Annotated in this window: 49 protein-coding genes, 1 tRNA gene, 1 pseudogene and 2 riboswitches (2 of these 53 running past the window's edge); of the genes and pseudogenes, 21 read left to right on the top strand and 30 right to left on the bottom strand. The window is 61.9% G+C overall.

Features of this window, described 5'->3' with window-relative positions; all coding sequences use genetic code 11:
• Positions 1-909: the 3' portion of a complex I NDUFA9 subunit family protein gene (locus tag B2M20_RS00980; RefSeq protein WP_079445239.1), read on the top strand. 60 nt of this gene lie to the left of the window's left edge; the window shows 909 of its 969 coding nt (coding positions 61-969); its start codon lies off the left edge, out of view; its stop codon occupies positions 907-909.
• A gap of 98 nt (positions 910-1,007) precedes the next feature.
• Here B2M20_RS00980 and B2M20_RS00985 read toward each other — a convergent pair whose 3' ends face one another.
• Entirely contained in the window at positions 1,008-1,814 is an 807-nt protein-coding gene (locus tag B2M20_RS00985) for an undecaprenyl-diphosphate phosphatase (protein ID WP_079445240.1), read from the bottom strand.
• A 218-nt stretch (positions 1,815-2,032) separates the two neighbouring features.
• Here B2M20_RS00985 and B2M20_RS00990 point away from each other — a divergent pair, with 218 nt between their 5' ends.
• Positions 2,033-2,725: a glutathione S-transferase family protein gene (locus tag B2M20_RS00990; RefSeq protein WP_079445241.1), complete on the top strand. Its 693-nt coding sequence runs from the start codon at positions 2,033-2,035 to the stop codon at positions 2,723-2,725.
• 45 nt (positions 2,726-2,770) lie between these two features.
• On the opposite strand, the gene panE is transcribed toward B2M20_RS00990, so the two are convergent.
• The 3 genes from panE to ggt all read right to left on the bottom strand — a co-directional run bounded on the left by panE (position 2,771) and on the right by ggt (position 6,281).
• On the bottom strand, positions 2,771-3,691 hold the full coding sequence (panE, locus tag B2M20_RS00995) for a 2-dehydropantoate 2-reductase (protein WP_079445242.1): 921 nt from the start codon (positions 3,689-3,691) through the stop codon (positions 2,771-2,773).
• 121 nt (positions 3,692-3,812) lie between these two features.
• Positions 3,813-4,409 carry a DUF2239 family protein gene (locus B2M20_RS01000; protein ID WP_079445243.1) on the bottom strand — a complete coding sequence of 199 codons (597 nt, stop codon included), beginning with the start codon at positions 4,407-4,409 and terminating at the stop codon, positions 3,813-3,815.
• 114 nt (positions 4,410-4,523) lie between these two features.
• The gene (gene ggt, locus B2M20_RS01005; protein WP_079445244.1) at positions 4,524-6,281 is read right to left on the bottom strand and encodes a gamma-glutamyltransferase; all 1,758 of its coding nucleotides are present in this window, start codon (positions 6,279-6,281) and stop codon (positions 4,524-4,526) included.
• Positions 6,282-6,387: 106 nt separating this feature from the next.
• Here ggt and B2M20_RS01010 point away from each other — a divergent pair, with 106 nt between their 5' ends.
• Positions 6,388-7,776, top strand: a complete 1,389-nt coding sequence (locus tag B2M20_RS01010; RefSeq protein ID WP_079445245.1) for an MFS transporter — start codon at positions 6,388-6,390, stop codon at positions 7,774-7,776.
• A gap of 15 nt (positions 7,777-7,791) precedes the next feature.
• Here the strand turns inward: B2M20_RS01010 and B2M20_RS01015 are convergent, their stop codons facing one another.
• The 4 genes from B2M20_RS01015 to B2M20_RS01030 form a co-directional block, all read right to left on the bottom strand.
• Positions 7,792-8,448 carry a c-type cytochrome gene (locus B2M20_RS01015; RefSeq protein ID WP_079445295.1) on the bottom strand — a complete coding sequence of 219 codons (657 nt, stop codon included), beginning with the start codon at positions 8,446-8,448 and terminating at the stop codon, positions 7,792-7,794.
• 156 nt (positions 8,449-8,604) lie between these two features.
• The gene (gene purH, locus B2M20_RS01020; RefSeq protein ID WP_079445246.1) at positions 8,605-10,197 is read right to left on the bottom strand and encodes a bifunctional phosphoribosylaminoimidazolecarboxamide formyltransferase/IMP cyclohydrolase; all 1,593 of its coding nucleotides are present in this window, start codon (positions 10,195-10,197) and stop codon (positions 8,605-8,607) included.
• A 193-nt stretch (positions 10,198-10,390) separates the two neighbouring features.
• Positions 10,391-12,145: a heparinase II/III family protein gene (locus B2M20_RS01025; protein WP_079445296.1), complete on the bottom strand. Its 1,755-nt coding sequence runs from the start codon at positions 12,143-12,145 to the stop codon at positions 10,391-10,393.
• A 127-nt stretch (positions 12,146-12,272) separates the two neighbouring features.
• Entirely contained in the window at positions 12,273-13,625 is a 1,353-nt protein-coding gene (locus B2M20_RS01030) for an RsmB/NOP family class I SAM-dependent RNA methyltransferase (protein ID WP_079445247.1), read from the bottom strand.
• Positions 13,626-13,815: 190 nt separating this feature from the next.
• On the opposite strand from B2M20_RS01030, the gene B2M20_RS01035 reads away from it, so the two are divergent.
• Entirely contained in the window at positions 13,816-14,031 is a 216-nt protein-coding gene (locus B2M20_RS01035) for a DUF1674 domain-containing protein (RefSeq protein ID WP_079445297.1), read from the top strand.
• A gap of 73 nt (positions 14,032-14,104) precedes the next feature.
• Entirely contained in the window at positions 14,105-14,677 is a 573-nt protein-coding gene (locus B2M20_RS01040) for a thermonuclease family protein (RefSeq protein ID WP_079445248.1), read from the top strand.
• An 80-nt stretch (positions 14,678-14,757) separates the two neighbouring features.
• On the opposite strand, the gene pyrE is transcribed toward B2M20_RS01040, so the two are convergent.
• The 4 genes from pyrE to B2M20_RS01060 form a co-directional block, all read right to left on the bottom strand.
• Entirely contained in the window at positions 14,758-15,321 is a 564-nt protein-coding gene (pyrE, locus tag B2M20_RS01045) for an orotate phosphoribosyltransferase (protein WP_079445298.1), read from the bottom strand.
• 152 nt (positions 15,322-15,473) lie between these two features.
• Complete coding sequence (locus tag B2M20_RS01050; protein ID WP_079445249.1) at positions 15,474-15,992, bottom strand: L,D-transpeptidase; 519 nt, start codon at positions 15,990-15,992, stop codon at positions 15,474-15,476.
• 88 nt (positions 15,993-16,080) lie between these two features.
• Positions 16,081-17,712: a lysine--tRNA ligase gene (locus B2M20_RS01055; RefSeq protein WP_087881087.1), complete on the bottom strand. Its 1,632-nt coding sequence runs from the start codon at positions 17,710-17,712 to the stop codon at positions 16,081-16,083.
• Positions 17,713-17,768: 56 nt separating this feature from the next.
• Positions 17,769-18,677 (bottom strand): transporter substrate-binding domain-containing protein, encoded by a 909-nt coding sequence (locus tag B2M20_RS01060; RefSeq protein ID WP_079445251.1) that lies wholly within the window; start codon positions 18,675-18,677, stop codon positions 17,769-17,771.
• 783 nt (positions 18,678-19,460) lie between these two features.
• Here B2M20_RS01060 and B2M20_RS20495 point away from each other — a divergent pair.
• Together B2M20_RS20495 and B2M20_RS20500 are read left to right on the top strand one after the other, a co-directional pair.
• Positions 19,461-19,976: pseudogene (locus B2M20_RS20495) on the top strand (glycosyltransferase); the annotation flags it as partial.
• 98 nt (positions 19,977-20,074) lie between these two features.
• Entirely contained in the window at positions 20,075-20,791 is a 717-nt protein-coding gene (locus B2M20_RS20500; RefSeq protein WP_274533923.1) for a glycosyltransferase family 2 protein, read from the top strand.
• Here the strand turns inward: B2M20_RS20500 and B2M20_RS01070 are convergent.
• Together B2M20_RS01070 and B2M20_RS01075 are read right to left on the bottom strand one after the other, a co-directional pair.
• A complete protein-coding gene (locus B2M20_RS01070) occupies positions 20,782-21,378 on the bottom strand; it encodes an SCO family protein (protein ID WP_079445252.1) in 597 nt (198 codons plus the stop codon). The two genes, B2M20_RS20500 and B2M20_RS01070, sit on opposite strands and share 10 nt — an antisense overlap.
• A 361-nt stretch (positions 21,379-21,739) precedes the next feature.
• On the bottom strand, positions 21,740-22,198 hold the full coding sequence (locus B2M20_RS01075) for a hypothetical protein (RefSeq protein ID WP_079445299.1): 459 nt from the start codon (positions 22,196-22,198) through the stop codon (positions 21,740-21,742).
• 367 nt (positions 22,199-22,565) lie between these two features.
• On the opposite strand from B2M20_RS01075, the gene B2M20_RS01080 reads away from it, so the two are divergent.
• From B2M20_RS01080 to B2M20_RS01090, 3 genes are all read left to right on the top strand, one after another.
• Entirely contained in the window at positions 22,566-23,258 is a 693-nt protein-coding gene (locus B2M20_RS01080; protein WP_079445253.1) for an RNA polymerase sigma factor, read from the top strand.
• 95 nt (positions 23,259-23,353) lie between these two features.
• Complete coding sequence (locus B2M20_RS01085; RefSeq protein WP_079445254.1) at positions 23,354-23,875, top strand: DUF4142 domain-containing protein; 522 nt, start codon at positions 23,354-23,356, stop codon at positions 23,873-23,875.
• Between the two features lie 8 nt (positions 23,876-23,883).
• On the top strand, positions 23,884-24,240 hold the full coding sequence (locus tag B2M20_RS01090) for a cupredoxin domain-containing protein (RefSeq protein WP_079445255.1): 357 nt from the start codon (positions 23,884-23,886) through the stop codon (positions 24,238-24,240).
• A 53-nt stretch (positions 24,241-24,293) separates the two neighbouring features.
• Here B2M20_RS01090 and B2M20_RS01095 read toward each other — a convergent pair.
• The 4 genes from B2M20_RS01095 to B2M20_RS01110 form a co-directional block, all read right to left on the bottom strand.
• Positions 24,294-24,367, bottom strand: a tRNA-Gly gene (locus B2M20_RS01095).
• 105 nt (positions 24,368-24,472) lie between these two features.
• A complete protein-coding gene (gene crcB, locus B2M20_RS01100; protein WP_087881084.1) occupies positions 24,473-24,853 on the bottom strand; it encodes a fluoride efflux transporter CrcB in 381 nt (126 codons plus the stop codon).
• Positions 24,850-25,059, bottom strand: coding sequence for a hypothetical protein (locus B2M20_RS01105; protein ID WP_079445257.1), 210 nt, complete (start codon positions 25,057-25,059; stop codon positions 24,850-24,852). Before B2M20_RS01105 ends, crcB begins: the two co-directional genes overlap by 4 nt.
• A gap of 56 nt (positions 25,060-25,115) precedes the next feature.
• A riboswitch (Fluoride riboswitch) is annotated at positions 25,116-25,175 on the bottom strand.
• A 122-nt stretch (positions 25,176-25,297) separates the two neighbouring features.
• On the bottom strand, positions 25,298-26,404 hold the full coding sequence (locus B2M20_RS01110; protein WP_079445258.1) for a 2'-deoxycytidine 5'-triphosphate deaminase: 1,107 nt from the start codon (positions 26,402-26,404) through the stop codon (positions 25,298-25,300).
• A 170-nt stretch (positions 26,405-26,574) separates the two neighbouring features.
• Positions 26,575-26,654, top strand: a riboswitch (SAM riboswitch).
• A gap of 71 nt (positions 26,655-26,725) precedes the next feature.
• Here B2M20_RS01110 and B2M20_RS01115 point away from each other — a divergent pair.
• Positions 26,726-27,919, top strand: a complete 1,194-nt coding sequence (locus tag B2M20_RS01115; protein ID WP_079445300.1) for an O-succinylhomoserine sulfhydrylase — start codon at positions 26,726-26,728, stop codon at positions 27,917-27,919.
• Positions 27,920-27,958: 39 nt separating this feature from the next.
• On the opposite strand, the gene B2M20_RS01120 is transcribed toward B2M20_RS01115, so the two are convergent.
• Genes B2M20_RS01120 through B2M20_RS01130 form a run of 3 tightly spaced genes read right to left on the bottom strand, consistent with a single transcriptional unit; the run spans position 27,959 to position 30,929 of the window.
• Complete coding sequence (locus tag B2M20_RS01120) at positions 27,959-28,921, bottom strand: SGNH/GDSL hydrolase family protein (RefSeq protein ID WP_244553368.1); 963 nt, start codon at positions 28,919-28,921, stop codon at positions 27,959-27,961.
• A 2-nt stretch (positions 28,922-28,923) separates the two neighbouring features.
• Positions 28,924-29,685, bottom strand: a complete 762-nt coding sequence (locus B2M20_RS01125; RefSeq protein ID WP_079445260.1) for an SGNH/GDSL hydrolase family protein — start codon at positions 29,683-29,685, stop codon at positions 28,924-28,926.
• Complete coding sequence (locus tag B2M20_RS01130; protein ID WP_079445261.1) at positions 29,682-30,929, bottom strand: OpgC domain-containing protein; 1,248 nt, start codon at positions 30,927-30,929, stop codon at positions 29,682-29,684. The genes B2M20_RS01125 and B2M20_RS01130 overlap by 4 nt, the downstream gene beginning before the upstream one ends.
• Positions 30,930-31,133: 204 nt before the next feature.
• On the opposite strand from B2M20_RS01130, the gene apaG reads away from it, so the two are divergent.
• Entirely contained in the window at positions 31,134-31,529 is a 396-nt protein-coding gene (gene apaG / locus B2M20_RS01135; RefSeq protein WP_079445262.1) for a Co2+/Mg2+ efflux protein ApaG, read from the top strand.
• Positions 31,530-31,547: 18 nt separating this feature from the next.
• Here the strand turns inward: apaG and B2M20_RS01140 are convergent, their stop codons facing one another.
• Positions 31,548-32,552: an Hsp33 family molecular chaperone gene (locus B2M20_RS01140; RefSeq protein ID WP_079445263.1), complete on the bottom strand. Its 1,005-nt coding sequence runs from the start codon at positions 32,550-32,552 to the stop codon at positions 31,548-31,550.
• Positions 32,553-32,840: 288 nt separating this feature from the next.
• Here B2M20_RS01140 and B2M20_RS01145 point away from each other — a divergent pair, with 288 nt between their 5' ends.
• Positions 32,841-35,615 carry a [protein-PII] uridylyltransferase gene (locus tag B2M20_RS01145; protein WP_079445264.1) on the top strand — a complete coding sequence of 925 codons (2,775 nt, stop codon included), beginning with the start codon at positions 32,841-32,843 and terminating at the stop codon, positions 35,613-35,615.
• Between the two features lie 294 nt (positions 35,616-35,909).
• Positions 35,910-38,093 carry a transglycosylase domain-containing protein gene (locus B2M20_RS01150; RefSeq protein WP_079445265.1) on the top strand — a complete coding sequence of 728 codons (2,184 nt, stop codon included), beginning with the start codon at positions 35,910-35,912 and terminating at the stop codon, positions 38,091-38,093.
• Positions 38,094-38,329: 236 nt separating this feature from the next.
• On the opposite strand, the gene B2M20_RS01155 is transcribed toward B2M20_RS01150, so the two are convergent.
• Positions 38,330-39,166 carry a M48 family metallopeptidase gene (locus tag B2M20_RS01155; protein WP_079445266.1) on the bottom strand — a complete coding sequence of 279 codons (837 nt, stop codon included), beginning with the start codon at positions 39,164-39,166 and terminating at the stop codon, positions 38,330-38,332.
• Positions 39,167-39,419: 253 nt separating this feature from the next.
• Complete coding sequence (locus B2M20_RS01160; RefSeq protein WP_079445301.1) at positions 39,420-40,727, bottom strand: polyhydroxyalkanoate depolymerase; 1,308 nt, start codon at positions 40,725-40,727, stop codon at positions 39,420-39,422.
• Between the two features lie 307 nt (positions 40,728-41,034).
• Between B2M20_RS01160 and B2M20_RS01165 the strand changes: the two genes are divergently transcribed.
• Together B2M20_RS01165 and B2M20_RS01170 are read left to right on the top strand one after the other, a co-directional pair.
• A complete protein-coding gene (locus B2M20_RS01165) occupies positions 41,035-42,375 on the top strand; it encodes an ActS/PrrB/RegB family redox-sensitive histidine kinase (protein WP_079445267.1) in 1,341 nt (446 codons plus the stop codon).
• Positions 42,376-42,464: 89 nt separating this feature from the next.
• On the top strand, positions 42,465-43,019 hold the full coding sequence (locus tag B2M20_RS01170; RefSeq protein WP_079445268.1) for an ActR/PrrA/RegA family redox response regulator transcription factor: 555 nt from the start codon (positions 42,465-42,467) through the stop codon (positions 43,017-43,019).
• Positions 43,020-43,140: 121 nt separating this feature from the next.
• On the opposite strand, the gene B2M20_RS01175 is transcribed toward B2M20_RS01170, so the two are convergent.
• Positions 43,141-43,632: an MmcB family DNA repair protein gene (locus B2M20_RS01175; protein ID WP_079445269.1), complete on the bottom strand. Its 492-nt coding sequence runs from the start codon at positions 43,630-43,632 to the stop codon at positions 43,141-43,143.
• Positions 43,633-43,922: 290 nt separating this feature from the next.
• Here B2M20_RS01175 and B2M20_RS01180 point away from each other — a divergent pair, with 290 nt between their 5' ends.
• Positions 43,923-44,591: an MBL fold metallo-hydrolase gene (locus B2M20_RS01180; protein WP_079445270.1), complete on the top strand. Its 669-nt coding sequence runs from the start codon at positions 43,923-43,925 to the stop codon at positions 44,589-44,591.
• A gap of 136 nt (positions 44,592-44,727) precedes the next feature.
• Here the strand turns inward: B2M20_RS01180 and B2M20_RS01185 are convergent, their stop codons facing one another.
• From B2M20_RS01185 to htpX, 3 genes are all read right to left on the bottom strand, one after another.
• Entirely contained in the window at positions 44,728-47,547 is a 2,820-nt protein-coding gene (locus tag B2M20_RS01185) for a hybrid sensor histidine kinase/response regulator (protein WP_079445271.1), read from the bottom strand.
• Between the two features lie 182 nt (positions 47,548-47,729).
• Positions 47,730-48,812 carry an OmpA family protein gene (locus tag B2M20_RS01190; protein ID WP_079445272.1) on the bottom strand — a complete coding sequence of 361 codons (1,083 nt, stop codon included), beginning with the start codon at positions 48,810-48,812 and terminating at the stop codon, positions 47,730-47,732.
• Between the two features lie 169 nt (positions 48,813-48,981).
• Complete coding sequence (htpX, locus tag B2M20_RS01195; protein WP_079445273.1) at positions 48,982-49,902, bottom strand: zinc metalloprotease HtpX; 921 nt, start codon at positions 49,900-49,902, stop codon at positions 48,982-48,984.
• A 163-nt stretch (positions 49,903-50,065) separates the two neighbouring features.
• On the opposite strand from htpX, the gene B2M20_RS01200 reads away from it, so the two are divergent.
• Complete coding sequence (locus B2M20_RS01200; RefSeq protein WP_139372802.1) at positions 50,066-50,248, top strand: hypothetical protein; 183 nt, start codon at positions 50,066-50,068, stop codon at positions 50,246-50,248.
• Positions 50,249-50,564: 316 nt separating this feature from the next.
• On the opposite strand, the gene B2M20_RS01210 is transcribed toward B2M20_RS01200, so the two are convergent.
• A complete protein-coding gene (locus tag B2M20_RS01210; RefSeq protein WP_079445302.1) occupies positions 50,565-51,926 on the bottom strand; it encodes an outer membrane protein in 1,362 nt (453 codons plus the stop codon).
• Between the two features lie 294 nt (positions 51,927-52,220).
• Here B2M20_RS01210 and B2M20_RS01215 point away from each other — a divergent pair, with 294 nt between their 5' ends.
• From B2M20_RS01215 to B2M20_RS01225, 3 genes are all read left to right on the top strand, one after another.
• The gene (locus B2M20_RS01215) at positions 52,221-54,743 is read left to right on the top strand and encodes a ligase-associated DNA damage response DEXH box helicase (RefSeq protein WP_079445276.1); all 2,523 of its coding nucleotides are present in this window, start codon (positions 52,221-52,223) and stop codon (positions 54,741-54,743) included.
• A 63-nt stretch (positions 54,744-54,806) separates the two neighbouring features.
• Complete coding sequence (pdeM, locus tag B2M20_RS01220; RefSeq protein ID WP_079445277.1) at positions 54,807-55,547, top strand: ligase-associated DNA damage response endonuclease PdeM; 741 nt, start codon at positions 54,807-54,809, stop codon at positions 55,545-55,547.
• 189 nt (positions 55,548-55,736) lie between these two features.
• On the top strand, positions 55,737-57,011 hold the full coding sequence (locus tag B2M20_RS01225; RefSeq protein ID WP_244553369.1) for an NRAMP family divalent metal transporter: 1,275 nt from the start codon (positions 55,737-55,739) through the stop codon (positions 57,009-57,011).
• 19 nt (positions 57,012-57,030) lie between these two features.
• Here B2M20_RS01225 and B2M20_RS01230 read toward each other — a convergent pair whose 3' ends face one another.
• A protein-coding gene (locus B2M20_RS01230; protein ID WP_079445303.1) for a TIGR02186 family protein crosses the window boundary here: on the bottom strand, positions 57,031-57,061 show its final stretch. It continues 752 nt past the right edge of the window; the window shows 31 of its 783 coding nt (coding positions 753-783); the start codon falls outside the window, past its right edge; the stop codon is at positions 57,031-57,033.

Consider the following 57,061-nt stretch of genomic DNA (forward strand, 5'->3'; position numbering starts at 1 on the left):
TATGTGGTGCGCGCTCTCGCCAAACGGGATTACCGTATCCGGGTTGGTGTTCGGCGCCCCGAACTGGCCGGACATTTGCAGCCGCTCGGCAAGGTCGGCCAGATCCATGCCGTGCAGGTCAATCTGCGTCATCCGGGGTCGGTCGGCGCGGCCATGCGGGGGTCCCACGTGGCCGTCAATCTGGTCGGCATCCTGACCAAGAACGGCCGGCAGACTTTCGATGCCGTGGTGGCCAAAGGCGCCGCCACCATTGCGGAGGCAGCCGCGGCGGCCGGCGCGCGCATGGTGCACGTCTCGGCCATCGGCGCCGATGCGACATCGGCTTCGGCCTACGCCCGCGCCAAGGCTTCCGGGGAAAGGGCGGTACTGGCGGCGGTGCCGTCTGCGACCGTCCTGCGGCCGTCGGTGATGTTCGGCCCCGAGGACCAGTTCACCAACCGGTTTGCCGCGCTGGCGCGGATGTCACCCCTGCTGCCGCTGATCGGCGGCGGCGCGACCCGGATGCAGCCGGTCTATGTCGGCGACGTCGCAACCGCCGTGGCCGACGCGGTCGACGGCTGGACCAAAGCGGGCGCCGTCTATGAACTCGGCGGCCCCGAGGTGCTCTCGATGCGCGAGATCATGCAGATCATTCTGCGCGTCATCGAACGGGAGCGGATGCTGGTGCCGCTGCCGTTCGCGATTGCCCGGCTCAAGGCGATGGTCCTGCAGTTCGCGCCGGGGCCGCTGAAGCTGACGCCGGATCAGGTCACGTTGCTCAAGACCGACAATGTCGTTTCCGATGCGGCGACGGCCGCGGGCCTGACGCTGCAAGGGCTGGGGATCGCGCCGGACTCCATGGAGGCGGTGGTGCCGCAATATCTCTGGCGCTTCCGCAAGGCCGGTCAGTTCGCGCCGAAGGGGGCGTGACCTTTTTATCGTTGAGAGAGTTATGAGCGACGAAGCGGTTAGCTTCGTGGATTTCCGAGTTGATCCTGCGCTCGCGATGATGATGGTCCGGTGGGATTCTACCGCCCCAGCGCCAGCGCGATCAGACCGAGCGTGCCGACGATCACCCGCCACCAGGCGAAGAACGTAAAGCCGTTGCGCGTGACGTAGCTCAGGAATGCTTTGACCACGATGATCGCCGTGACGAACGATGCCACGAAGCCGATCGCAACGATTCCGAGATTGTCGGTCGTCATGTCGGCGCGGTTCTTGTAGAAATCATAGGCGAAGGCTCCGATCATGGTGGGGATCGCGAGGAAGAATGAAAACTCCGCCGCCGCGCGCTTGTCGGCGCCGAGCAGCATCGCGGAGACAATGGTGGCGCCGGAGCGCGACACGCCGGGAATCATCGCAACGCATTGTGCGATGCCGATCCAGATATACATCGGCAGCGGAAAGGCCGTGGCGTCGTGTTCGCGCGGCCGGTGATCGAGTTGATCGACCCACATTAAAGCCGCGCCGCCGACGATCAGCGAGAAGCACACCACCCACGGATTGAATAGTAGTTCCTTGATGTACTTGCCGGCGATCAGGCCGACGATCACAGCCGGCAGAAAGGCCGCCAGCACGCCGATGACGAAGCGCCGATCCTCGGCGTTGGAGAACATGCCGAGCGCGATCGGCCACAGTTTCGCAAAATAGATGACCACAATCGCCAAAATTGCGCCAAGCTGGATCAACACCGTGAATGTGTTCCAGAAGTTCCCCGAACCGAGATCGAAGAAGCGCTCCGCCAGTAGCAGATGGCCGGTTGAGGACACCGGCAGGAATTCGGTGACGCCCTCAATGACGCCGAGAATCACGGCTCTGATCACATCGGAAATCATGGGAAGGGCCTACCCTGAATTCTAGTCGACTGCGAACGATGCGTCCTTCTCGCTTATTCGCCGCAGGGCAGCAATGCCCAAATCCATGAATCTGGCCCAGGCGAACGCAGTTTCACCCGCTACTCGACAGCTCAGCGGAGGCGCGCGTGCCGCTAACGCTCTGCCGTTAACGCTTTGGAGATAGTTTCTTAAGCATCGCAAACTTATCAAGGGGCCCCATGTTCACGTTGCTTCACCATCCATTCTGTCCGCAATCGCGCTTTATTCGCCTGATTCTCGGCGAACACGGACTCGATGTCCGACCGGTGGAAGAGCGGGTGTGGGAGCGGCGTGAAGCTTTCCTGACACTCAATCCGGCCGGCACCACGCCGGTGCTGATCGCCGAAGGCATCCCCGCGGTTCCCGGCGCCGGTATCATTGCGGACTATCTCGACGAGACCTATGGCGAGCGCGTCGGCGAGCGTCGGTTGTTGCCGACGTCAATGCCCGAGCGCATCGAGGTGCGTCGTCTGATGGCCTGGTTCAACGAGAAATTCTTCGAGGAGGTTTCCGGTCCGCTGGTGACCGAACGCATCTACAAGCGCTTCATGGGAGAGGAGATCGGCGGCGGTCCGCCGGAGACCGACGTGATGCGCGCTGCCCGGACCAATGTGCGCTATCATCTGGCCTATATCGGCTGGCTGGCGCGAACGCGGAATTATCTGGCCGGCGATCGGTTGACCTATGCCGATCTCGCCGCGGCGGCTCATCTGTCGGCGATCGATTATCTCGGCGACGTGCCGTGGGTCGAGGACGAGGCGGCGAAGGCGTGGTATGCGCGGATCAAGTCGCGGCCGTCGTTCCGTCCGTTGCTAAGCGAATGGCTGGCGGGCGTGCCGGCATCGCGCACTTATGTCGACCTTGATTTTTGAAGATCTGGATTTTTGAAGACGGCGGGGCGGTCGCGGATGCGGCAATCATTCCCGCTGGTTCTCGTACGCCTTCAAATGCGTATAGATGGTGCGAAGTTTCGGTATCGGCAGCTTTGCGGCCTCGGCTCGGGTGATGAGATCGCCGATGATATGATCGGCTTCGACCCGCGCGCCGGCCTCGATATCGCGGAACATGGATGCGGTCAGCGGCGATCCCTTCGCCGTCAGCATTGCGGATGCGCTGCTCAGGAAATCTTCGCGCGGCGCGTGACCTGCCGCGCTCGCAAGAGCGGCAACTTCGGCCAGCACGGCAAGGATGAAATCGTGTCCGCCAGGTGCGGCGACGATCTGGCCGATGGATGCGCGCATCATGCAGGTCGTGCCGGCGAGCGTCGCTAGAAACACCCACTTTTCCCACATGTCCTGAATGATGGTTTCGGATGCCTGTGCTCCGCAACTGGCGCCGGCGAAAGCTTCGGCTATCACCCGAACGCGTTCGCTTGTGCCGCCGTTGCGCTCGCCGAAACGGAGCGACTGCATTGGCGCGAGGTGGACGACTTCGCGCTTCTCGTTGAGCGTGACCGCGAGCGAACACAGGCCGCCGAGCACGCGCTCGCGGTCGAATGTTGCGTCGAGCATCTCCAGGTGCCGCATCCCGTTGAGCAGCGGGAGGGTCGCCGTGCGCGGCCCCGCCGCCGGCGCGAACGATGTGATCGCGCCTTCGAGATCAAACGCCTTGCAGCTCAGCAGAACCAGATCGAATGTCTGCTTCAAGCCAGTAGCCTGGACTGTCGGCGGATTGCGGAGCGTCAACTCGCCGTGCGGACTCTTGATGACAAGACCGGTGCTTGCCAGCTCAGCGGCGCGTTTGGGACGCACCAGGAAGGTCACATCCTGACCCGCCTGCAGCAGCCTGCCGCCGAAATAGCCACCGGTCGCGCCGGCCCCGACAACGAGAATGCGCATCGCTCTTTTCTGTTTTGCCTTTTAAGTTTCTTCGACACAGGTTCGCGGGGCGCAAGGCTCGTTCCTGTTTCGTCAGATCAGCCGCTCGATCTTCTGTTTGCGCCAGACCATGGAGCGAATGTCAAATCCGCTCCACCAGTTTGACGATGTGATCACGGATGTCGTCTGGCCAGCCGGCGATCAGGGCTGCTAGCCGCCGCCGGTCGTTGGCGAACAGCGCGCGTGCGGCTTCCTCGAAGTTTGCAAAATCGCCCGCCATCGCAGACATGAAGTAATAGGCAGCGTCGCGTGCCGCGCGGCTGCGATCCTTGTCGCTATTTGCGCGGCGCGCCTCGTCGACCAGCTTGCGCAAGGCGACCGACGCCCCGCCGGGTTGCGCGCTCAGCCACTCCCAGTGCCGCGGCAATAGCGTCACCTCGCGCGCGACCACGCCGAGTTTCGGCCGGCCGCGGCCGCGCGGTTCGCCCGGTTTGGAGGCCCCGCTGGCTTCGGTCGTTTCCACCGACAAGGTCTGCCGCAGGCGAGCCGCGATCTCGTCGTCGGACCCACGCAAATCGAGGTCGATCGGGCGCCCGGTTTCGTCGCTGTAGATTGCGATCGGAGCGGTCGTGCGCGTGCCTGCGTGTTTGACGGCGAGCGCGACTTCGGTGAGCGGGCCAGATGCGATCCGCCGCTGGCCCTCGAAAGCGGTAAAACAGGAGGTGTGATCATGCATCATCGGAGGTGTCCGGCCGCGGGTTGGCTGGTATTTATTACCCGGATATAATTAATCCGTCAATATTACCCGGATAAATATTACGAGCCATATCGTTCGGCTCCAGACGGGTGCGCCTCAATATCCCACAGCATGCGAGCCGCGGGTACGCGGGTCGGGCGCACCGAACAATCCGTCCGGGGTGATGGCGATGGAGTTGGCCGAAGTCTGTCCCATCGGCACGACAACGGTGTGGCCTCGCGCCTGCAATCCCGCAATGATGCCATCGGGGAATCCGTGTTCGGCGCGGACCTCGTCCGGCAACCACTGATGGTGCAGCCGAGGCGCCTGGACCGCGGCTGCAATGTTCATATCGTAGTCGAGCACGTTGACGATCACCTGAAGGACCGTGGAGACGATGCGGCTGCCGCCGGGCGATCCCGTCACCAGCACCGGCTTTCCGTCCTTCAGAACGATCGTCGGAGTCATTGAAGACAGTGGTCGCTTGCCGGGGCCGGGCAGGTTGGCCTCGAATCCGACCAGCCCGAAGGCGTTCGCTGCGCCCGGCGCGGCGGTAAAATCGTCAAGCTCATTGTTGAGCAGGACGCCGGTGCCATCTGCCACAAGTCCGACGCCGTAGCTGAAATTCAGCGTATAGGTGTTGCTGACCACATTGCCGAAGGCGTCGGCCACGGAAAAATGCGTGGTGTTGTCCCCCTCGCGCTGCGGCCGCACGGGCACGGCGGCCGCAGGCGTTGCATGCATCATGTCGATCGACGCGCGCTGTTTTGTTGCATAGTCCTTCGCCAGCAGGGTTTGGATCGGGGCGTTGACAAAAGCGGGATCGCCGAGATAGCGGGCGCGGTCCGCATAAGCGCGCTTCATCGCCTCGACCAGCACGTGCAGCGAATCCAGCGATCCCTGATGCAGATCGCGCATCGCGAAGCCTTCGAGGATGTTCAGCGATTCGAGCAGCACAGTGCCGCCCGACGAGGATAACGGCGTCGAAACGACGTCGTAGCCCCGGTACCTGCCACGCACCGGCTCTCGGATCAGCGGCCGATAGGACTTGAGGTCTTCAAGCGTGATAATGCCGCCGGCTGCGTCGATCGCTCTCACCAGGTTCGAGGCCACCGAGCCTTCATAGAATCCTTGCGGTCCGCGATCGGCGATTGCGGTCAGGGTCGCGGCCAGATCGGTTTGGACGAGCCGGTCGCCCTCGCGCAGCGGAGTGCCATCAGGGTGCGCGAAAATCTTCATCGAGGACGGCCAACGCACAAAACGGTCATGCGATTGCGACAGCGTATCGGCGTTGTCGTCGGCGATTTCGAGTCCGTCGCGCGCCAGCGTGATCGCAGGCTTGAGAAGACGGGCGAGGGTGAACTTGCCCGAGCCGTATTTGTCGAGCGCCAGCGTGAGCCCCGCGACGGTGCCGGGCACGCCGATGCCGAGCGCGGAATCGCGCGACTTCGCAGGGTCGGGCGCGCCGTCTGCGCCCAGGAAGATGTCGCGTCTGATCGCATCCGGTGCGGTCTCGCGATAGTCGATGGCGATGTCGCGTCTGGAATCGGCGAGGTGTATCAGCATGAACCCGCCGCCGCCGATGTTTCCGGCGCGCGGGTAAGTGACCGCGAGGGCGAAGCCGGTCGCGACCGCTGCGTCGACCGCATTACCGCCCTGCGCGAGCACCTCCGCCCCGATCTTGGCCGCGAGCCGCTCCTGCGCCACCACCATGCCGTGTTTGGCGGCAACCGGACGGCTCACATCGGAGGTCGCGGCCGGAGCTGTGCCGCGTGCATCCTGCGCGACCGCGGGCCATGACAGCGGTGCAAATGCTACGATCACGCAGAAGGCGATCACGGAAAAAATGGACCGACGCGGCTCGCGGTGGATCATCCATTCGGTTCCGGATCTGGAGGAGTCGCTCTGTTGATGGGAGCAATGCTATAGGAACTCAGGCGCAAGGTCAGACGCCCACATGATTCGACACAACATATCGGGCATGACGGTGACGACAGCCTTACCGGCGGCCAGGGCGAATCTCGGAGAGGGCTATGCCTCTCGCGCCGCCATTGCCAGCTGGATCATGTTCGACTGGGCGGCGCAGCCCTATTTCACGCTGATTACGACCTTCGTATTCGCGCCGTATTTCGCGACTTTCGTGGCGGCGACACCGGCCGAGGGGCAATCGCTTTGGGGATTTGCGACCGGCGCGGCTGGCATCGTGATCGCGCTCGCCTCGCCGGTGCTGGGCGCCATCGCCGACGCCAGCGGCCGGCGCAAGCCGTGGATCGCGGCCTTCGGCGCGCTATTGGTCATCGGCTCCAGCCTGATGTGGATCGGCAAGCCCGGTGACGCCAGCCTGATCCTGCCGCTGTTGATCGCCTACGGCATCGCTACCGTCGGCGTCGAATTCGCCACCGTGTTCAACAATGCGATGATGCCGTCGCTGGTGCCGCCGCACAAGATCGGTCGCCTGTCGGGGACCGGATGGGCCACCGGCTATATCGGCGGCATCCTCAGCCTGATCCTGGTGCTGGGTTTCCTCGCCGCCAATCCCGCCACCGGCAAGACGCTGTTCGGCATGACGCCGTTGTTCGGTCTCGATCCCGCAACCCACCAGGGCGATCGCATCACAGGCCCGCTGACGGGCCTCTGGTTCGTCGTCTTCGTCCTGCCGATGTTTTTGCTGACACCGGATTTCCCGGCCAAGCGTCCGGTGCGAGCGGCGCTGCGCGAAGGGTTGATCGAGTTGCGCGGCACGCTCCGCGAATTGCCGAAACGACCGTCGCTGGCGATCTTCCTGCTCGCCAACATGATCTACACCGACGGGCTGGTGTCGCTGTTCGCGTTCGGCGGGATCTATGCCGCAGGCACCTTCGGCTGGCATACCATCGAGATCGGAACGTTCGGGATACTGCTGGCGATAGCCGGCGCGCTCGGCGCGTGGATCGGCGGCAAGCTCGACGACCGGGTGGGTCCGAAATTCGTCATCGCCGCGAGCATGACTGTTTTATTGTTGGCGATCGTGGCGATCCTGATGGTCGACAAGGATTCGATCCTGTTCGTGAAGGTCGCGCCGCCCGTGCCCGGCGGCGGGTTGTTCGCAGCACCCGCGGAAAAAGCCTATCTCATCCTCGGCTGTCTGATTGGCGGCGCCGGCGGTCCATTGCAGGCGGCCTCGCGCACGTTGCTGATCCGGCTGGCGCCGAAGGATCGCATTGCGCAGTTTTTCGGATTGTTCGCGCTGACCGGAAAGGTAACGTCGTTCGTTGGCCCGCTGCTGGTCGGCTTCATCACCGCGATCACCGCTAGCCAGAAGGCGGGCATGGCGGTGCTGGTGTTGTTCTTCGTCGCGGGGCTTGCACTGCTGTCGCGCGTGCGGGAGTAACCGCCTGCATGCGGATCATGGCCTGGATTCCGGAGTCGGGGCCGGTGCTGCCACAGGCAAACTCTCGTAATACGCGGCCACGCTTTTGATTTGATCGTCGGTCAGCTTGTTTGCGACATTGGCCATCACCCCCATGGGATCGACCTTGCGATCACCGGCTTTCCACGACCGGAGTGCTTTCTCGATATAAAGTGCTGATTGTCCCGCGAGGCGGGGAAAGTTCGCTCCCGCGTCAAGGCCCGCTGCACCGTGGCACTGTCCGCAACCGGGCAAGTCGTTCGAGGGATCGCCGGTCGCGGCAATCTTCGCTCCGGCCGCGATCACGGCTTGATCAGCGGGAGCGGTTTCGGGCTTCGGTGTCGTCATGCCCGCATAGTAGTTGGCCAGCGCCTTTCTTTCGTCGTTGGACAGATCCGATGCGATCATCAGCATGACACGGTTCTTGCGCGCGCCGTTATTGAAACCATCGAGCTGACGTTCAAGGTATTCCGCATTGAGACCAGCAAGGCGTGGAATGCCCCTTGCCGGCTGGCCCTCTCCATTCCGGCCGTGACACGGTGTGCAGGTTGTCGCTCTGCCCGGCGGCTTGGTGATAACCTCACCGTTGCCCGCGAGCACGGGTAGCGACGACACGCCCAGCAGCAGAAGCGCTCCGCCTATCACCGGTCTCATCCGTTCTGCCCGCATCCATCTCAACGTGTAGTATCTCGCTTTAAAGCGGGATGAGGAAAAGTGTGAAGCGGTTTTCCGCTCGCATCCCGCTTCTCAGAATACTGGAATCGATCACGTTCATGATTTTGGATCGATTCGATTCAAAATCATCGTGATCTAATGATGGAAATGCCTGATGCCGGTGAACACCATGGCGATGCCGTGCTCGTCGGCGGCCTTGATCACCTCTTCGTCGCGCATGGAACCGCCGGGTTGAATGACCGCGGTGGCGCCGGCCTCGACGCAGGCGAGCATTCCGTCGGCGAATGGGAAGAACGCATCCGACGCCACGACCGAGCCTTTGGTCAGCGGCTCGGTGAGGTTCAGCTCGCGCGCCGCATCTTCCGCCTTGCGTGCTGCGATGCGCGCGGAATCGACGCGGCTCATCTGTCCCGCGCCAATGCCAACGGTGGCCAGATCCCTGGCATAGACAATGGTGTTTGACTTGACGTGCTTCGCGACGCGGAAAGCAAAGCGCAGGTCGCGCATCTCAGCCTCGGTCGGCGCGCGCTTGGTTGCGACCTTGAGCGACATGTCGTCGACAACAGCGTTGTCGCGACCCTGCACTAAAAGTCCGCCAGCGACGGTCTTCGCGGTCAGGCCGCGCGCGCGCGGATCGGGCAGGCTACCGGCCAGCAGCAACCGCAGGTTTTTGCGCTTACCGATGATCGCAATCGCTTCCTCGGTCGCATCGGGCGCGATGATGACTTCAGTGAAGATGCCGGCTACCGCATTGGCGGCGTCGGCGTCGATCGTGCGATTGAACGCGATAATGCCGCCAAAGGCCGAAGTCTGGTCGCAAGCGAGCGCTTTGCGATAGGCCTCGGTGAGGCTTGAGCCTTCAGCGACGCCGCAGGGGTTCGCATGCTTAATGATGACGCAGGCCGCGGTGCGCGCCGCGTCAAATTCGGCGACGCATTCATAGGCCGCGTCGGTGTCGTTAATGTTGTTGTAGGATAATTCCTTGCCCTGCAATTGCCGCGCGGTGGAGACGCCGGCGCGCCGCTCCGGCGTGCGGTAGAATGCGGCGGTCTGGTGCGGGTTCTCTCCGTAACGCAACGTCTGCGCGAGACGTCCGCCGACGGCGCGATAGTCGGGGGCATCGGTCTCAAGCCGCAGCGCGAACCAGTTGGAGATCGCGGCATCATAGGCGGCGGTCCGGGCGTAAGCTTTCGCGGCGAGGCGCTTGCGCAAGCTCAACGTGGTCGCACCCGCGTTGGCGTTGAGCTCGTCGAGCACCGCCTGATAATCCTGCGGTTCGACCACGACCGCGACGTCATCATGGTTTTTCGCGGCGGCGCGGATCATCGCGGGGCCGCCGATGTCGATATTCTCGACGCAGTCCTCGTAAGCAGCGCCTTTGTCGACCGTCGACTCGAACGGATAGAGATTGACGACCAGCAGGTCGATCGGAACGATGCCGTGGTCCTTCATGGCTTTTGCATGATCGGCATGGTCGCGGATGGCGAGCAGGCCGCCGTGTACCTTTGGATGCAGCGTCTTGACCCTGCCGTCCATCATTTCCGGAAAGCCCGTCAGGTCGGAGACGTCGCTGACCTTCAATCCTGCCGCTGCGATCGCCTTGGCGGTGCCGCCGGTCGACACCAGATCAATGCCAAGGCTGGCAAGCGCGCGGGCGAACTCGGTCAAGCCGGTCTTGTCGGAAACGGAAAGCAATGCGCGGGTCACGCGGCGCGGTCGGTCGGTCATGATTGTCGATCCTGGAAGGTCATAGCGTTTTCGAGCGAGGAGGGTATCGGTTCGCGTCAAGAAAACGCGTCAAAACGGAAGCCCGGTGCCGACTTTGATTCCATCAAAGCCGACAACTTTAGCGCAGCCGGTTAGCATGAATTTGCCGGTGATGAAACCGGCCTGCTCTGGCAAGGCCGCCGGCACATTTCGTCTACAGCGGCAATTCCGGTTCGCGCCGCGCATTACGGCGGGCGTTGGTGACCGCGGCCGACGTCGTCGAACGCACGAAACCCCAACGCACTCGGGGGACTTCCCGGGCATTCTGGTGAATCACGATCTGTGCGGACCGTCGCGGACCGTCGTTGCCGGCGAGAAAAACGCTGTCTTCGAGCTCGACCCGGTCGTCGGCCGCTTCGAACGTCCAGACCTCGCGGTTTGGCAAAACCAGCATCACGGCATGCGCATCATCGAGGCGGCTGGCCTTGACGGACGGATGCAGGTGAAAACGCAATGCGTAACGAATCTGGCCGCCTTTGATGCGGCCGCCCGGGGCAGGCGCTAGCATGTCCTCGCCCTCCAGCCGCGAGCCGTCCGGTGCCATCGTCAGCACACGGCGATGGATCAGACCAAACCGGGCGAGATAGCCGTCATGCGAAGCCGTCAGCCGCTCGCCGTCGTCATTGGTTTCGCGAAAAGTTTCGACGTGGGCCGGACCGCTGACAATCGGCGCCCCCTGGAGCAGCCGCTTCATCGCCGATTGTTCGACGAACTGGCACGAGGATGTTTGATGGCAGACCAGTGTGGAATGCGCTGCTGTCGAGCGCGCGAAGACGCGCCATGTCTCGCGGCTGGTCGAGGACATTCCGCAATTCGTGACGACCCGGTTCAAGCCGGAAGACAGCTCGAACGACAGGCAGCCGGCATGCGCTTCCTCGCTGAGGTTCGGTGGTGGCGGCGGACCGGCATCGACGATCAGGATTGTCGCGCCGGCGTCGATCCGCTGGAAGCCCGTGTGCGGCATGCTGGCCATCGGTATGCCGCGGGTGTCGTCATAGGCCAGGAGCGTCGCCAAAAGGTCGGACGGTGTGCTGCTCATGCCGTTGAACAGCGCAAAGCCGCCGTCGCCGTGACGGAAGAAGCGCAGCATCGGCATCACGCGGTCGATGGCGTTCAGCAGCGCCGGCGGCGGTGCGATGTTGCGCGCGGCGAAGGTTTGCCGGAGCGGCAGCAGGTCGATCAGCAGTTCGATTAAAGCTCCCGGATTGCGCGAGACATGTCCGCCGTCGGGCAGGATTTGCCGCCGCAATTCCTCGGAGAGCTTGCGGGTCGCGTTGCGGATGGTGCGGGCCTGGTTGGCAAGACACAGCGAGGCGTAGCACAGCGCGATCAGAACCTGCAGCCGTGACACGCCGTCAGGCGCGTCGTGCAGGCCGAAACGTAACAGACGGATGTCGCGGGCAAGCGCGCGCAGATAGCGGCGGTAGAATTTTCCATCCGCATCGCCGAGCACAAGCGGGGCCTGCGACAGCAGCGAGATCACGCGCCTCGACATGACGTCGGCGCGCCGACCTACGGGCCGCCTGCGCGTGGGATTCGAGATCCAGTCTTCCATCAGCGATCGCGCATTGGCGCGCGTAATCGCCGTATCGGCGGCGCGGAGATGCCGCAGCCAGCCGAAGCCGAGCAGGGCGGCTTCCCAATCCTCGGACGGCGGTTCGAGGTCGAAAATGGAGCGGGAGTGACAGGTGACGATCTTGCCCGCGAATACGAAGCGGCCCGCATAAATTTCGGCGGCGCGGGTGGCGTCGGCCGTACGAAGGTCGTGTGGTGCGATGGTCAGGCGGTCGGCGCGGCCGGGCCATAGCCGCGAAAGCGCCGCAGGCCCGTCGCTGGCGCGCGCAATCGTCCGACGAGCGAAACGGCGGACGATCAGAATTGAAATGCGTCTGCGATGAGCGACCGACACGCGCGCCTTCGGTGTGAGGATTCTCGCGAATCCCTTTGCAGTGATGAGGACTGAGTCCTTGTAATCCGGAAAGGCCGGCAACGCACCATCTTGAAATGCCGCGAATCTCTCGCCCTTGCTTTGCGAATCAGGACTTGGTCAATCGTGCCGCATAGAAGCCGTCTAGTCCGCCCAGCGTGGGATCATCGTGTGGCAGATGGCAGGGCAGAGTGCGCAGATCCCCCGCGGGCGTCACGATATCAGACAGTCCGGCCACTTCGGCGTCGCTGACTGGCACGCGCCGGATGCCTGGTTCGGATGCAAGCAGCGTGGCAACGACCTGTTCGCCCTCCTCGGGTTCCAGCGAGCAGGTGCAATAGACCAGTGTTCCGCCGGGCTTGAGCAGTGTGATCGCCTTTTTCAGCAGCCTTTGTTGCAGGGTGGTCAGCGCCGCGATATCCGATTCTTGCTTGAGCCAGGCCACGTCCGGATGACGGCGGATGGTGCCGGTTGCGGAGCAGGGCGCATCGACGAGCACGCCGTCGAAGCCGTCGCTGGCGACATCATCGTGCCAGTCGATGGCATCGGCGACGAGCGACCGTGCGTTCAGCGATAGACGGCCAAGATTCTCGCGTAGCCGCGCTACCCGATTTGGTGATCGGTCGATCGCGGTTACGTCTGCACCGGCCTGCGCGAGTTGGGCTGTCTTGCCGCCCGGCGCCGCGCAGAGGTCGATGACCCGCCGTCCGGCGACATCGCCGAACAGTCGCGCGGGCAGCGCGGCGGCGGCGTCCTGTACCCACCATTGCCCCTCGGAGAATCCTGGCAGCATCGTCACCGGACCTTGCAGCGAGGTGCGAACGGTCCCAGTCGGCAAGGCCTCGCCGTGCAATCGTGTCGCCCAATGTGCCGCGTCGGCTTTGATGGTGAGATCGAGGGCGGGCTCGTGGTTGATCGCGTCGGCAATCGCTTTCGCGGTGCTTTCACCGTAGTGTCCGCACCAACGCGCCAATAGCCATGGCGGGATATCAAGCGACTCGGAACGGACCTCATCGATCAGGGACTGGCCTTCGCGCGCGCAGCGGCGGAGCACCGCGTTGACAAGTCCGGCATATTTCGCCGCGCGGCGGTCGGATTGCACCAGCCGTACTGACAGATCGACAGCGGCATGATCCGGCACGTCCATCCAGAGAATCTGCGCCGCGCCGATCAAAAGCGCGCTTTGCGCGCGCGGCGCATCGGTCGGAATACCGCGATCGAGCAACCGCGACAGCAAATGGCCGAGGGTTCCGAGCCGGCGCAGGATCGTCGCCACCAGACGCCGCATCAAGGCACGGTCGCGGTCGGCAAGCGATTTCAGCGCGGGATGCGCGGTGGGACCCTCGAGCTGTTCATCGAGGGTGCGACGCTTATGAAGGACGCCGTCGAGGATATCCGCTGCGATGCGCCGGGCCGCAAGGCCCGGAGCCTCGGTCGGCGGTGCGAATCTGGTGGACGGCATGAGGCAGGCACATCGCTTAAGGGGATCAGGGGATGGCGGACGCATCTGCTGTGCGTCCGTCGCGGCGGATCCAGACTTATGACATGCGAATAAGCCAAATATAAGAATCGCCACCATCTTCACGCATTTGCATGATCTGTGGAAACGGTTTCATACGCTTCCGCTTCGTCTCGCTGACCGGAGAATGTGCATGACCGACGAGCCGTCCGCGTCGCTGCGGAGCGCAGAGATGGACCCGCGCAAGTCGCCGACGCCGGCGGCTCAGCGCGCGCTTGCCGAGGCCGAGGCTCGCCGCGCCGCGCAGACCGATGCATCTGCATGGGTTAAAGAGGTTTTGGGGCCGAAGGGTCCCGAACCGACGCGGTTCGGCGATTGGGAACGCAACGGCATCGCATCGGATTTCTGAGCGGCGCGCTTTTTCCTCCTGCCACCGCTTGCGTGGGCTTGCCGGGTGACCCGACTCGCTCTATGCTAGGAATATGTACCCATACACCAGAATAAATGCATTGCCCGGGCCGCGCTGGCGCCACCGATTGTCGCCGGTTCTGCCCTGGATATTCATTGTGGGCGTGGTGGCCGGAACCATGCTCCCGATCCGAAGCTGGATTGGCTGGCCGCAGGTCGTTGACTCCCAAACGCCGACGGAGACGCGGGCGATCTGGGCTCGCGCCGCTGGTTCGGCGGGACGGCACCAGGTCGACGTGATCAGGACGATCGATGGCGATACCTTCGAGGCGCTGGTTCATTTGTGGCCCGGCCTCGATATGACGACGCGGGTGCGGCTACGCGGCATCGACACAGCGGAAATGAAGGCCTCATGTTCCGAGGAATTTCGGCTAGCGAAAGCCGCCAGCGCCCGGCTGCGGGATCTGCTCGGCGAGGGCGGCGTCACGATCGCCAATATCGGCCCCGACAAATATAACGGACGGGTGGTTGCCGATGCCGCGACGGCGCGAACCTCCGACATCGCAGCGGCGATGGTAGCGAGCGGTCTTGCCCGCGCCTATCATGGCGGTCATCGCGAAAGCTGGTGCAACAGCGTGAGCCGGTAATCACCGCAAAAAAAGCCGCGTGAGCCGCGGCTTTTTTTGTGTGTAACGATTCGCTGCCGCGTTGTGATCGCCTCAGAAGCTTAAGAATCCAGGAATTCGCTCGCGGTGAACAGGGAGTCGAATTCAATATTTCTCCCTTTATAAACGGCCACGGCCCCCTCGCCTCTGTCGACGATCGATAACACCATCGCGACTTCGGCGCCTGCAGCTTGGGCGGCCGACACCGCGATCATGGCTGACTCGCCGCTTGTCGTGACGTCTTCCAGGATGACCACCTTCTTGCCGGAGAGGCCGCCGTTGGGAACCCCTTCGATGAGCTTTTGGGTTCCGTGTTTTTTGACTTCTTTCCGAACGAAGAAGCCGGGAAGCGGTTCATTCTTGATGTGGCTGAGAAGGCTAACGGTCGAAATCAGCGGGACCGCTCCCATCTCCAATCCACCGATAAAATCTATGCTCTTGCCGAAAAGGCGAGCGAGAATGAGTTCGGACAGCGCATGGGCTCCTTCGGGAAACAACATCGTCGGCTTCATATCGAAGTAAAACGTGCTGCTTTTCCCGGAAGACAATTTGATGTCGCCGCGACCGAACGATCGGGCCTTGATAATCTCAAAAGCCCTTTGGCGGACTTTGCTGTCTTCAGCCATGGCTTCGGGCTCAGTCGATGTGGCGAATTGACGGGCCATCGTGTCCTATCAGCGTATGGGAAAGAAGCCGGTCTATACGCTCAACCAGTCGCCGTGACAATGATTCCTCAGATAGTAGACCGATGTCGAGCATATTCGCGACTCGTCGCGATCTATTGTTGCGTTACCACCACGGGCGTGCCGACTGACACGCGCCGGTAGAGATCGTCAATGTCGTTATTGTACATGCGGATGCAGCCGTATGACACGAAGCGGCCGATCGTCCCCGGCCGGTTGGTGCCGTGAATGGCGTATTGCCCGCCGCCGGAGAGCGTCATCGCTGCGACGCCCATCGGATTCGCAGGCGAACCGCCAGCGATCACGTCCGCGATTTTCGGATTGTCGCGTTTTACATCGTCCGGGGGCGCCCATGCCGGGTCGCGATACTTGCCCTCGATGCTCGCGGTGCCTGTCCATTGCTTGCCGGCTTTGCCGACGCCAACGGGATATCGCAGCGCGCGATTCGAATCGATGATCAGATACAGCCGGCGCTCGTTGGTTTTCACGACGATGGTACCGGGCGCATAGTCGCCCTGATAGCCGACCATATCAGGCCGCGCTTCGGCTGATGGGATGCCGGAAAAGCCCATTGTGATCATGGCGGCAAACACCGCCGCAACCCGCCTCAACATTTTTCGCTCCAATCCGCTTCAAAACGAGTCCGCTTCAGAAAAAGTCCTGCTTCAAATCTGTTTGCAAATGAGCGGAGGGAGAAAGATGCTAACCCGCCCGCGCCAAGGTGCCGTCTATCATCGCGATGGCATTCTGCGCGCCGTAGACCGCGACGAACGAGCCGAAGCGCGGTCCCTTCTCCTGACCCAGCAACACCTGATAGAGCATATTGAACCAGTCGAGCGAGACGCCGGGCCGTCCGTCCTTGGCGAGCTTTTTGTGGTTGAGAAAAGGTTCGCGGCGGCCGATCTCGTAGACCGTGTTCTGGATGTCTTCTGCCGAGACGTCTGCGGGCAGTTGTGACAACGCATCGCGCAGGTCTTGCAAGGCGGCTCGTTCGCTCGCGGTCGGCTCGCGGAACGTTTTGGTCGGTGCCACGAAATCGCGGTAATAGTTGATGGCATAGCCGACCAATGCATCAAGCTTCGGATGGGTGGTCGGCGTGACGCCCGGCCGATAGCGGCCGATGAAACCCCACAGGGTTTCGGCATTCTCCGCGTTCGAGGACGAGACCAGCGTCAGCAGCAACTGGAACGTGACCGGCATGTCGGCCGCGGGCGGATGGCCGGCATGAATATGCCACACCGGATTGACCAGCTGCTGCCTCGCATCCTGACGCGGATAACCTTCGAGGAACTGCTGATAGTCGTCGACGTTGCGTGGGATCACGTCGAAATGCAGCCGCTTCGCCGCCTTCGGTTCGCGGTACATGAACAGCGACAGCGATTCCGGCGAGGCGTAGCGCAGCCACTCGTCGATGGTCAGCCCATTGCCCTTCGACTTGGAAATCTTCTGGCCCTTGTCGTCGAGGAACAGTTCGTAGTTGAAGCCTTCCGGAGGCGTGCCCCCGAGCGCCGAACAGATTTTGCCCGACAGTTTGACCGAATCGATCAGGTCCTTGCCGGCCATCTCGTAATCGACGCCGAGCGCGGTCCAGCGCATCGCCCAGTCCGGCTTCCATTGCAATTTGCAATGCCCGCCGGTGACGGGGACTGTGACCCGCTCTCCGGTTTCGGGGTCGTCGTAGGAAACCGTGCCGGCTGCCGCGTCGTGCGCGACAATCGGCACCTGCAGCACCGCGCCGGTGCGCGGGCAAATGGGCAGAAACGGCGAATAGCTCGCCGCGCGTTCCTCGCGCAAGGATGGCAGCATGATCGCCATCACCTTGTCGATGTTTTCAAGCACCTTCAGAAGTGTCGCATCGAAGCGGCCCGACGTGTAGTAGGCGGTCGAACTGGCGAACTCGTAGTCGAAACCAAAGGTGTCGAGGAAAGCGCGCAGCCGGGCGTTGTTGTGCTCGCCGAAGCTCGGATGAGTGCCGAAGGGATCGCGGACTTTCGTCAGCGGCTTGCCGAGATCCAGCGCCAGCAGCTCTTTGTTGGGCACATTGTCCGGCACTTTGCGCAAGCCGTCCATGTCGTCGGAAAACGCCAGCAGCCGTGTCTTGATTTTGTCTTCGGTCAGCACGCGAAAGGCGTGACGCACCATCGTGGTGCGCGCGACCTCGCCGAAGGTGCCGATATGCGGCAGGCCGGAGGGGCCGTAGCCTGTCTCGAACAGCACCTCATCCTTCGGCGCCTTCTTCAGGCGAGCGACGATCGCCTTGGCCTGTTCGAACGGCCACGCATTAGATTGATCGGCGAGTTCACGAAGATCGCTCGCTGATGGGACGTCAGACATTCTGCTCTCCATGGCGCGGCGTCTTCCGCTGCGCCACATTTTTTCAGGATCGTGCTCTAAAACGGACTGACGGAAAAATACCGCAGCCACAGATCGGTATACCGGCCTTTCTCCCAGATCCGGAATAGCGCCCAGTTCAGTGTCTGGCGCAGCACGTCATTGCCCTTTTTCACAGCAATGCCGATGCCCTCGCCGAAATAGCGGCTCTCGATAAAGGGGCCGCCGCTGAATGCGCAGCAGCTTTCCGAATCGGTGCCGTTGATCCAGAACGCCAGTGAGATGGCGTCACCGAAAATAAAGTCGACTTCGTTCCGGCGCAGCGCCTGCCGCAGCGTCTCGTCGTTCGGATAGCCGTGGAGTTCGGCGTCGGTGAAGAAAACCTTGAGGTAGGCCTCGTGCGCGGATCCCCCGATGACGCCAACCTTCTTACCCTCGAGATACTCCGGGCGCACCTCGGCCATGACGACGTCGCGCCGTGACACGAAGCGGGCAGGCGTTCGATAGTAAGGGTCGGTGAAATCCACACGCTTGCGTAATTCCGGAGTGACCGCGAGAGAGGCGATGATGGCATCGCCCCGGTTACTGGAAAGCGCGTCCACCAGCGTCTCGAATCGCCGCATCTGTACCGTGCAGGTGACCTTGATCTCCTCGCACAGGGTGCGCGCCAGATCGACATTGAAGCCGGCCGGGTTGCCGTCGGGACCGGTATAGTTGAAGGGCGGATAGTCGGTTTCCGTCAAAAAGCGAATCACGGTGAGGCGGGACAGATCGGGCCGGTCCGGACGGTGGCGCGGATCCCAGAAGCCCGGCACGGCCTGCGGCGCGACGGTTGCGGTCTGCGCGCGCGCGCAGCCGGTCGCTGCTCCGGCAACCAATATCCAGCCGGCGGCGAGCAAACAACCCAGCGTGGCCGCGCCGCGGCGGATCAATCTTTCGTTGTCGGAAACTGTAATCTGTGGTTGCATTGACGGGGGCTTTTCGAACGGAGGGTTTTATAGACCATCCGGAACGGGATGCGAGTATCGTTTGCGTGGGGACGCGACTTGCCGGGGCGGAATCGTGTAGAGGATGGCGGCCGGGCCGACGCGCTCCGCCGTGCTGTGCCTGAGAGTTCGGCGCTTGCTCCCGGCTTCATTTGCATCCCCCGGTCGAGCAACGATAACTGGTTGGGCGACCCCGAGCCCGGTCCGGCGAGCGAACTGGATTGCCTGCGGCATGTTCTCGCTCCGGCGCTGCTGAGCGCTGCCGAGGCGCGCGGCCGGGAAGTGGGCACCGGCGCGGATCAAGCGCTGATCCGGTCGGGCGTCATTGATAAAGACGCTTATCTGCAAGCACTTTCCTTTCAAACCGGTCTTGCGATCGAGACGTTCGCCGAGATTTCCCGCTCCGATTGCCCCTTGCCCGATCGTTACTTATCCCGCGTCGCACAACACGGGCTGCTTCCGCTGCGCCAGCGAGGACAGTTGCTTTGGGTTGTCGCGCCGCGCGGGTTCACGGTACGGCGACTCTGCCGTCTCGCCGCCGCCTATCCATCTTTACGCGACCGGGTCCTGCTGACATCGAAGCAAAACCTCGATCACTTTCTGCTGCGGCAGGAGGCGGGCGACGCGCTCGGCCGCTCCGCCGCCAATGCGCTCGGCCGACGATTCCCGGCCCTGTCCGCTGCGCCGGCTGCCGACGACACCTCCCGCGGACGCCGGCTGCGCACAATGCGACGGCTTGCTCAGACTGTCCTCCTGAGCGTTATGATGACGCTGACGCCGACGGTCGTCCCGGACATCTGGAGCAGCGCGCTGGCGCTGTGGTTCCTCGCATTTATCGGCTTGCGGCTCGCGGCCAGCTTGACGCCGCGGCGCTCGGTCCGGAGCCCGCCACGCATTCCCGATAATTGTTTGCCGGTCTACACGGTGATTGCGGCGCTTTATCGCGAGGCCTCATCGGTCGCGTCGCTCTTACAAGCCATCGGAGCCTTGGACTACCCGCGCGAAAAGCTCGACGTTATCATCGTGATCGAGCTTGACGATCTCGAAACCCGCGCCGCTCTGGCAAGACTTGGGCCGATGCCGCAAGTCCAGGTCCTGCTCGCTCCGGCGGAAGGGCCGCGCACCAAACCGAAGGCGTTGAACTGCGCGCTGCCGTTCGCGCGCGGCAGCTTCACCGCCGTATTCGATGCCGAAGATCGTCCTGATCCCGGCCAGTTACGCGCCGCGCTCGATGCCTTCCGTACTCAAGGCGTCGATGTCGCCTGCGTGCAGGCCAGCCTTTGCATCGAAAACCAGTCGGACAGCTGGCTCTCGCGCATGTTTGCCGCCGAATATGCCGACAGTTCGACGTCTTCCTTCCCGGGCTCGCGTCCTTCGGCGTGCCGCTGCCGCTCGGCGGATCGTCGAACCACTTCCGCACCGCGGTCCTTCGCGAGGTGGGCGCCTGGGATGCTTACAACGTCACCGAGGATGCCGACCTCGGCTTTCGGCTGGCGCGCTTCGGCTATCGATCGAGCACCTTCGCGTCGACGACTTTCGAGGAGGCGCCGGCGCGTTTCGGCGGATGGTTGCGCCAGCGCTCGCGCTGGATGAAGGGTTGGATGCAGACCTGGAGCGTGCATATGCGCCGGCCCCGGCGGTTATGGAAGGACGCGGGCGCAAAGGGGTTTTTCACGCTGAATGCCATCATCGGGGGCAACGTGCTGACGGCGCTGACCTTTCCGATCCTCGTCGTCGATATGACGTTGCGCTTGCTGGCGGATGCCGGCGCCATCAGCGGCGGATTTGCCACGGGCGCGGTCACGCCGCTGCATCTGACCACAATCGCCGCCGGCTTCGTCTCCACGATCGTGGTTGGCCTGATGGGCCTTGCGCGGCGCGGGCAGTTGCATCAGGGCTGGATCCTGGCGTTGACGCCGATCTATTGGGCTTGTCTTTCGATTGCGGCGTGGCGCGCGCTGTATCAACTGCTGAGCGAACCATATAAATGGGAAAAGACCGAGCATGGCCTTTCCCCGCAAATCCGATCAGCCGCCGCCTCGCGGATGCTCGTCCCCCGCGACACGGCTGCGCAACGGTGGCAGCGCTACAGATAACGCTTGAGATCGGCGGCGGCCGCTTCAGCCGAACGTTTGAGATCGAACGGCGAGACGAAGCGGCCCTCGCGATCCATCAGATAGATCAGCGCCGTGTGATCCATCGAATAGGCACCATCCTTCAGCGGGACTTTTTTTGCGTAAACCCGAAAGGCGGCCAGGGCTTTCTGGACAGCCGCCGGATCGCCGGTCAAGCCTTTCAGATGTGGGTCGAAGCTGGAAAGATAGCTTGCCATCGTTTCCTGCGTATCGCGTTCCGGATCGACCGTGACGAAATAGGCGTTGATGCGGTCGGCGTCCGGCCCCATCGCCCGCAACACCTCCGACATCTCGAACAGCGAGGTCGGGCAGACGTCGGGGCAGTGGGTATAGCCGAAGAAAATAATTGTCGGCCTGCCGACCATGCTCTTTTCGGTGACAGTCTGACCGGTCTGGTCGGTCAGTTTGAATGGGCCGCCGCCGATCGACGTTGCGGTGCGCGTGCCGGCGAACCCGCCGAGCAGCCAGAGCACCACCGTGAGACCGACGACGAGACTACCGGCGAAGGCCGCAAACAGGATCAGCGGACGGGCGAATCTATTTGACATCGGGTATCCTTGGTATCGCGCCTTCCGAAGGCCGCGTCCTCGCTATCAAGCCTTCGTAACTTGCGGAAAAGCCTAGAGCATTTTCGCTTCTGACGAATCAGAGGCGAAGCTCTAGATTGTTGTTTGACGCGTTTTCTTCACGCGAACAGGTCACCACTTCGCTCGAAAACGCTATGGAAGCGGGCGGCGAGGCCGGAAGCGTGCGTCGCGAAGACCCAGTGGTTCCGTAGCGCGCCCACAGCGCCCTGCCGACACGGCGAGGCTTCAGATAAGGCCAGTCTCGCCCTTAAGGCAAGCGCAACCGGGTGCGATCACGTGGTGATGAATTGGCCACTTTTGACGATGAATTGGCAATGTCAGATCAGCGCGCCGACGATGCCTGCGCGTCAAGGTAGCATGGACGATACATGTCAGCGAGTTGGCGGCCACGAAGAAAGATCATGCGCCGCGTCAAACCACCGCGCTCTTTGATCCAGCGCTGGATTGCGGAAGGGTACATCGAATACAGCATAAGGGTCGCCTCGGAATTGGTGACGGCGCGGCCGTTCGATCCGAGATCCCAAGCGGCATGAAACCCGAGAGCAGCGTGGGACGTCACGCAAATCTTGTCATGCGGGACCGTACCGAGAACGATGGTGCAAGCTGATGCACATAGACCGTCGATGATGACGGACTGGCCAGAATTGCGAACGGCCTCATATTTATCAAGATAGGTTCCGATCCGGCCGCCCCGATCCTCTCCGATCCGAACCACGGCATGACTTGCAGCAACATGTCCCAGCAGGAATATCACTGCAAGCAATCCCGTCACGACCCTCATCATCTGCCCCGTGTCGATTTCGAATCGGCGGTGATCTTTGTGCGACTCCAAGTCCGTAGCCTCTGGTGAGATTGGCGTTTTGTCCAGATCGCCTTGATCACTCAAATAAGATTCGAATTCAGTGTTGCCGACGCGCTGCACTTACCCGAGCGTGTTCGGCTTAAACCCAGGTCGCGTGAAGAAATGCTTGATCAATTTGCTCGGATACCGAGGCAAAACCGGTATCTACTTTTTCTCACGCCGCTCGAACGGGACGATTCATCGGGACAGCGGAATTATGGTTAACAAACTAATGCCGGGAACCTGGCCGACTTTGCCGCATCTATTCCTCTAACGGTGGAGTATCCCGAGATCCGGAGTGAGGCGCATGCAACAGGTTCAGTCCCGGCTCGTCGCCGGCCCGTGCGACGACGATCTAGAACTGGTTCGCCGCGCTCGTGCGCGCGACGAAGGCGCAATCCGTGCCATCATGCAGGCGAATAATCGCAAACTGTACCGGATCGCGCGTGGCATCCTGCGCAACGATAGCGAGGCCGAGGACGTCGTGCAGGAAACCTACGTTCGTGCCTTCACGCATCTTGAGAGCTTTCGTGGCGACTCCCGTCTCGCAACCTGGCTGGCGCGTATCGCCATCAACGAGGCGCTTGGCCGGAGGCGACGCCTGCGCCCCACCGTCGACTGGACCACGCTGGAGCCGGGTGTGCTGAACGCCCAGATCATCCAGTTTCCCGTGTCCGCCGTTTCCGATGACCCCGAAAAAACCATGGCCCAGCGCGAAATACAGCACATCGTCGAGCAGGCGGTTGACGAACTGCCCGAGGCATTCCGCATCGTCTTCATCACCCGCGTGATCGAGGGAATGAACGTGGAGGAGACCGCTGAGCTCCTCGATCTCAAGCCGGAAACCGTGAAGACGCGGCTTCATCGTGCTCGCACGATGCTGCGTGCGAACGTGGAAAAGAAGGTCGGCCCGGTCATGATGGAGGCCTTTCCCTTCGCCGGCAAACGATGCGCGCGCCTGACCGATGCGGTTCTCGGCCGGCTTGGTCTGACTAGATAATTCGGGAACCTGTTCCGCGGGGCCGCATCCAATCCTGTGTATCGCAACAAAACGTCCGGCGATTTTCGAATCGCGGCGTCACAGGAGTATCAAGAATGTTCGTTCGACTGAGCACGGCGATCGCCGCCGCAGCACTGCTAAGCAGCGGTGCCTTCGCGCAGGGCGCGAAACCCACCGATCCGCAGATCGCGCATATCGCCTACACCGCCGGCGTCATCGATGTCACCGCGGCGAAGCAGGCGCTGGAGAAATCCACCAACAAGGACGTGAAGGCCTTTGCCGCCGATATGGTGCGGGATCATGAGGCGGTGAACGACAAGGCGCTCGCACTGGTCAAGAAGCTGAAGGTCACCCCTGAAGACAACGACACCAGCCGCACGCTGTCCAAGAACGCCGCCGCCAAACTCAAGGAGTTGTCGAAACTGAAGGGCGCCGCGTTCGACAAGGCCTATGTCGACAACGAGGTCGCCTATCACAAGGCGGTCGACAACGCCCTTGAAACCCTGCTCATTCCGTCGGCCAGCAATGACGAGCTGAAGAGCCTGCTGCAAACGGGGCTGAAGATCTTCCAGGGCCACGAGCAACATGCCGAACAAGTCGCGGCCGAACTGAAGTAGGGCGCGCCATGAAACCGGACGGATATCTCCCGATTGCCGCAGCCTTGGTAATCTCAGCCCTGAGCATCGTGGGCATGGGGGTCGCGACCTTGGGACTATCCGCCGCGGCCCGCGCGGCGACGGTTCGAGTTTCGATGCAGGACCTCGCTTTCATGCCGGTCGAGACGGAGGCCAAGGTCGGCGACACCATCGAATGGGTCAACGAGGACATCTTCGCACATACCGCGACAGCGCGAAACGGCGACTGGGACGTGACGCTGCCGCCGAACAAAACCGTCAGGCTCGTTCTGAAAAAGGCGGGAATGATCGACTACTACTGCCGCTTCCATCCCAATATGAAAGCCAGGCTGACGATCGCGCCGTAGTCCTTGGAAGCCGGAAGCGCACGGTCGAGCGGCAGGAGACCACCGAACGACGTTGGAGCGGGCGAAGGGAATCGAACCCTCGTATGCAGCTTGGGAAGCTGCCGTTCTACCATTGAACTACGCCCGCTTATCGGCTCTCCATCCCCTGATGTAACCGATGGCGCTCAGCCCGCCAAGACGTCAAGCGAGCGAACCGCTCCGCAACAGCGGGGAAAATGTCCGAAGGATCGTTCTAAAGCACCCGCACGATCTGTAAGCCCGCGATCACCGCGCCAACCGATAGCACGACGGAAACGATCATGTAAAAGGCGGCGGCAGCCACTTCGCCCCGCTGGATCAGATAGAATGAATCGAGCGAGAACGTGGAGAACGTGGTGTAGCCGCCGCAGATTCCGACGATAAGGAAGATGCGTACGGCTTGAGGCAGACTCCATCGGACAGCGAACAGGCCGGCGAACAGTCCGATCAGAAGCGACCCCGTGACATTGATGACGAGCGTTCCCCACGGAAACTTCGGGCCCAGCAATTTGCCGAAACCGATGGCGACGAGATAGCGGGCCACCGATCCCAGCGACCCGCCGGCTGCGACGGCCAGGATATACGTCCACTTCAAGGCTTTTGCTCCTTCTGCGGCCATTCGGCCATACCGCCCAAGACGCCGATGACCACCAGAGGGATCGCCAGAAGAACCGCCAGAGAGATCAATAGGGAAATCACCGGGAGGGTCTCGGAATCCATCAGGTAGCCGATCGCAACGGCCACCCAGCAAACGCCGACGCCCCACAACGAGACCGATAGCGAACTCGGAAGTCTGTTCATCACGCGCCCTTTCTCGGGCGCAGCGGGGAAGGAAATAGCTCCTACCGACGCAAAGGCGCCCGGTAGGAGTCATCAGCCTGCGGCGGTTGTCGGGGGACTCCATCCCCATCGATTTCGGTTATGCTAGAGCATGATCCCGAAAAGGGGAAGCCGGTTTTCGGATAAGATCATGCTCAATCAAAGGATGAGGCTAGTGCCTTTCCGCTTCTGATGGACTCAGCAGCAGGCCTTTACGATCTTACAGCCGGAAATGCTTTGACAACTTGAGGCCCTGGGCCTGGTAGTTGGAGCCGATGCGCTGGCCGTACATCGCGTCGGGCCGCGACAGCATCTTCTCATAGACGAGGCGGCCGACGATCTGGCCGTGCTCGAGAATGAACGGCACCTCGCGCGAGCGCACCTCGAGCACCGCACGTGACCCCTGTCCGCCCGCGCCGGCATAGCCGAAGCCGGGATCGAAGAAGCCCGCGTAGTGCACCCGGAACTCGCCGACCAGCGGATCGAACGGCACCATTTCCGCGGCGTAGTCCGGCGGCACCTGAACAGCTTCCTTCGAGGCGAGAATATAGAACTCGCCAGGATCCAGGATCAGGCTGCCGTCCGGCCGCGCCGCGATCGGCTCCCAGAACTCACCGACCGCATAGCCGCCGCGGCGATCGATATCGACCACTCCGGTATGGCGCTTGGCGCGATAGCCGACAAAGCCGTTGGCATAGTCGCCCGAAAGATCGACGCTGAGCGCCACGCCGTTGACGAGATCGGCGTCGTCGACATCGACGAGCCGCTCCCGTTCGTGCAGGGCTTCGAGCTCGTGGGCATCGAGAACGGCCTCTCCGGTGCGGAAGCGGACCTGCGACAGCCGCGATCCCTCGCGCAGGAGCACTGGAAACGTCTTGGGACTGATCTCCGCATAGAGCGGCCCGTGATAGCCGGCGCCGATCATGTCGAAGCGCCGGGTGCCGTCGGCGATCACGCGCGTGAATACGTCGAGGCGGCCGGTCGAGCTTTTTGGATTAGCGGCGGCGATGATTTCGGGCGGCAGGGCCAGGCTCTCCAGCAGCGGCACGATGTAAACGCAGTTGGTCTCCAGCACCGCGCCGTCGGAAAGATCGACTTCGTGCAGCTTGAGCTCATCAATGCGTTCAGCGACGGTTGCGTCAGGCCCCGGCAGAAAGCTGGCGCGCACCCGATAAGCCATGGCGCCGAGCCGCAGATCGAGGCTTGCCGGCTGGATCTGGCTCTCGACAAACGGATATTCCGGCAGGATCAGGCCTGCGTCGGCCATCGCCGCGATCATGCGGTCGGGCAGAATGCCGTTGGCGTCGGGAGGGAGCGAGAATGACACGATGTCGTCTTTACGGCCTGGGCGATATCGACCCGAAACAGGAGCAGGGGCTTTAGTGCTTGTCCGTCGGCGAGAGGCAGGGTTCTGGCGTCTGAATCCGGATTTGCAGCCAGCCGATTGCGATTGTCAATTGATTGGCTTGACGGACGGGAGAGGCGGGACTAGGCATGACAGCGTTCCGTGGTGATTTGAGCCGGCCGGCTTGCAGCCACGTTAAATAAGTCGCTAAACAGGCCGGGGACAATGTGATCCCGGCTTGTGGAGTTCTTCCAGGCCGGTTTTTTTGTGGCCGCTGTCCGCGGTGGACACGCAGGAGATCATATGTCCGAGACCAAGTCCGCACCCCGCTATCACCCTGAAACCCGGCTGGTTCATTCCGGCACGCTGCGTTCGCAGTTCGCCGAGACCTCGGAAGCCCTGTTCCTGACTCAAGGTTACGTCTACGACACCGCCGAACAGTGTGAGGCGCGATTCAAGGGCGACGATCCCGGCTTCATCTACTCGCGCTACTCCAACCCGACGGTCGCGATGTTCGAGCAGCGCATGGCTGCGCTCGAAGGCGCGGAGACCGCGCGCGCCCTCGCGACGGGCATGGCCGCGGTGACCACCGCGATGCTGGCGCCGCTGAAGGCGGGCGATCATGTGGTGGCGGCAAAGGCCTTGTTCGGCTCCTGCCGCTATGTGGTCGAAGACCTGCTGCCCCGCTACGGCATCGAATCCACGCTGGTTGACGGCCTTGATCTCGATCAATGGCGCAAGGCGATGCGGCCGAACACCAAAACCTGCTTCATCGAAAGCCCGACCAACCCGACGCTCGACGTGCTCGACATCGGTGGCATCGCCGAGATCGCGCATCAGGCTGGCGCTCGGCTGATCGTCGACAATGTGTTCGCGACGCCGATCTGGCAAAGCCCGCTGGAGCTCGGCGCCGACGTCGTGGTGTATTCGGCCACCAAGCACATCGATGGCCAGGGACGGACGCTCGGCGGCGTCATCCTGTCGTCGAACGCTTTCGTCCAGGATCATCTCCAGACCTTTATACGCCAGACCGGACCGTCGATCTCGCCGTTCAACGCCTGGATTCTCCTGAAGGGATTGGAGACGCTCAGCGTCCGCGTGCGCCAGCAAACCGAGAGCGCCGCGGCGATCGCGGAGGTGCTGGCGTCGCATCCGAAAGTGTCCCGCCTCATCTATCCCGGCCGGCCGGACCATCCGCAGGCGGCGCTGGTGAAAAAGCAGATGCGCGCCGGCTCGACGCTGATCGGCTTCGATGTCAAGGGCGGCAAGGCGGCGGCGTTTCGGTGTCTCAACGCGTTGAAGCTCGCGCGCATCTCGAACAACCTCGGCGACGCCAAGAGTCTCGTCACCCATCCGGCAACCACCACCCACCAGCGTCTTGCCCCGGAAGTCCGCGCCGGGCTCGGGATCGGCGAAGGCTTCATCCGCTATTCGGCCGGTCTCGAACACAAGGACGACCTGATCGAGGATCTTGTTGCCGCACTGGAAAAGGTGTGAGGCTTTCTTCCCTTTCCAACAAGGAGAGGGGGTAAAGTCTCACAAAGGCCGATTGACAGTCGCGGCCGCCGGTAAACTGGCGCCAGCCTGGACCTGATCCACCGACTTGATGATGTTGTCGCCGAGCAACTGGGCGAAACAGGCATAACCCCAGTCGTTCATGTGAAGGCCGTCCTTGGTCACGAAGGTGTCGAACGGTAGCGACTGCCGGTCGTGCCAGTCGCGCATGACCTCGAAGCGCGGGAAAATCCCCACATGCCTGTAGTGCGCGACCCGGTTCAGCAGACCGACCATTCTGCCGGCACTCTCGCCCCTGGCATTGACGGCGGGCGCGTATTGCGGATCGATCAGGACCAGATCGGCGCCGGAGGCCTGAATGGTCGCGACGCCGTCTTCGACGGTTTTTGCGGTGCTCGCGGGATCGAGATTGCGTAGCACCGCGTTGGTGCCGACCTGCCAGATCACCATGTCCGGCTTGGCATCGATCACTTCCGTTCGCAGCCGCTTTATCATCTCGGGCGCGTCCTCGCCGCCCTTGCCGCGATTGAGCACGGTGATGGCGGCGGCCGGATATTTGCGGTGCAACTGGGCCGCCAGGCGGTTCGGATAATTGAATTCTGGCGACGTCGCGCCGTAACCCTGCGTCGAGGACGAACCGAAGGCGACGATGACAACCGGTTTGTTGGCTGCAAGCTTGGCCGCCACATGAGGCAGTGATCCCACCGACTGCGAGACACCCTTCGGCGGCAGGCAAGGGACGCGATTGAAGATGTCGCGCGCGCGGGCAGCAATTGTCGCTACCTTGTCGATCGTCCTTCCGGACAGGCTCTGCGTCGGCGTGCCGGATTGCGCGGTTGCGACCGAAGAAACGGGTGCGGTGCTGCCTGTCGACAGCGCGGAGGCGTTGGCCGGCGCCGTTTGTGCGAGCGCGGTGGAGGCCGATACTGCCGCCAGTATGACCGCCGCGGCCGGGCCGAGGGTTCTGCGGAAGCGAAGGATCATCATCAACGCTTGGTCCCGAGTTCGGTGGGGTTGATGCGAGCGGTCTCGATCACGAAGGTCGATAAGGCGCTACCGAGACAACTGTGAACGCGTTTGGCAAGGCTTACTCCCCGCACTGGGCTGAATAGATCGAATTCACCGCTCTCGTTCCACTTACTCATGATTGTAAAGCGGTCGAACACTGGTACGTCGCGCTGCTGCGCGACGACGCGCATGTTGTCGATGTAAGATGTCATTGAAACCATGGTTTCCGTGCGCGGGCTGTACTGCATGTTCATCAGCACGACATCCGCTCCCGCTTTCTGCAATGAGGTCACGCCTTGGTCGAGGGCCTCGCGAAAGTCGTCGATGTCGACGGACCGGATGGCATCGACAATGCCGGTCTGCCACACCACCAGAGTTGATTTTTTCGCCTCCGCGAGCTTGCCGAGGCTGGGCGCGACATCCTCGGCGGTCTTGCGCAGAGCCAGTTCCACGGACACGTTCACGAGAATGCCCGGCAATTTCTCGCGAAGTGCAGCCTGCAATTTCGCCGGATAGGCTTCCTCCTCGGCTCCGGATATTGATGAGGAACGGCTGCCCACCACCAGAATGTTGAGCGGGCCGCCCGCCCTGACCGCCGAGGCGACCCGGGATAGTGTACTATCGCTGGTCAGCAGATAGGCCGGCACGGCGCAGTTTTTGGTCACATCGTCAGCACACGCGGAGACGCTGGCCGATGAAGCGGCCAGCGCGATCAAGACCGACGCCAAGCCGGTCCTCATGCTCCTCCTCCCGCAAGATCCGAGTCGCCATCGGCAGGTTTGGCGCGGCTTCCGCCCTTGCCCGCAACCCTCTTGTACCACGAAAACACCCATGCGGCGGCGGACATGATCAGGATTCCGCAAATGCTGATAATGAGGTGAATCGTGGCGCCGCCGGAGCACTCTGCGAGGATGAACTGCCCGGCGAAGGCCAGAAAGACCCCGATACAGAAGATCTGGAGCGAACTCTGGCCGCACAGGATCAGCGGCTTAAGCCAGGGGGACGCCAATCCCGGCCAGTTCCTGGGCAGGAAGCGGACGGCCAGCGCGGCGAGCGCCAAAAAGTGGATGATGCGCAGCACGTCGAGATTGGTCTTGTCGATCGGATACATCCACTGTTCGGCGATGTCCGGCATCAAATGATTGAGCTGCGGCACATGCCAGGTCAGCGTGGTGTAGAAAGCGAACAGCAGATAGGTGACGCAAATCCAAAGTGTTGCCGGCAAAGACAGGATGCGCGAGATGCGCTTGGCGCCTCCGAGCGCGCACCATGCGCCAAACACGAACAGCAGTTGCCAGGCGAACGGATTGAAGAACCAGACCCCGTTGGGATAGGCGGGGAGTGCCAGTTCGAACCACCGGGTGAGTGCATAAAAACCGACCGACAGCGCTAGCCCCAGATCAGCCTTGCGCTGCATCACCAGCAACACCGGCGGAAAAAAGAGCATCAGCGCGACGTAGAGCGGCAGCACGTCCATGTTGACGGGGCGGAATTTCAGAAGCAGCGCCTGCACGATCGTGACGTCGGGCTGCTTGAGAAAATCGAGGATGCCCATTTCCTCGGTGTAAAGCGGGTTCTCAAAGCTGCTCGCGACGTAGGAAATTTCCGCGAGGAAAATCGTGAATAGAAAGATATGTGCTACGTAGATTTGCCAGACTCGCCTGAGAATGCGCGCGGCGGCGACGACAAATCCGCGCTCGCGCATAGCGCGTCCGTAAACGAGGGCGGCGGTATAGCCCGAGATGAAGATGAAAATCTCCGTGGCGTCACTGAAGCCATAGTTGCGGAGAGTGAGCCAGGTCAGGAGGTTCTGCGGCAGATGGTCAATGAAAATCAACCATAGCGCGAGCCCGCGAAACAGATCGAGCCTCAGCTCGCGCTCGCGCGGCGGGGTCGGAATCAAAACGGCCGGCGCATCGCGCGTGACGCCCGCAGGGGCCGCCCTCGTGCGCGCTCCGACAATCTGATCGGTAACTGGCGGCATACGCTCGGCTTCGATAAGGCCATCTCAATCGCCTGCGCGATCGAGATGGATTTACGGGAGGACAGCTTCACGCTAACGGTGGCAAAAAATCAATATTGCCGCCGGGATCATAGTGTGGAACCAGGCTGACGCACGATCACAACGAAGGGGGCTGGTTCATGCGCCTGTTTTGGCTATGATCGCTCGAATACTAGAGAGTTTGCGATGTACCGTGCCGTTACCCGCCAGATCGAAGTCACCGTTGAACCGAATTTCATGCCGGAGAGGTCGTCCGCCGAGCGAGGCCATTTTTTCTGGTCCTATACGGTGGTTATCATAAACGCCGGTCCCGAGACCGTGCAGTTGCGCACCCGGCATTGGATCATCACCGATGCCTCGGGAAGGAAGCAGGAAGTCCGCGGCGAGGGCGTCGTGGGCGAGCAGCCGGTGCTTGCGCCCGGCGAGCGCTTCGAATACACGAGCGGGGTTCCTCTGCCGACCGCCACCGGCTTCATGAGTGGCCGCTACCAGATGATCTCGATCCGAAGCGGCGAACCCTTCGAAATAGACGTTCCGACCTTCTCGCTCGACAGCCCCGACAGCAAGCGCGTGCTGAACTAAGGTCGCGTCCAATCGCGCCTACTCCACGCCGGCTTCCTGCGGGGTAAATTCGTACACCGAATTGCAGAACTCGCAGGTCACGGCAACCTTGCCATCCTGCACCATGCCCGAGCGGTCCTCCGGCGTGAAGCTTTTCAGCATGGCCGCCACGGCGTCACGCGAGCATGAACACCGCGCGTGCAGCGCTTGCGGCGAAAACACCCTGACGCCGCGCTCATGGAACAGGCGGTAAAGCAGACGTTCACCGGACAAGTCGGGATCGATCAGTTCGAGGTCCTCGACGGTGCCGATCAGCGACTGACCCTCGGCCCAGGCATCATCCTCGCTCACCGTATGCACGGCGCCACCGTCGGGGGCATCGCCGGGATGGAGATCGGCCTGGCGCGCGCGCTCCAGCGCCTTGGGCAGGAATTGCAGCAGCATGCCGCCGCCACGCCAGCCGCGCTTCGGTCCATCCCCCTCCCGGCGCCACTCCTCGCCGACCGCGAGCCGGACCCGCGTCGGAATCTGTTCCGAGCGCAGAAAATACTCATGCGCCGCATCTTCGAGGTTGCCGCCTTCCAGTGCCACAAGACCCTGATAGCGGTTCATGTCCGGACCCTGATCGATGGTCATCGCGAGATGGCCGCGGCCCAGCAGCGCGCCCGAGTCGGAAGCATCGCCGAGCCGGGCCTTGTCGAAACGGGCATAGGCTCGCAGCCCGGCCGGGGCCCGAAAGTCGACAATCAGGAACGACACCGGTCCATCGGTCTGGGTTTGCAGGATGAACCGGCCCTCGAACTTGAGCGATGAGCCGAGCAGCGTCGTCAGCACGATCGCCTCGCCGAGCAGCTTGGCGACCGGTGCGGGATAGTCGTGCCGGACCAGCAACTCGTCGAGCGCCGGCCCTAGCCGGGTCAGTCGTCCACGCAGGTCGAGTGTGCTCACCTCAAACGGAATCACGGCGTCGTCGACCGGAATGGATGAGGGCGCGCGCACGGGGGTTTCACGCGACGTGGCGGGGTCGGGCATTTGTGAGGTCATGCCCTCTATCTGGGGTCGACTGGCCGGGATCGAAACCCCATGAGAGGGAGGAGCGTCATATAAAGCTCCGTTTGAGGATGGGCTGCGGAATATCGGCGCAGCAGCTGAGAAATAAAAGTCACGCGTTTCAAATATTTAGGGGATTTCCGTCAACGAGAAAACAGATATTCTGGAGATGCCGGCTGCAGCGCATCATTGCTCAAACCGGTGGGTTGAAGCATGGATCCGTCACATGCAGTTCACAAACTGCGGTGACAGCGCGCGCGGCCTCCGTTATCCGGATAAGCGATGGACCTCGCAACGACAAAAGAAGCGGCGGACGGCGCCGGTTTCGATACCGTCCGGATCATCGGCGAAATTGATGCGCTGGCCGAAAAGCACGCTGGGCACGGGGACGTTTTCCGTTCTGCCGTGTCCAGGTTGTTGAAGGTCGAACTCGCGAAAGTGCGCGATGCGGCGCAGGCGAGGCTTCTGCGTGACCGCCACGGGCGGCGCTGCGCCGAATGGCTTTGCTTCGTTCAAGACGAAATCATTCGTCTGGCGTTTTCGGCCGCGACCCGTCATCTCTATCATTCCCCTATTCCGTCCGATGGCGAGCGCATGGCCGTGGTGGCGACCGGCGGCTACGGGCGCGGTTTGATGGCGCCGGACTCGGATATCGATCTGCTGTTCATTCTGCCTTACAAACAGACGGCGTGGGGCGAACAGGTCGCCGAGGCTATCCTGTATTGTCTATGGGACATGGGGTTGAACGTCGGTCACGCGACGCGCTCGGTCAATGAATCGATCCGGCAGGCGCGGGGCGACATGACCGTCCGCACCGGAATTCTGGAAGCCCGCTTCGTCACCGGCGACCGGGCACTTTACGACGAACTGGTTAGCCGCTTCGACACCGAAGTGGTGCGGGGAACAGCGGCGGAATTCGTCGCTGCCAAACTTGCCGAGCGCGAGGAGCGCCATCACCGCGCCGGCCAGTCGCGCTATCTGGTCGAGCCTAACGTCAAGGATGGCAAAGGGGGATTACGCGACCTGCATACGTTGTTCTGGATCGCGAAGTATGTCTATCGGGTGCGTGAAAGCCACGAATTGCTCCAGTGCAATGTGTTCGATGTTCGCGAATACCGGACCTTTAGCCGCTGCGCCGATTTTCTATGGTCGGTACGCTGTAACCTGCACTTCGCGACAGGGAGGGCGGAGGAACGGCTGTCGTTCGACTTGCAGCGGGAGATCGCGGTCCGGCTCGGATATACGTCTCATCCGGGGATGCAAGATGTCGAACGCTTCATGAAGCACTACTTCCTGACCGCCAAGGATGTCGGCGACCTCACCGCAATTCTATGCGCGAAGCTCGAGGATCAGCAGGCTAAGCCGGCACCGGTTCTCAGCCGCGTGATGTTGTGGCCGCGGGGCACGGAGGTTCGGCGGGTTCCGGACAACGACGACTTCATCATCGACAACAACCGCATCAATCTCGCGACGCCCGATCTCTTCAAGCGCGACCCTGTCAATCTGATCCGTTTGTTCCGCCTCGCGCAGAAGAACAACCTGGCTTTCCATCCGGACGCCTTGCGGCTGGTGACGCGGTCGCGACGGCTGATCAACGCGGAGCTTCGCGAAAACCCGGAAGCCAACCGGCTGTTCATGGAGATCCTGACCTCGAATGATGCGGAGACCGTGCTGCGCAGGATGAACGAGACCGGGGTGCTAGGTCAGTTCATCCGCGCCTTTGGCACGATCGTCTCGATGATGCAGTTCAATATGTACCATCACTACACGGTGGACGAGCATCTGATTCGCTGCATCGGCATCCTTCAGGATATCGAGCGCGGCGACAATGACGAGGTCGCGCTCGCCAGCGAGCTGATGCGCAAGATTCTTCCCGAGCACCGGCCTGTCATCTACATCACCACACTGCTTCATGACGTTGCAAAGGGCCGGCCCGAGGATCATTCGATCGCAGGCGCCAAGGTAGCGCGCAGATTGTGCCCGCGCCTTGGCTTCAACGCAGCCGACACCGAACTGGTCGCGTGGCTGATCGAACAGCATCTGACGATGTCCAAAGTGGCCCAGTCTCGCGACCTATCCGATCGCAAGACCATCGAGAATTTCGCGGCCGTGGTCCAATCGGTCGAGCGGATGAAGCTCTTGACCATCCTGACGACCGCAGACATTCGCGGCGTCGGCCCCGGCGTCTGGAATGGCTGGAAGGCCCAGCTGCTCCGCACTCTTTATTATGAGACAGAACCCGTGCTGACCGGCGGCTTCTCCGAGGTCAATCGCGCGCAGCGCATGGCGGCGGCTGAGGCCGAGTTCCGTGCCGCTTTCACCGAATGGCCCGACCATGAGCTTGATGCCTACATTGTCCGGCATTATCCGGCCTACTGGCTCAAGGTCGATCTCGAGCACAAGATCAGGCACGCGCGCTTCCTGCGCGCCAGCGAAGGAAGCGGCAAGAAGCTTAACATCAACGTCGGCTTCGATGAGGGGCGCGGCGTCACCGAGCTGACGATCCTTACCGCCGATCATCCCTGGCTGCTGTCGATCATTGCGGGAGCATGCGCGTCGGCCGGGGCCAATATCGTCGATGCCCAGATCTATACGACCATCGACGGGCAGGCGCTCGATACCATCGCGATCTCACGCGAATATGAGCGCGACGAGGACGAAGGCCGGCGCGCCGGCCGCATCGCCGAGATCATCGAGCAGGTGCTCGAAGGCCGGTTGCGCCTGCCCGACGTGATACCGAGCCGCGCCGGGGGAAAGAGGCTGCGGCCGTTTGTGGTCGAACCCAAGGTCACCATCAACAATCAATGGTCGGACCGCCACACCATGATCGAGGTTTCAGGGCTTGATCGACCTGGGCTTCTGTTTCAGCTCACCACGGCGATCTCGAAGCTCAACCTCAATATCGCCTCGGCCCACGTGGCGACATTCGGCGAGCGCGCGCGCGACGTGTTCTACGTCACCGACCTGCTCGGCGCCCGGATCACCGCTCCGACACGGCAGACCGCGATCAAGCGCGCGCTGGTCCATCTGCTCGCTAACGGCAGCACTGCGAAATAATTCGCCGTCGGGAGGCAGCGTCTTGCAAACTCCCCTTGCAATGGGTTTGGCCCTCATTCTGGCCGGACCAGCCGGTCGGGCTGTGAACGTCGCGCGGATGACAGGACGCGGCTTGTTCGACTTGGGTCGGCGGTTCCAGCCCTAATGTTGCATTAACTTTCAGGTAACCGCGCCTTAAAGCCCGGCCGCTAGGGTCCGTCTGATTTTGACGTTCGCATCAACGGTTGCTGCAAGAACATGCGAACTTCGAAATCGGCACACTGGCGTGCAGGGTCGGCGTGAGCGTTGTTGCGTATGGCGTGGGGACAAAAAAAGCGTAGCGGGCGCAAAGAGCCGGTATTCAGTGGGTTCGCAGCTTCGCTTTCGGAGTTGCGCATCAATCCGCTCGACCGCGTTACGATCGCTGACGACAAGCCGCCGGACAGGCGAGCCCGCCCGCGCAAAGCAGCCGCTCCGAATACTGAAGGCCCGCGCAGGCCTCCGGGTGAGGGTGGACGGCGAGCGAAGAAGCGTACACGCGCGCGTCTCTCGCGGCTGTTTTATTGGGGCGCCGTCCTCGCATTGTGGGCGGTTATCGCTGTCGTCGGCCTGCTGATCTATATCGGCGCGCATCTGCCGCCAATCCAGTCGCTCGAAATTCCAAAACGTCCGCCGACCATTCAGGTTGTCGCTGCGGACGGCAGCGTGCTGGCGACGCGCGGCGAAATGGCCGGAAACAACGTCTTGCTCAAGGACGTGCCGTCCTATTTGCCGAACGCCTTCATCGCGATCGAGGATCGCCGGTTCTATTCGCATTACGGCGTCGATCCGATCGGCATCCTGCGCGCAGCCGTTGCCAACGTGCTGCACTTCGGCGTATCGCAGGGCGGCTCGACGCTGACCCAGCAACTTGCCAAGAATCTGTTCCTGACCCAGGAACGTACGCTTGAGCGGAAGCTCCAGGAAGTCGAACTCGCGCTCTGGCTGGAGCGCAAGCACACCAAAGCGCAGATTCTCGAGCTTTACCTCAACCGCGTTTACTTCGGGTCTGGCGCGTATGGTGTCGAAGCGGCGGCGCAGAAGTATTTCGGAAAGCCCGCGAAGAACGTCACGCTCGCCGAAGCCGCCATGCTGGCCGGTCTCGTCAAGTCGCCGTCGCGGCTCGCACCGGATCGCAACCCGGAAGGTGCCGAAGCCCGCGCAAAGATCGTGCTCGCGGCAATGGCGGACGCTCACCTCATCACGGCGCAACAGGCGCACGCCTCGGCCGCCCAACCCTCCTACGCCGTGAAGCCGGCCAGCGCCGGTACCACCAACTACGTTGCTGACTGGGTCGGCGATGTCCTCGATGATCTGGTGGGCCAGGTCGATCAGAACATTGTCGTCGAAACGACCATCGATCCGAAATTGCAGAGCGTGGCGGAAGCCGCCTTGATCGACGAACTGGCCGCGAAAAGCGTCAAGTTCAATGTCAGCCAGGGCGCATTGGTGGCGATGACGCCCGACGGCGCGGTCCGCGCCATGGTCGGCGGCCGCAACTACGCCGACAGCCAGTTCAATCGGGCGACCATGGCAAAGCGTCAGCCCGGCTCCGCGTTCAAACCGTTTGTGTATCTGGCCGCGATCGAGGCCGGGCTCACGCCCGAGACGATCCGTCAGGACGCTCCGCTCGACGTCAAAGGCTGGCGGCCGGAGAACTACTCTCATGAGTATTTCGGCGCGGTGACGCTAACTCAGGCGCTCGCAATGTCTCTCAATACCGTCGCCGTCCGGCTCGGACTGGAAGTCGGTGCTGCAAAAGTGGTGCGAACCGCGCACCGCCTCGGCATCACATCAAAACTTGAGACGAACGCATCAATCGCGCTTGGCACTTCAGAGGTGTCGCCGCTGGAGCTGGTTGGTGCCTACGCGCCATTCGCAAACGGCGGATATGCCGCCAGTCCCCATGTCGTCGAGCGCATCCGCACCGTCGACGGCAACAAGCTTCTCTATGCGCGCGGGAAGGAAGCACCCGACCGGGTGATCGATCCACGGGGGGTCGCCATGATGAACACGATGATGGAGCAGACGCTCATCAGCGGCACCGCGCGCAAGGCCGAGATTCCCGGATGGACAGCCGCCGGCAAGACCGGAACCAGTCAGGATTTTCGCGATGCATGGTTCATCGGTTATACCGCGCGGCTCGTGACCGGGATTTGGCTCGGCAACGACGACAATACGCCGACCCGCAAGGCGACCGGCGGCGGTCTGCCGGTGGAGGTCTGGACCCGCTTTATGCGAGCCGCTCACCAGGGCGTGCGGCCCGAGCCGATTCCCGGCACACAGCGGGGCGGCTTCCTGCCTGAAGTCGCGCAGTTCGGCCAACCCGTCGACGTACCGGTCCCTGCGGCTTCGCCTGCGGTCGAGCGCCAGCCGCAGCCGGTGCGGACCAATGTGCGGCCGGAAGCTGCTGGCGGTCTGGATGGCTGGCTCGTGGACCGGCTGTTCGGCGGTCACTGAAGCATGACAAAATAAGATGAAAGCACTCAACGCGTCATTGCGAGATCGCGACAAAATTGGCTGCCAATTTTGTGCTGAGCGAAGCAATCCAGATAGCAAGAAAGAGAGTTGGATTGCTTCGTCACCGTCGTTCCTCGAAGACGAGGAACTGTGCTCCTCGCAATGACGAAGCGCTTCAGTTCCAACCAAAGCAATCAAGCCCTCGTACGGCTTCGGCCGCGTCGGCAGTTCCGAGGTTAGTCCTGAATACCGTAGCGATGGAGGTCGTTGCCTTCAACGTCGAGCCACTTCTTGGCCCGCTCGACATGATTACAGATGCGAGCCACCACCTTCCAAAACCGTGGCGAGTGATTCATTTCAACGAGATGGGCGACCTCGTGCGCGGCGAGATAATCCAGCACGAACGGCGGCGCCAGGATGAGCCGCCATGAGAACGAGAGCGATCCGGAGGACGTGCATGATCCCCAGCGGCTCGATTGGTCGCGGATCGAAAGGCGCTTGACCTTGACGCCAAGCGCGTCGGCATGGCGCTGCGAAGCTTTTTGTAGGTCTCGTCTTGCTTCCCGTTTCAGGAAATCATGGACCCGCCGGTCGAGATATTCGAGTTCGCCGGCGACACAAAGAATACGCTCGCCGCTATCGCGCGTCTCGGTCCACACGGTACCGCGCTCGCCGGCGCGATGCACGATCCGATGGGCGATGCCGCGCAGCGGAATGACCGCGCCGTGGTGGAAGGGCGCCGCCTTCGGCAGCCGCCCGAGACGCGCCGCGATCCAGCCGCCGTGACGTTGCGCAAAGTCTTTTGCTTCCGCGAGCGTTCCTCGCGGCGGCATCGTCAGGATCGCTTCGCGGTCACTCGGATGGATTCGCAAGGTGTAGCGGCGCGCGCGGCGATGCCGGCGCAAGCGGACTGAATAAACCTGGGATCCATGCTTGATGAGAAGCCGGGATGGTTCGGCGGGACGTCGATAAAGGAGCGCACGGGCCATGTCTGCAAATCCGGGACGGGAAATCTCGCCCGGATTCTGCCATATCCGGCGCCACTCAAATCGATCGGCGCAAAAACAAATCATTTGCCCAATATACAGGGGTAACCTATCCCTGATTGGCTATATAAGGGGTGCAGGAACAAGAAAATTTGTACTTCATTCGGCTGAGTTGACCCTCGAAGCGATGAAAATGAGTTCATCTCTTGAAAACGAAAGAAATGAACCGATCATGGGAGGGTTGCCGCAGGATCCCGCGCCCCTGACTGCGGGATCGATCAGGCGATTGTTTCCGTTCGGATTTACGTGCGATCGATGCAGCGGCCGCAGCGTGCGATGCTTACGCTGGCTGTCTGGCGTTCGACTGCATGAAGTCATTGATGCGAGGGACGATCTCCGATCTGAACCGCGACCCGTTAAACACCCCGTAGTGACCAACATCCTTTTGCACGTAATGGGTTCGCCGGTTGTTTGGGATCGATGTGCATAACGCGTGCGCCGCTTCGGTCTGGCCGAGACCGGAAATGTCGTCCTTCTCACCTTCGATCGTCATCAACGCGACGCGCGTGATCTTCGAAGGTTCGACCAGCCGGCCGCGATGGGTCATCTCGCCCTCGGGCAGCGCGTGCTTGACGAACACCAGATCGACCGTTTGCAGATAATACTCGGCGGTCAGATCCATCACAGCGAGATACTCGTCATAGAAATCGCGATGCTTGTCGACCAGGTCGCCGTCGCCTTTAACGAGATTCTCGAACAGACTCTTGTGCGCCTTCATGTGGCGATCGAAATTCATGCTGATGAAGCCATTGAGCTGCAAGAAGCCGGGATAGACGTCGCGCATCACCCCAGGGTGCGGAAACGGCACCTTGGTGATGACGTTATTGCGGAACCAATCGGTGCCCCTTTCGGCGGCGAGATTGTTGACCGCGGTCGGATTCTTGCGGGTATCAATCGGCCCTCCCATTAACGTCATCGACAGCGGAACATACGGATCGCGCTCGGCCTCCATCACCGACACGGCGGCCAGCAACGGGACCGACGGTTGGCAGACAGCGATGACGTGGACGTTTCCGCCGAGCACATGCAGCATCTCAATCAGATAGTCGACGAAATCATCGAGATCGAAGCGCCCCTCGGCGACCGGTACCATTCGGGCATCGGACCAGTCGGTAATGTAGACGTCATGCGTCGGCATGAACGCTTCGACGGTTCCGCGCAGCAAGGTCGCGTAGTGACCCGACATCGGAGCCACCAGCAGCAGGCGCTGCTGCGGCACGCGCAGTGGACGTGTGTGCATTCGATCGAAGTGGAGCAGACGACAAAAGGGTTTCTCCCAGACCGAGCGGATCTCGATCGGTGTGCGCACACCGTTGACTTCGGTTTCGTGGAGGCCCCATTCCGGCTTCGCGTAACGGCGGGTGGTGCGTTCGAACAGTTCGCAACCCGCGGCGACGGATTTGCCCAACTCGGTATGCGCCCACGGATTGAGCGGGTTCTGGAACAGCATCCTGGTTGCATCGGTGATGGCGCGAGCCGGGTTGAGCGACGCCTGAGCCATTTCGTACATCCAGTACATCGGCGCCGTCATCGACGGGCTGACTTCCGCCGGCATCTCCGGCGGCCGTCCAAATTCACCGATCGGCATTGGCTTGTTCCCCTTTTTGCGTCGCAACATAGTGACCGTTGCGATACAGAGCGTCAATCCACCGCTTGCCTAGATATAGTAGGTTGATGCTTTTAGAGAAACCTGAGGTGGAAAAAATCTCTTTCCGGCCTCGTTTGAGGCCAGAACGCTGCTATGCCGCGCAAGGTGGCGCTGTGTTATCAGTCTCGGAAATTTCATGCGGGCTTGGCCCGGTCCCATGAAATGAAAGCCGGCTCCGCATTTTATTTTAAGATGTCTTCTCCGAAAGCAGTTCTCACCTTTCAGAATGATGCTCTAGTCTTCGAGAATGACCGACGTTGCTGCTTCCGTTTCCCGCCACCCCCGCCGCTACGTCCGGCTGGACACTCTTTTGCGGCTGCGGTGGCTTGCGGTATTGGGGCAGCTCGCGGCGATCTTCGTTGTCGAGCAGGGACTTGAGTTCGATCTGCCAACCGCTCCCTGTTTGACGATCGTCGGGTTGTCGTCGCTACTCAATCTCGCTTTGCAAGTCAGCTTCAATCCGATGAAGCGGCTCGAGCCATGGCATGCGGCAACGCTGCTTGCGCTGAACATTGCTCAACTAGCCGCCCTGCTGTTCTTCACCGGCGGTTTGCAGAATCCATTCTCCTATCTGTTTCTGGCGCCGGTACTGATCTCGGCCACCGCCTTGCCGACGCAAATGACCATGGCGCTCGGCGGCTTCGCGGTCGCCTGCGCGACGGTCCTGGGCTTCACGCATTTGCCACTGCCGTGGGATGCGTCCAATCCGCTCGTCTTGCCGCCGATCTATCTCATAGGAGTCTGGCTATCGATCGTCCTGGCGATCGGTGTCACGAGCCTTTACACATTCCAGGTGACGGAGCAGGCGCGCAAGCTGTTCGACGCCCTGGCGGCGACCGAACTGGTGCTGACCCGCGAACAGCATCTGACCCAGATCGACGGCCTTGCTGCCGCGGCCGCCCACGAACTCGGAACACCGCTCTCAACCATCTTTCTGATTTCGCGCGAGCTGGAAAAAGCCTTGCAGGAGAATGGCGCTCAGGATCCACAACGGCTCGCCGGCGATCTCGGGATCGTACGGGAGCAGGCGCAGCGTTGCCGCGATATTCTCGCCAAGATCGCGCAACTGTCCTCATCTGGCGCGCCCTTCGATCGTATGCCGCTGTCGACGCTGATTGAGGAAACCGTTGCCCCGCATCGTGACTTCGGCATCGACATCAAGACCCGGATCGAGGCCGCAGGTGACCACGAACCGGTCGGCATGCGTAACCCCGCGATCCTTTACGGCGTCGGCAACATTCTCGAGAACGCCGTCGACTTCGCCCGCAGCGCGGTCGAAGTGAATGCCTGGTGGGACAGAGACAATGTTGAGATCGTCATTGCGGACGACGGACCGGGCATTGTCCCCGACATTCTGAAGAGGATCGGCGAGCCTTATCTGTCGCGCCGTCGCAACGCCGGCGATGCCCAGGGCGGACGTACAGGACTGGGTCTTGGAATTTTTATCGCCCGAACCTTGCTGGAGCGAACCGGCGCTAAGGTATCATTCAAGAACCGAAAGTTTCCTGAGCATGGCGCGGTGGTCAGGATTGTGTGGCCACGTGTCCGTTTTGAAACAGCAAAAACGATTGCGGAGACAATAGGATAGAGATCGCGGCCGTGGATTTGGGCAACAATTGCTTGCGGTGCGGTGTTCAGCGATCATATGATTTCAGACCAATCACGCGAGGTATCAATGTGAACGCCACCCCCGACGTTATCCCGCAAGCCGACCGCTCGCTGCTTATCGTTGAGGATGACAAACCGTTTCTGGAGCGGCTGTCGCGCGCCATGGAAACGCGCGGCTTCACTGTGACCTCATGCGGCAGCGTCTCTGATGGTCTTGCGCATATCGGAAAGTCCGCGCCGGCTTTTGCCGTGGTCGATTTGCGGCTGGGCGACGGCAATGGCCTCGACGTTGTGTCAGCGCTTAAGCGCGAGCGGCCCGATGCTCGAGCGATCGTGCTAACCGGCTACGGCAACATCGCGACCGCTGTGACGGCGGTGAAGATGGGGGCGATCGATTATCTGTCCAAGCCTGCCGACGCCGACGACGTGGTCGCAGCGCTGCTTGCCAGCGGTACAGAAAAATCCGAGTTGCCGCCGAATCCAATGTCCGCCGATCGCGTGCGCTGGGAACACATTCAGCGCATTTACGAGATGTGCAGTCGTAACGTGTCGGAAACGGCGCGGCGGCTCAACATGCACCGCCGCACGCTGCAACGTATTCTGGCGAAACGCGCGCCTCGCTGAGACTGAATTGTTATCCTCCGTTCAAGGGGCGACAGCCGTTCAGCTTTAAGTCAGACGCAGCGTTTCGAGCGAAGTGGCTTATCGCCTTGCGCTGGCGCCGCCCTCGAGTCACATTCATGCTTTAAAATTCACCGTCGGTGTAGCCCTGCGGATCGGCCAGGCGATTGAGACGTTGCGCCGCCGCGATCCCGAAGCGCAGCATCATCGCCTTGCGCGTCGGTGCCGACAGGCGGTGCTCGGGCGCCTCGCAATGCAAGTAGGCGCCATAGGCGTCTGCAACGATTAGCCCCGTATCGCCGGGGAAAATATCGCACGGCAGATCGCGCGTGAAAGCGAAGAACAGGCGATCACAATGCTCTCGGTAATCCTGCCACTTCCTGTCCGCACGCAAATCCTCGGCCGATGACTTGATCTCGACGATCCAGATCTCGCCGCGTGCATTCACTGCAACGAGATCGGCACGGCGCCCGGACGGAAGCGACAATTCGCTGAGACACGCAAATCCAAGCGATCGCAAAAGTCTGCCGGTCCCGCGCGCGATCGCCAGCGCGGTCTCCGACTGGCGGCGATCCGGCAGGGCCACAAAGGCGATGTGAGCGGTATTCGTTTCCATGCGACTATAGCGTCTTCGAGCGACGTGGGTGCCGGTTCGCGTGAAGAAAACGAGTCAAATCAAAACCATAGAACACTACTTCTGATTCCGTCAGAAGCGGAAGGGCTTAGAGCATTTTCCAGCTAAGTGGAATCCGGTTAGCCGTACGAAAATGCTCTTAATCAATAACGTGTGCGTACTCTGACCGCAAAACGGTATCCACCTTTGCGGAGTACGCGCTAGGCTCGGTGTGTCGCCGGTGATGACGTTAAATCGCTTGGCGAGGCCGTAAAAATCGGCATTGTGCGCGTATGAGCCGGGACGACCAAAGCAGCACCAAAGTCGGCGCCACCATCATCCCGGTGACGCCGTTCCGACAGAACTGCACCCTGTTGTGGTGCGAAGCCACCAAGGATGGGGTGGTGATCGATCCTGGAGGCGATATTCCGCTTGTCAGGGCCGCCATTAAAAAGGCCGGTGTGAGCGTCGGACGGATCTGGCTGACGCACGGCCATATTGATCATGTGGGCGGCGCCGCGGAGTTGCGCGACGTGCTGAAGGTCCCCATCGAGGGTCCGCATATCGCCGACAAGTTCCTGCTCGACCATGTCGTCGAAAGCGGATGCCACTACGGCATGACCGGAATGCGCAATTTTGTCCCGGACCGCTGGCTCGAGGAGGGCGACCGGGTCGAGTTCGGCCAACTTGCATTCGATGTGCTTCATTGTCCCGGCCATTCGCCGGGAAGCGTGGTTTTTTTCAGCCCGGAGATGCGCTTTGCGCATGTCGGCGACGTGTTGTTCAACGGTTCCGTCGGCCGCACCGACTTGCCAGGCGGCAGCCATGCCATGCTGATCAAGTCGATTACCGACAAGCTGTTGCCGCTTGGGGATGACGTTGCTTTCATCTGCGGACATGGTCCGGGGTCGACCATCGGCTACGAGCGCGCAAGCAATCCGTTCCTGACCGGCAACGTGTGACTCCTCTCAGGTTCGAGACCAAGAGTGATCGCCTGTCGGTCTCGACACAGAACGGATCACGCCATGCGCAGGACCGCCGCCACTCTCCACGGCGATGGATGATGGATGGTGCCGACACACATCTCGCAAGCCGATATCAGCGGGAAATGATGTCGCGGACCCGCTGCGAAAGATGGCTGAGATCGAACGGCTTGGTGATCATGTCCATGCCGGGCCTGAGGAAGCCTTTGGCGTTTGCGGCATTGTCGGCATAGCCGGTCATAAAGAGGATTTTCAAATCTGGCCGGAGTTCCCGCGCCTGATCCGCCAGTTGGCGTCCGTTCATGCCCGGAAGCCCGATGTCGGTGAGCAGGAGATCGACGGGAGTGTCCAGTTGCAGGATCCGCAAGCCCGCCGCTCCGTCCGCGGCCTCGCGTGTGACATAACCTTGATCGTGCAGCATTTCGACAATGATGCTGCGCACGACCGGTTCATCCTCGACCACCAGCACGGTCTCCCCGGTCGCGGTGATCCTGTTCACGGGAGACGCCTGATGAGCCTCGGCAATGCTATCATGGCGCGGCAGAGACAGGCTGATCGATGTGCCTCGTTCCGGCACGGTGTCGAGTGCGATGTGGCCATTCGATTGCCGGGCGAATCCGTAGATCATCGACAGGCCGAGTCCGGTACCCTGTCCGATCGGCTTGGTGGTGAAGAATGGATCGAAGGCGCGCGCCGCTATATCGGCGGTCATGCCTGTTCCAGTGTCGGCGACGGTGATGCAGATATAGTCGCCCGGTTGCTTGGCGGAGGCCCCGGACTCGATGGCCTCGAGGGTCACGTTCGCCGTGGTAATCGTGAGCCTGCCGCCGCTGGGCATGGCGTCCCGTGCATTGATCGCGAGATTGAGCAGCGCGCTTTCGAGCTGATTGGGGTCGCACAGCGTCGGCCAGAGCTGTTTTGATGGGGCGATTTTCAGCTCAATGGTCTCGCCGATCGTCCGGCGCAACAAGTCTTCCAGCGAGAGGATCAGCTGGTTGGCATTGACCGGCTTCGGCACCAGGGGCTGTCTGCGGGCGAACGCCAGCAGGCGGTGCGTCAGCGCCGCGGCCCGATTGGCGGAGGTCATTGCGGCCTCGATGTAGCGTCCCGCGCGATCGGTCCGCCCCTGATTGAGGCGCGTCTGCAATAAATCCAGCGAGCCCACGATGCCGGTGAGCAGGTTGTTGAAGTCGTGGGCGATGCCGCCGGTCAACTGGCCGACTGCTTCCATCTTCTGCGATTGACGTAGCGCTTCTTCGGCCGCCCGCAACCGTTCGGCAGCCGCCTTCTCGGCAGTGACATCGCGCGCCACGGCGTAAATCAGGTCCTGATCCGGAACAGCGGTCCAGGACAGCCACCGGTACGAGCCGTCCTGGTGACGAAGCCGGTTTTCGAATCGAACGGTAGCCTTGCCGCGTGCAAGGCGGCGGACCTCAACTCGGGTCTTAACGATATCTTCGGGATGCTCGATCCATTCGGCGGTGCGCTCCATCAGCTCGGCTTCGCTCCAGCCGAGCGTCCTGGTCCAGGCAGGATTGACGGAGCGCCAGATACCGTTCTGGTCCATGACGAGCAGCAAGTCCCGGGACACGTTCCAGATTCGGTCACGCTCGCGGGTTTTTTCTTCGACGCGCTCGGCGAGCGTCGCATTCAACTCGGCGAGTTTTGCCGCGATCCGCTTCTGATCGTGGACGTCGGTGTTGGTGCCGATCCAGCGGGTGATACGACCGTCGTCATCGCGCGCCGGCACCGCGCGGGATAGAAACCAGTGATAGCTGCCGTCAGACCTCCGCAGCCGAAACTCGATCTCATAGGGTTCGCCGCTGTTCACCGCGCGGGTTCTTGCGGCGGCAGCGGCCGATGCGTCCTCCGGATGGACGATCTTACTCCAGTCGTAGCCGCTGAGTTCGCCCGGTTTTTTACCGACATAGTCGTAGAAGCGTTGATTGAACCAGTTAAATGAGCCGTCGGACGTGGCGGTCCAGACGTGATGCGGCAGCGCCTCTGCAAGCGTACGAAATTCCTGTTCGCGCTCGCGGATCGAACGCTCCGCTTCGACCTGGTCGGTGACATCGATGTGCGCGCCGAACAGACGGAGCGCTTTCCCCTCCGCATCGCGCTCGATCACTGATCGGGCGGAAATCCAGCGTGTCGCGCCGTCGCTCGGCCGGATGATACGGTAGCGTACCGCGTACTCGCGATCACCGCCCCGCACCGCATCGATGAACTGCCCTTCGGCGACCGCGCGATCGTCGGGATGAACGCGGCGAAGCCAGTCTTCACGATTCTCGTGGACGGCTTCGGGCGGAAGGCCATGTATCTTCAAATACTCGGGCGACTTGCGACTGCGATGCCCGGTGCGCAGATCGACTTCGAGGCCGCCGATCCGTCCAATCGCCTGCACGCGCGCGAGCTCGGTCTCCCGCTCCTGCAAGGCAAGTCTGGCAAAATGTTCACGCGTGACATCGCGGCATACGACGAGCACGCCTCCAACACCTTCATCGTTATCGATGGGGCTGAAGCCGTAGGTCCAATAGACCTGCTCCAACCTGCCGTGCCGCGTGACCGGAACAAGCTGCTCCTCATGCCACGTCGCGCCGCTGCCGGCCATGACGTGCTCGATCTGGGGGCCGATGATGTCCCAGATCTCGGTCCAGCACTCTTTGCCCTTCTGCCCGAGCGCGCTGGGATGCCGCTCCGGTCCCATGGTCTGCCGATAGGCATCATTATAGAACTGGATCAGGTCCGGCCCCCACCAGATGAACATCGGGTGGTTGGTGTTCAGCATGATCCGGACTGCCGTGCGCAGACTCTGGGGCCAGGTATCGGAAGCGCCGACCGATGTAGAGGCCCAATCGAATCGGCGCGTCAAATCACCCATCTCCCCGCCTCCGGCGAGAAAGGCTCCGGAACTGACACCTTCCTTCTCAAACATTGATGGACAAGTTTTGTTAGGTAGCCCGTCGGGAGGGGTGACCCCAATGACGCCGCATACCGGGTCACAATCGGCACAGAACGCGCTGTCCTCCCTTTGGTTCCAATTATTTTTTTGCGGATGTGACGCCGGCGCCCCCGGAGCCGACGTCGCGCCCCGCTCTCGCGGCGGACGGACAGCCGTCAGTTCAGCTTGACCACTTCCACCCGGCGATTCCTGGCTCGGCCGTCGTCGGCGTCATTCGAGGCGGCGGGCGCCATCATGCCGACGCCGGCTGCGCGCAGCCGCTTCGGATCGATCCCGTGGTTTGCCGCCAACACCTTCACTACCGCCTCGGCCCGGCGCCGCGACAGGTCGAGGTTGTGGTCGAACGCGCCCTGATTGTCGGTGTGGCCGACGATCAGCACCGCGAGCTTCGGGTCGTTCTTGAGCAGACCTGCGATCTCGGCCAGCGTGGGGCCGGACTCGGGTTTGAGCTCGGCTTTGTCGGTGTCGAAGAAGATGCCGTAGAGCGCGACTCGGCCGGTCGTACCGATGCTCCGCGCCATCTCCTCGGCCTTAACCACGACCATCTTTTGTTCGCGGGGCTTGGGTTCGACAATATGGACCAGCGCCACGGTTCGTTCATTAAATGCCTTGCAGTACAGGTTGTCCTCGACCTGAAAGGTTTGCACGGTGACATAGGCATCGCCGCCGCCTTGCGGGATCTTCGCAGCGAAGAACCGCTGATCGTCGACATGGGATGTCAGCGCGCATTTGCCGTTTGAAAAGTCGGCGTCCTTCAGCTGGTTTGCGTAAACGAAATACATCATGAGGCTCATTTCGCCGCCGCCGCCCTCGCTGGAGCGCTCGGGATCGCCGCCGCATTCTTCCTTCTTGCAAGTGTAGAGGATTTCGCCACCGGCCTCCTTCACGACGTCCTGATAGTTGCGCAACACCTCCAGCGGCGAGCGTCCGGCCGGTAGCAGATAGGCAATACGAGTGCGCGCGCCCTCGATTTCGATTTCCTTTTTCGGTTTGAACACCTGATTGTTCATCCGATCGCGCTGATCGTCGCCCGCCTTCTCAAGCCTTGACAGCGGCACCTTGAAATCGGTGAAGGCGAGGCGCTCATAGCTCACGATGAACGAGCCGTCGTAACGCTTCAGCAGCGCGTTATCCCTGGCGCCGGCAATATCCTTGGTTGGAATGACAGCGTCGGCGCGAGCCGCGGTCGCACCGAATAAACCGATCGCAACAGTCAGCATGGCAATCTGCTTGAGCATTCTATGAAATCTCCATGGCAAAGCATCACACCAAGCCGATTGGCTGTTCTCTGACAAGGGACTATCGTGTCGAAGGATCGCTGGGGAAAAGGAGTCGATGGACGTGCGCCGTCGGACTCGCCCGACCGCGCTGATTACCGTTGCTCAATACTTGACGGACTGCGGCTCCTTAACCCCACGGACCCCGGCGAGGGCCACTGTTCCAGGGGCCGCGGGAGTCAGGCGCCGCGCGGGGGGCAAGACCTTCGCCGGACTGCCCGGCGAGCTTCTGCAATGCGGCGATGCGGTTTTCGGTCGAGGGATGAGTCGCGAACAGGTTATCCATACCGTGTCCCGACAGTGGGTTGATGATGAACATGTGCGCGGTCGCGGGCACGCGCTCCGCCTCCATGTTTGGGATCTGATGCGCGGCATTGTCGATCTTGGCCAGTGCCGAAGCGAGCCACATCGGCTGGCCGCAGATGCGCGCGCCCATCTCGTCGGCGGCGTATTCGCGGGTGCGGCTGATCGCCATTTGCACCAGCATGGCTCCGAGCGGCGCGAGGATCATCATCGCCAGCGAGCCGATGATACCGGGGCCGTTGTTGTCGCGGTTACCACCGAAGAACATGCCGAACTGCGCCAGCATCGAGATCGCGCCCGCGAAGGTCGCAGTAATGGTCATCAGCAACGTGTCGTGATGTTTGATATGCGCAAGTTCATGCGCGATCACGCCGGCCAGTTCCTCGCGGCTGAGCGACTGCATCAGTCCCGTCGTCACCGCCACGGCGGCATTCTCCGGATTGCGGCCGGTGGCAAAAGCGTTGGGCTGCGGTTTGTCCATCACGAACACGCGCGGCATCGGCAGGCTGGCACGCGCAGCAAGCTCGGACACCAGCCGGTGCAGGTCTGGCGCGGTGCCGGCATCGGCCTCATGTGCGCCGTACATCGACAACACCATGCGGTCGGAGTTCCAATAAGCGAAGATATTGGTCGCGGCGGCGACGACGAGCGCTATCGTCGCGCCGCTGGCGCCGCCGATCAAATAGCCCACGCCCATGAACAGGCCGGTGAGCCCCGCCAGCAGGATCGCAGTACGGAAATAGTTCATTAAACCTCTCGAAACCCTCACCGGATTTGGTGGCCGGCATCCAGAACATGGGAATTGCGTATCAGGGCGCGCAAGTGCGGCGGCCCGTCGCGGCGCCAGATAGATCGATTTTTCTTCTATGAAGCGATCAGCTGGCCAAATCTGGTTCAGGATCGGCATAGGCATGGCCTGCGACGCTCCCGCCAATTCCAGGACCAGAAACGTCGCCATTCCAGCGCTCCGAAGCTCCGAGTCATCCGGCGAGATCCGGAGCGACAAGCTCGAAGGTCGCGGTCCCGAAACGGACGGCGTGATCGGACTCGGTAATGGCGAGAAGGTCGGCCCCAAAGGGGCTTGGATCAGGTGATGGGGTTATGGCGCGAGGGCTATTTCCGCTTCCGCCGAATAACGGACTGCCTTTGGCCGGACCCGTACCGTGCCGCATATTACGATCGTAAGGCCTTGCGCAAGGACAGCGCATCCGCAGAGCTTCGGTCGCGGAGCAAGAGCGCTGCCTGGCTAGAGTCTTTGATTTGACGCGTTTTTTTCACGCGAACCGGATTCCACTTCGCTCGCGACCGGTTCATGAAGAAAGCCGCATCGCGATGCGATGCGGCTTTCTTGCCCACTCCCCCAAGATTTATTCCGTCAGACCAGGACTTTGAAACCCTGGCCTTTTCCGATCAGTAGTTTGCGACCGTCGGCGTATTGAAGTGATAGTTCAGGCCGGTGCGGAAGATGTGCTCCTCCGCGCCGGTGCTCATTACGAACGGCCCGCCACCGATATTGAATCGTGAACGGCCGAGATCGACGTAGAGATATTCCGTCGTTGAGGTCCAGTTCGGCCCGAACAGGGGGCCGCCGAACAGGTTCACGATGGGAAGCGGCGTCTCGATGCCACCGCCCACGGTGTAGCCGGTGCGGGTGTTGGAGAAGCTAAAATTGTTGAGCGCAGTCTTGACGTTGCCATAGGCGAAACCGCCGGTCGCGTAGAACATCGAGGGTCCGATGGCGTAGCCGAGGCGGCCGCGCGCGGTGCCAAACCACTGCAGCTTCGAATTGAAATTGACAGAAGCCCCCGGCACGCAGCCGAAGCAGGTCTTGTTGTCCTCCAGGGTCGAGCCCTGGAAGTCGGTCTCGAGGCCAAAGACGATGTTACCAGCCTGCCAGTTGTAGCCGATCTGGCCGCCGCCGATGAAGCCGCTGGGCGCGAGATTGAATCGGGCGAGCGGATTTCCAGCCGCATCGGAGATGGTGTTGCGGTTGCGACCGAGTCCGCCGCCGGCATTGCCGCCGATATACAGGCCGTTCCAGTTTGCCGTGACTGTCGGTACGTACGGGCTGCCGGGGCCGCCGATGCGATAGTTCACGCCGGCGCGGAAGATATTCTCGTGCAGCTCGGAACGCAGCGCCTGACCGGGAAGACCTGCGAAGGCTTGGTTACCCAGATCGAGATAAAGGTACTCGATCTTGCCGGTCCAGTTGCCGCCGAGCGCGGCTTCGACGCCGCTGCCCCAGGTCCAGCCGCTGCGTCCGCCGCCGAACGCGGACGGCACGCCACCTTGAATGACTGTGGTGCCAACGTTACCGTAGGCCCAACCGCCGGTTAGGTAGGTCATCATCGGACCGTTAACCAGACCGACGCGGCCGCGCGCCGTGCCGAACCAGTTGAGTCTCTGATTATACTGGAGCGCGCCGACAAAATTGGTCCGGGTGTCGGTCATGTCGGCGCCTTGGAGGTCAGCTTCGACGCCGAATACGATCGGGCCCAGGAACGAATTGGTCTGCCAATTGTAGCCGATCTGGCCGCCGCCAACCGCGCCGAGCGGCTGCAGATGCGTCGAAATTGCCCCGGGGGGACCAAAATTATGCACGGTTTGATTGCGACCAACCCCGAGGCCGGCGTTCACGCCGAAGTAAAGGCCAGTCCAGTCATAGACCGGAGCCATCGGCGGAGCCTTGGTGTAAGGCCGCGGTGCAAGATCCGCCGCCTGGGCGCTCATCGCGGTGCTGGCCAGCAGAACGCCGAGCAGAATTTTTTTCATTTTCATTATGATGGTCCCCGACTGCAAATGACCGCGAGACTGTACGCTTCGGCGGGAAACTTGTCTGTGGTTCGGTAGCCACACCTGATAGGGAATGATGTGGTGACGGCGAAAACCTTGCAAAATCAGCATCAAAATCAGCATCTGGCATAACAATGCCGGACCCTATCGCGGCTTGTCCGCGCCTCCCAAGCCGCGCTGAACCCCACTCCGACCGTTTGCGGGGGGATGCTGATTCGCTTTCGATCCCCGCCAACTCGACCGGACGGGCGGGACGGCCTACCTTCTCGGAGCGTGGGAATCGCTGATCGCGAAAAGCAGCCCTTGCTGCCTGACGGCTTTCTGCGCTGGTTTGCGGCGCGGGGATGGTCGCCGCGTGCCCACCAGCTGGCGTTGCTGCGAAAGGCCCGTGCCGGCCGTTCGGCGCTGCTGATCGCCCCCACCGGCGCGGGCAAGACGCTGGCCGGATTTCTGCCCACGCTGGTGGACATCTCTTCTCCCTCTCCCCTTGCGGGAGAGGGAAGGCACCTTCACACCCTCTATATTTCTCCACTGAAAGCGCTGGCGGTCGATATCGCCCGCAATCTGGAAACCCCGATCACCGAGATGAATCTGCCGATCCGGGTCGAGACCCGCACCGGCGATACGCCGGTGTCACGCCGGCAGCGGCAGCGGCGTTATCCGCCGGACATCTTGCTGACTACCCCTGAACAGATCGCGCTTCTGCTGGCGTCGGACGATGCGCCGTTTTTGTTTTCGTCGTTGCGGCGCGTTGTGCTCGATGAACTGCACGCGCTGGTGACCTCGAAACGAGGCGATCTGTTGTCACTGGCGCTCGCCCGGCTGTGGCTGCTCGCTCCGCGAATGCGTACGATCGGCTTGTCGGCGACGGTGGCCGAACCGGAGTCGCTGGCGCGATTCCTGGTGCCGCAGCCCGAAGGCAAGGCCGTTTCGGCTGACATTGTCGAGGCCGAAGGCGCAGCCGCTCCAATTGTCGAGATGCTGGATACCAGCGAACGGCTGCCGTGGGCGGGACATTCGGCGCGTCATGCGTTGACTGAAATCTACGATCTCATCAGGCGCAACAGGACCACGCTGGTGTTCGTCAACACCCGGAGCCAGGCTGAGATGTTGTTTCAGGATCTCTGGCGCATCAACGACGACGGTCTCGCCATCGCGCTGCATCACGGCTCACTCGACGTCGCGCAGCGCCGCAAGGTGGAGCAGGCGATGACGGATGGCCGGCTGCGCGGGGTGGTCTGCACGTCGTCCCTGGATCTTGGCGTCGATTGGGGCGACGTCGATCTCGTCATCAATATTGGTGCGCCCAAGGGTGCCTCGCGGCTGATGCAGCGGATCGGCCGCGCCAATCACCGTCTTGATGAAGCCTCGCGCGCAGTTTTAGTGCCGGCTAATCGGTTCGAAGTGCTGGAATGCCGCGCCGCCATTGATGCGGTCAACGAAAATGCGCAGGACACGCCGCCGTTGCGCTCCGGTGCGCTCGATGTGCTCGCGCAGCATGTTCTGGGCTGCGCCTGCGGCGAGCCGTTCCGCGCCGATGAGCTTTATGACGAGGTGCGAACCGCCATACCCTATGCGGCGCTGACGCGTGCTGATTTCGACGGCGTGATCGATTTCGTCGCCACCGGCGGCTATGCGCTGAAAAGCTACGAACGATTTGCCCGCATCCGGCAGGACAAAGAGGGGCGCTGGCGCGTCGCCAATCCGAAGGTAAAACAAAGCTACCGCCTCAACGTCGGCACCATCGTCGAGGAGGCGATGCTGAAGGTGAAGCTGGTGCGCTCGCGGCACGGCGGTTCCGGTTCGACCGGCGCGATCGCGCGTGGCGGCCGCATGTTAGGTGAGATCGAAGAATATTTCATTGAAGGTCTCGTCGTCGGCGACACCTTCGTGTTCGGCGGCGAGATTGTGCGTTACGAGGCGCTGTCCGAGGATCAGGTCTATGTTTCGCGTGCCAATGACGAGAGCCCGAAGGTGCCGTCCTACATGGGCGGCAAGTTTCCGCTCTCGACCTATCTGGCCGAGCGGGTTCGCAACCTGCTCGACGACAAGCGCGCATGGCGCGGCCTGCCGGAACAGGTGCGCGAATGGTTGATGCTGCAGTCACATTTTTCGCGTGTGCCGCATGCGCGCGAGATGATCGTTGAAACCTTTCCGCGCGCCGACAAGCATTATCTGGTCTGTTATCCGTTCGAAGGCCGGCTTGCGCACCAGACTCTCGGCATGTTGCTGACGCGGCGATTGGAGCGTGCGCGTGCGCGACCGCTTGGCTTTGTCGCCAACGAGTATGCGCTCGCGATCTGGATGCTGGGGGACGCTTCGTCGATGATCCGGGAGCGCCGGTTCGATCTCGATGCGTTGTTTGATCCGGACATGCTGGGTGATGATCTCGAGGCATGGCTTGCGGAATCCGCGTTGATGAAGCGCACCTTCCGCAATTGCGCAATCATTTCGGGCCTGATCGCCCGCCGTTTCACCGGGGCGGAAAAGAGCCGACGGCAGGTCTTGTTCTCGACCGATCTTGTTTACGATGTGCTGCGCAAGCATCAACCCGATCATGTGCTGCTGCGAGCGGCCCGCGCCGACGCTGCGACCGGACTGCTGGATATCCGCCGCTTGAGCGATATGCTGGCGCGGATCAAAGGCCGGATTACCCACAAGCCGCTCGATCGCATTTCGCCACTGGCGGTTCCGGTGATGCTGGAAATCGGCCGCGAGGCGGTTTATGGCGAGGCGTCCGACGAGTTGCTCGCGGAAGCGGCCGACGATCTCGTCAAGGAGGCGATGGAGCGGTGATGTCCTCGCGGTCCATATTTGCCGTGTTCCCATGGCCTCCGCTCTTTTCGGAAGATCGTTCGCATGATCTATGAAAGCAACGAGCCTCTTTCCGATTCGGATCATCTCTTGAGCGTGCTTGCGATCAACGACGTCCCGTTCCGCGCGACCGTGCTTGTCGGCGGCGTCGAATTTCTGGCTGATCTTTCGGGCGCGCTGTTCTGGGAACGGGAACGCTTGCTCGTCGTGTCCGACCTGCATCTCGAAAAGGGTTCGAGTTTTGCCATGTGCGGCGTGCTGCTGCCGCCCTATGATACAGTTGCGACGCTCGGTCGTCTCGCTGCGGTCATCGCACGGTTCGATCCGCGTACGGTGATCGCGCTGGGCGACAGCTTTCATGATAGCCAAGCGCATGAACGCCTGTCCGCACTGGACCGCGAGGCGCTTTCGGCTGTGCAGGCGCGCCGCGACTGGATCTGGATTTCGGGCAATCACGATCCGGCGTTGCCATCCGATCTCGGGGGCGTTGTCGCCGAAGAAGTTGCGATGGGTGAGATCGTATTTCGCCATGAGCCGACCGGTGCTTTCGGCGAAATCGCAGGTCATCTGCATCCCAAGGCGCGGGTTTCGACGCGGGGTCGTTCGATAGAGCGGCGTTGTTTCGCCAGCGATGGCGCGCGCATGGTGATGCCGGCGTTTGGCGCCTATGCGGGAGGCTTGAGCATCCGAGACAGAGCGTTCGCCAAAATCTTCTCGGCCGATTTCACCGCGCACGTGCTCGGCTATGCCCACATGCATGCGATCGCGGCCTCGCGCTGCTGTTGAAAGCCGCGACGCCGCGGCTCATTTCACTCGGACAATGCCGCGCGGCGCTCGTTCGCCGTCGGCGGCGTCAGACGGACGGGGAACCGGAACCGGCCGGTCCGTGTTGTCAACGCGGTCGGAGCTAAGACACACATTCAAGAGCGACAACGCGCGGATAACATGGAAAGTGGACGCCGGAACGAGCCACCTATGAAAGGTGCGCCTTTACGGCCGTTTCGTGATGTCTTCAAAACGCTCGGGCCGGGCCTTATCACCGGGGCCGCGGACGACGATCCCTCCGGCATCGGCACCTACAGCCAGACGGGTGCACAGCTCGGCTACGGAGCAAGCTGGACGATGCTGCTGACGTTTCCCCTGATGGCAGCGATTCAGGAGATTTCCGCGCGGGTTGGTCGCGTCACCGGACACGGCATTGCTGGCAACGTCTGCCGCCACTATCCCGCAAGCCTGCTGAACGGCATCGTCTCGCTGCTGTTTATCGCTAACACCATCAACGTCGCCGCCGACCTTGGCGCCATGGCGGATGCGTCCAGGCTGCTGTTCGGCGGTCCCGCCTTTGCCTACGTGCTGCTGTTCGGCATCACCTCGGTCGTGGCGCAGATCTTTCTTGATTACGCGCGCTATGTCGCTGTTCTGAAGTGGCTGACACTGAGCCTGTTCGCCTATGTCGCCGCGCTCGCGGTCGCGCATGTCTCCTGGGGTGAGGCGGTTGCGGGATTGCTGATTCCGCGCGTCGAGTTCAGCGCGCCGTTTCTCACCACCATCGTGGCCATTCTCGGCACGACGATTTCGCCGTATCTGTTCTTCTGGCAGGCCTCGCAGGAAGCGGAAGACCAGCGTGTCGATGCCCGAAAACGGCCCCTGATCCAAAGGCATCACGGCGCGCAAAAGGAATTCCACCGCATCCGCGCCGATACCATCGTCGGGATGGCCTTCTCCAGCTTGATCGCGATCGCGATCATTCTCACCGCCGCCGCGACTTTCCATGCCACCGGCAAGACCGACATCCAGACATCGGCCCAGGCCGCAGAAGCCTTGCGGCCGATTGCGGGCCGGTTCGCGGAAGTGATTTTCGCGCTCGGCATTGTCGGCACCGGGTTGCTGGCGATTCCGGTGCTGGCGGGTTCGGCGGCCTATGCCGTTGGCGAGGGGCGACGATGGCCGGTCGGGCTGGCGCGCAAGCCAAAGGAGGCTGCTGCGTTCTACGCGGTGCTGGCGTTGTCGGCGGCGATCGGAATTGTCCTCAATTTCACCCCCATAGACCCCATCCAGGCGCTCTACTGGAGCGCGGTTATCAACGGTGTGCTTGCGGTGCCCGTGATGGTGCTGCTGATGTTGGTGGCGCGGCACCACGAGATCATGGGCAATTTTAGGGTAGGGGGGCCGCTGTATTGGCTCGGTTGGCTCGCCACCGCCATAATGGCGTTCGGTGTAGTGGCGATGGCGATCGCATGGGCGCTATAGGGATATGACTCCAAGACCCTCAGTCTCTGCGGAAAACGATCGATGCCATC

Source organism: Nitrobacter vulgaris, from assembly GCF_002028545.1.
GTDB lineage: Bacteria > Pseudomonadota > Alphaproteobacteria > Rhizobiales > Xanthobacteraceae > Nitrobacter > Nitrobacter vulgaris.

Excerpts from the sequence above, each read along its gene's own strand:
- B2M20_RS00985 (WP_079445240.1), bottom strand. The coding sequence starts at position 1,814 with ATGATTTCCGATGTGATCAGAGCCGTGATTCTCGGCGTCATTGAGGGC.
- B2M20_RS00990 (WP_079445241.1), top strand. The coding sequence starts at position 2,033 with ATGTTCACGTTGCTTCACCATCCATTCTGTCCGCAATCGCGCTTTATT.
- panE (WP_079445242.1), bottom strand. The coding sequence starts at position 3,691 with ATGCGCATTCTCGTTGTCGGGGCCGGCGCGACCGGTGGCTATTTCGGC.
- B2M20_RS01000 (WP_079445243.1), bottom strand. The coding sequence starts at position 4,409 with ATGATGCATGATCACACCTCCTGTTTTACCGCTTTCGAGGGCCAGCGG.
- ggt (WP_079445244.1), bottom strand. The coding sequence starts at position 6,281 with ATGATCCACCGCGAGCCGCGTCGGTCCATTTTTTCCGTGATCGCCTTC.
- B2M20_RS01010 (WP_079445245.1), top strand. The coding sequence starts at position 6,388 with ATGACGGTGACGACAGCCTTACCGGCGGCCAGGGCGAATCTCGGAGAG.
- B2M20_RS01015 (WP_079445295.1), bottom strand. The coding sequence starts at position 8,448 with ATGAGACCGGTGATAGGCGGAGCGCTTCTGCTGCTGGGCGTGTCGTCG.
- purH (WP_079445246.1), bottom strand. The coding sequence starts at position 10,197 with ATGACCGACCGACCGCGCCGCGTGACCCGCGCATTGCTTTCCGTTTCC.
- B2M20_RS01030 (WP_079445247.1), bottom strand. The coding sequence starts at position 13,625 with ATGCCGTCCACCAGATTCGCACCGCCGACCGAGGCTCCGGGCCTTGCG.
- B2M20_RS01035 (WP_079445297.1), top strand. The coding sequence starts at position 13,816 with ATGACCGACGAGCCGTCCGCGTCGCTGCGGAGCGCAGAGATGGACCCG.
- B2M20_RS01040 (WP_079445248.1), top strand. The coding sequence starts at position 14,105 with ATGTACCCATACACCAGAATAAATGCATTGCCCGGGCCGCGCTGGCGC.
- pyrE (WP_079445298.1), bottom strand. The coding sequence starts at position 15,321 with ATGGCTGAAGACAGCAAAGTCCGCCAAAGGGCTTTTGAGATTATCAAG.
- B2M20_RS01050 (WP_079445249.1), bottom strand. The coding sequence starts at position 15,992 with ATGTTGAGGCGGGTTGCGGCGGTGTTTGCCGCCATGATCACAATGGGC.
- B2M20_RS01055 (WP_087881087.1), bottom strand. The coding sequence starts at position 17,712 with ATGTCTGACGTCCCATCAGCGAGCGATCTTCGTGAACTCGCCGATCAA.
- B2M20_RS01060 (WP_079445251.1), bottom strand. The coding sequence starts at position 18,677 with ATGCAACCACAGATTACAGTTTCCGACAACGAAAGATTGATCCGCCGC.
- B2M20_RS01070 (WP_079445252.1), bottom strand. The coding sequence starts at position 21,378 with ATGTCAAATAGATTCGCCCGTCCGCTGATCCTGTTTGCGGCCTTCGCC.
- B2M20_RS01075 (WP_079445299.1), bottom strand. The coding sequence starts at position 22,198 with ATGAGGGTCGTGACGGGATTGCTTGCAGTGATATTCCTGCTGGGACAT.
- B2M20_RS01080 (WP_079445253.1), top strand. The coding sequence starts at position 22,566 with ATGCAACAGGTTCAGTCCCGGCTCGTCGCCGGCCCGTGCGACGACGAT.
- B2M20_RS01085 (WP_079445254.1), top strand. The coding sequence starts at position 23,354 with ATGTTCGTTCGACTGAGCACGGCGATCGCCGCCGCAGCACTGCTAAGC.
- B2M20_RS01090 (WP_079445255.1), top strand. The coding sequence starts at position 23,884 with ATGAAACCGGACGGATATCTCCCGATTGCCGCAGCCTTGGTAATCTCA.
- B2M20_RS01105 (WP_079445257.1), bottom strand. The coding sequence starts at position 25,059 with ATGAACAGACTTCCGAGTTCGCTATCGGTCTCGTTGTGGGGCGTCGGC.
- B2M20_RS01115 (WP_079445300.1), top strand. The coding sequence starts at position 26,726 with ATGTCCGAGACCAAGTCCGCACCCCGCTATCACCCTGAAACCCGGCTG.
- B2M20_RS01120 (WP_244553368.1), bottom strand. The coding sequence starts at position 28,921 with ATGATCCTTCGCTTCCGCAGAACCCTCGGCCCGGCCGCGGCGGTCATA.
- B2M20_RS01125 (WP_079445260.1), bottom strand. The coding sequence starts at position 29,685 with ATGAGGACCGGCTTGGCGTCGGTCTTGATCGCGCTGGCCGCTTCATCG.
- B2M20_RS01130 (WP_079445261.1), bottom strand. The coding sequence starts at position 30,929 with ATGCCGCCAGTTACCGATCAGATTGTCGGAGCGCGCACGAGGGCGGCC.
- apaG (WP_079445262.1), top strand. The coding sequence starts at position 31,134 with ATGTACCGTGCCGTTACCCGCCAGATCGAAGTCACCGTTGAACCGAAT.
- B2M20_RS01140 (WP_079445263.1), bottom strand. The coding sequence starts at position 32,552 with ATGACCTCACAAATGCCCGACCCCGCCACGTCGCGTGAAACCCCCGTG.
- B2M20_RS01145 (WP_079445264.1), top strand. The coding sequence starts at position 32,841 with ATGGACCTCGCAACGACAAAAGAAGCGGCGGACGGCGCCGGTTTCGAT.
- B2M20_RS01150 (WP_079445265.1), top strand. The coding sequence starts at position 35,910 with ATGGCGTGGGGACAAAAAAAGCGTAGCGGGCGCAAAGAGCCGGTATTC.
- B2M20_RS01155 (WP_079445266.1), bottom strand. The coding sequence starts at position 39,166 with ATGATTTGTTTTTGCGCCGATCGATTTGAGTGGCGCCGGATATGGCAG.
- B2M20_RS01160 (WP_079445301.1), bottom strand. The coding sequence starts at position 40,727 with ATGCCGATCGGTGAATTTGGACGGCCGCCGGAGATGCCGGCGGAAGTC.
- B2M20_RS01165 (WP_079445267.1), top strand. The coding sequence starts at position 41,035 with ATGACCGACGTTGCTGCTTCCGTTTCCCGCCACCCCCGCCGCTACGTC.
- B2M20_RS01175 (WP_079445269.1), bottom strand. The coding sequence starts at position 43,632 with ATGGAAACGAATACCGCTCACATCGCCTTTGTGGCCCTGCCGGATCGC.
- B2M20_RS01180 (WP_079445270.1), top strand. The coding sequence starts at position 43,923 with ATGAGCCGGGACGACCAAAGCAGCACCAAAGTCGGCGCCACCATCATC.
- B2M20_RS01185 (WP_079445271.1), bottom strand. The coding sequence starts at position 47,547 with ATGTTTGAGAAGGAAGGTGTCAGTTCCGGAGCCTTTCTCGCCGGAGGC.
- B2M20_RS01190 (WP_079445272.1), bottom strand. The coding sequence starts at position 48,812 with ATGCTCAAGCAGATTGCCATGCTGACTGTTGCGATCGGTTTATTCGGT.
- htpX (WP_079445273.1), bottom strand. The coding sequence starts at position 49,902 with ATGAACTATTTCCGTACTGCGATCCTGCTGGCGGGGCTCACCGGCCTG.
- B2M20_RS01200 (WP_139372802.1), top strand. The coding sequence starts at position 50,066 with ATGGCCTGCGACGCTCCCGCCAATTCCAGGACCAGAAACGTCGCCATT.
- B2M20_RS01210 (WP_079445302.1), bottom strand. The coding sequence starts at position 51,926 with ATGAAAAAAATTCTGCTCGGCGTTCTGCTGGCCAGCACCGCGATGAGC.
- pdeM (WP_079445277.1), top strand. The coding sequence starts at position 54,807 with ATGATCTATGAAAGCAACGAGCCTCTTTCCGATTCGGATCATCTCTTG.
- B2M20_RS01225 (WP_244553369.1), top strand. The coding sequence starts at position 55,737 with ATGAAAGGTGCGCCTTTACGGCCGTTTCGTGATGTCTTCAAAACGCTC.